Raw genomic sequence first — 56,184 nt, forward strand, 5'->3', positions numbered from 1 at the left:
TTCGGCTGATGGCCGTTCCCATGTTTGAAATGAACGACTTTGCATTATGTATTCCCGTTGATGCCGAAGGTGCTTTCTTTTTCTCTTTGTTTCCCCCGAGCTTCTTGTCTCTTTTCGGCTTCTTATCATGCTGTTCGACTTCTGACATTAGCTGTTCACCTACCACAATCATAATATTAATACGCCGGCTAATCTCTTGAACGTATTCGTTACTTTTTATTTCGACAATTGGAGGTGTTTTCCTTTGGGTTTTCGCAAAAAAATAATCCATTACTCCTAATTTTTTTGAAAATAAAAAGAATCCAAGGTCCATCCACGGACCCGGATTCTCATATGTGTAGTTATATAGAACTATATCTTTTTTACCCTTTGCGCTTTCGCATCATATCAAAGTTACGCACCGGCTGATCCACTTGCAAGCGAATAAGCTGTAAGGGATGCCGTGCCGCGTTCAGCTCATTTCCATCCTCATCCTGAATAGGGCCAACTACCTGCTTGAAGAAGGTACCTTCTGGGCCAAAAAACTCAATTTCGTCACCAGGCTTAAAATGGTTTCGCTGCTGTATTACAGCTGTACCTGAGTGCTTGTCATACGCCATAACCAATCCGGCAAAATCATAAGGCACGGCCTTCTCTTCCGGTTCATAGATATGGTCCTCATGATCCGGGGTATCATAGAAGAATCCGGTATTCAGCGGTCGATTGGCCGCTTTGTTGATTTCCTCGATCCATTCCGGCTTCAGCACGTAATGTTCAGGGTCTGCCATATAGGAATCAATCGCCTGTCTGTACACATTAACAACCGTAGCTACGTAATGAATGGATTTCATCCGGCCCTCAATCTTGAAGCTGTCAATGCCGACCTCAATCAGGTCCGGAATATGCTCCAGCATGCAAAGATCCTTCGACCCCATGGTAAATTGGTTGTCCTCCGGTTGAAACAACGGAATCTGTGTAACGCCCGGCTTGAATGGAGACGGCCTCGATGCCCGCTGTTCCATCATCTGCACCTCTTCGGATACCCAGTTGCCGTTATCTTCTCTTCCATCCTCAAACAAATCGTATTTCCAGCGGCAGGATTGGCAGCAGCCGCCCCGGTTGGAGTCACGATCCGTAAAATGATTTGACAACACACAGCGTCCGGAAAAGGAGGAACACATCGCACCATGAATAAAGGCTTCGATCTCAATATCAACATGCTCTTTAATCGTTGCAATTTCTTCTATGCTCGTCTCGCGGCCCAGCACAACCCTTGGTAATCCTTCATCCTTCCAGAACTTCACGGCCTGCCAATTAAGCGTAGACTGTTGTGTGCTCAGATGAACCTCAAGTTTGGGCGCGGCACGCTTGGCAACCTCAATGATGGCCGGATCTGCGGCTATAATCGCTGCGATGCCCGCTTCCTCCAAGCTGCGCAGATAGGATTCAATCCCCTCTACGTCCTCATTATGCGCGTAGATATTGGATGCCACGAATACTTTAGCACCGTATTTCTTGGCGAACTCCACGCCTTCCTTCATTTCCTCGAAGCTGAAATTGTCCGCGTTCGAACGAAGACCGTATTTCTGTCCTCCAATATAAACTGCATCGGCGCCGTAGTGCACCGCAAATTTCAACTTTTCCAAATTACCAGCCGGGGCGAGCAGTTCTGGCTTGTCCAGGCGATAGCGTTTGCCCTTGTATTTTGGCTGTGCCATTGCTTCCATGCTGTACACTCCTTAATAAACTTGTTCCTTATAGAAAAATCCAAACGATAACTCTCGCTCCGGATCCTGAATGGCACGAATTTCATCCATCCAATCCTCCTGAAATGCATAGGAAGAAGGGTCCGCAGTATATAAATCAATCGCCTTGCGGTAAATGCTTATCACAAGCTTATTATATTGGCGCGGCTTCAGCAGCGTCTCCACCTTAAAGCTGTCAAGACCGGCTGCCATCAACAGATGCAGATCCTCGAGGATACAAATATCCTCCGAACTCATAATATGAGTTCCGTTGACATCTTCGTAAATGGGATATTTCTCGTCTTGGCGCTCAGCCTCAATGAGAAACAGTCCCCGTTCCTTGTCCAGACTGCCTTCATTTACGGGTCTACCTTGCTGCGACATATAACTGTTCACCAGACGCCGCTTGGAATGGTAGATGTTGGTCATGCCATGGACCTGAACCTGTGCTTCCACTTGAAGCAGCGGCTTCATGTCCGTTACTTCATCCATATTTAATTCACGCGCAAGAATGACCCGGGATGCGCCTTTGCTCCCCCAGTAATTGGACGTTGAGTAGTTTGTGGCCGTCATTTCCGCATTCCAGTGCAGTTTAATCTGAGGAGCTAGCTCCTTCACCGCAGTAAGTACGGACGGATCGTTAAACTCCACCGCATCCACGCCGATTTCACCCAGTGCCTTGACATAAGCAGGAAGCTCAGGCAGCAAATCATTGGTCATCAGGTTATTTAAGCTTACATACACTTTACTTCCCCGTCCATGCGCATGCTGGACTACTTGACGAATGTCGTTCAAGGTCAGACTGCCGGGCAGACGCATGCCAAAACGATCTTCACCAACCAGCAAAGCATCCGCTCCCGCTTCCAGGTAAGCAGCAGCATCTTCCAAGGAACCAGCAGCCGCCAATAATTCAGGTTTGATACTCATGAAATATTTCCTCCCTATTCGGGGTTGTTCAAAAAGGATCCTGTCTATTGAATCCGGATCTTTTGATCAAGTCATATTATGGTTGTGCCATTTTCTTACTCTTCTCAATGTTTTTCAAATGCTCTTTATACGTTTTAGCAAACAAATGCTCTTGCGTACCGTCTTTCTTGGTTACGTAGAACAAATAGTCTGATTTCTCCGGATTCAGAGCGGCCTGAATGGACTCCAAACTCGGGCTCGAGATTGGACCGGGCGGCAGCCCCTTTTGTCGGTAGGTGTTATACGGGCTTTCAACCTCCAGATCAGCATAAAGCAACCGTTCCTTCGGTTTATCTAACAGGTATTGAACAGTCGCATCAATCTCAAGCCGCATATCTTCTTCCAGCCTGTTATAGATAACGCCGGCTACAAGAGCTCGCTCCTGTTCTGCAACCACTTCCCGCTCAACCAGTGAAGCAATGGTCATAAGCTCATGGAACGTCACGCCGCGTGCCTCCAGTTGGCTCTGCAAATCAGGAATTTCCGCAAGACGTTTCTCGGTTTCCTTGAGCATGGTCTCCACAATGCCTTTAGCTGTTAGATCCTTCTTCGGCACATCGTAGGTTGCAGGAAACAAATAGCCCTCCAGATGGTGCCTGAGATCCGTTCCTTCCGGGATCTCACCTACAATCGGTACGTCCCAACCGGTAGTCTGATCCACAGCATCCAGAAATTCCTTCTCATCGATTCCGCTCTCACGAGCGATGGTTTCTGCCATCTGGAGAATGGTGTAACCCTCAGGAATGGTGAACCGGACCATTTCCTCCGCCTTCACTTCACCGTTGCTCATCTTGGACAGCAGCTCCTTGAAGGGGGTTCCCGGTGTAGCCTCATATGTGCCGGCCATAAGCCGGCTGCCTTCGTTCGTAATCTTCAGATAACCTTTAAGTATAAGGGCGTTCTTGATCAGACCCTTGTCCTCAAGCAGATCGGCAATGGATGATGTGCTCATTCCGGACTCCACCGTGAATTCAACCGGTGTTTCAGAGGTTGTAACAGGCTGTAAACCGTTCCAAATGTAGAACAAGCCTCCGCCGGCAATAAGGATCAGAACCAATACCGCAATAGCCAGTTTCTTCAATCTACTCATCCCTTCACACCAAAAGGGGCGGACAAGCTCCGCCCCTTCCTGAACTTTCATTTGAAAACGTAAGCACGTGCCTCTTACGAGAACAATTAATCCTCGTCTCCCTCGGGAAACGTCAGCTCATCGTACAGCTCCGATACGTTCTCCCATTCCTCGTCATCATCGATGGTTGAGAGTTCCAATCCGCCATCCGCATCCTTTACGATACGAAGCACCTCGTACTCCTCATCCGTACGGTCCGGCTGAACCAGAATGGCATATCCTTGGCCATCCACTTCAAATTCGGCGGCAATATCATATACCTCGATATGGCCTTTGTCGTCCTCAAGCTCCACACTCTCACCGAATGCTTCCTTAAGTACTTGGGTCCATACGATATTTTCAACCGAAAAATCAGTCATCATTCGTCTCTCCCGTCCAGCTCATCCACGAGCGTATTGAAGGTTTCCTCAACAATGGCCCATTCTTCATCGTCTTCAATCATAAACAATTTCAGATCTTCTCCATCTTCCTCATAACGGAAGGCGTAGACCTCGTCTGTTTCTTCGTCTGCGGACTCTCTTGGTACAACCATCATATATTTAGCATCCGAGCCATCAACCTCGAATTTCATGATGACTTCGAATTCTTCCTCGTTGCCTTCATCATCAGGAATATAAATAATTTCCGGTTCTTCTTCCATACCAATATGCTCATTAGCCATTGTTATCACCCTCACCTTTACCTTTTAGAATCCAAGTAGTTTTGCAAAATCAAGCTTGCCGCCATCTTATCTACAACCTGTTTTCGCTTCTTACGGCTGACATCGGCTTCAAGCAATGTCCTTTCAGCGGATACTGTTGATAGCCGTTCATCCCAAAGGTGAACGGGCAAGGATAGGGACTCTCGCAATGTATTTGCGAATTCCATGCAGATTTCGCCCCGTGGACCAATCGTGCCATTCATATTTTTAGGCAAGCCGACTACAACCTCACCGACCTCGTTCTCTTTGACGAGTGTGGCAATCCTGACCAGCTCACCTTCATCACGGCGGCGTTCGATAACTTCAACCCCTTGGGCCGTCCATCCGAACACATCGCTTATGGCAACACCGATTCTGCGGTCCCCGTAATCTAATCCCATGATTTTCTTCATCCCTGTGTACTCCTAACGGTGACTGGCTAAATAGAACCGGACCAGTTCTTCAATCAATTCATCTCGCTCTTTCTTCCGGATCAAACTTCTGGCATTATTGTGCCGAGGTATATAAGCTGGATCCCCGGACAAAAGATACCCTACGATTTGGTTAATCGGATTGTACTCCTTCTCTACCAGCGAATCATATACCGAAAGTAGAATGTCCTGGGCGGAAGCCTCCTTCTCATCACCTTTTACATTGAACTTGACTGTCTTATCCATGGAGTCCATGTGTGACACACCTCGCTTCTTCAAAGAACATGATTTACCATGCTTCGTCGAATAAATATTTACCAGCTTGATCTAGTTATATCATAACATAACCCTAAGTCTCTACGGAAATCCAAAGCGAAATATTTAGGAAGTGTTCCAAAAAATTCAGGATTGTGTACAGCAAAAATATTGATTCCGGTTTGCTGTACACAATCTGGACAAGAAAGGTTATACGCCCTTGGCCACAAGTTCCTCTGCGTGCTGCAGCGCTTGGGCAAGCTTGGAAGCATCCTTGCCTCCGGCTTGCGCCATATCCGGACGGCCGCCACCACCACCGCCGCATACCGAAGCCACTTCCTTAACGAGCTTGCCTGCATGGTAGCCCTTTTTCACCAGATCCTGCGGAACAGCTACAACAAAATTCACCTTGTCATCTGCCTTGGAACCGAGTACCAGAATGGCATCCGGCAATTTGCCTTTCAATTCGTCGGCGATACCCCGAAGTCCGTCCATGCTGCCTGCCTGTACTTCCACAGCAAGCAGAGGCGTATTTCCAACCTGCTTCACTTTATCGGTCAATTGGCTGGCCTCAATGGCCCCCAGCTTGCCTTGCAGGGACTCGTTCTCGCGGGCAAGATCCTTCACTTGTTGATTCAGGCCCTCAATCCGCTTCGGCACATCCGTAAGATTGCTCTTCAGCAGGCCGGCGGCTTGTTTGAGCAGATCCAACTGTTCCTCCAGATGCTCGTAAGCATAGCGGCCCGTTACCGCCTCAATCCGGCGTACGCCCGATCCGATCCCGCTCTCGCCCAGCAGCTTAAAGATTCCGATCTGGGACGTATTCCCCACATGACATCCGCCGCACAGCTCGATGCTGTAATCGCCGACTTGAACCACTCGGACGATGTCGCCGTACTTCTCTCCGAACAAAGCCATGGCGCCCATTGCTTTCGCTTCGTCAATGCCCTTGCGTTCGATGACAACCGGGATGCTCTTCCATACCTGCTCATTAACCCGGCGCTCAATATCGCCAAGCTCCTCTTGCGTGATGCTGCCAAAATGGGAGAAGTCAAAACGCAGACGCTGCGGCTCAACCAGGGAACCTGCCTGGTTCACATGATCGCCCAACACTTCTTTTAACGCTTTGTGCAGAAGGTGAGTCGCCGTATGGTTCTTGACGATATCATTGCGCATGGAGGCATTCACCTGCGCTGTCACGGTATCGCCCACTTTAAGCTCGCCGAGTTCTACAGTTACAAAGTGTACATGCTGTCCATGAGGAGCCTTGAAGAGACCTTCGACTCGGGCACGGACAGATCCGCCCTCCAAAACACCCTGATCGCTCACCTGACCGCCGCTTTCGGCATAGAACGGCGTAGCATCCAGAATGACTTGACAGGTCTGGCCTTCGCTCACGCTGTCGGCAAAACTGTCATCGGACACGATGGCGAGTACTTTCGCCTCGCGAACGGTGTCATTATATCCAACAAATTCACTTTTAACCGTATAATCGGAAAGAACGCCACCTTGTATCTTCATGCTTTCCGTCTCATGACGGGCTGCACGCGCACGATCGCGCTGTTCCTTCATCGCGGCGTCAAAGCCTTCGCGGTCCACGGTCAAACCGTTCTCAGAAGCATAATCTTCCGTCAAATCAAACGGGAAGCCATAGGTATCATACAATTTGAATGCGTCGCTGCCGCTGATCACCGATTTTCCCTGCTTTTTGGCTTCAGCGCTGACCTCCGCCAAGATGCCGAGCCCATCCGAAAGCGTTTTGTGGAACTGTTCCTCTTCCGTCGCAACCACCTTCTCAATGAATGCGCGTTTCTCCACGACCTCCGGGTAGTACACTCCCATAATATCGCCCACGGTTTCAGTCAAGGTGTACATGAACGGTTTGTCCAGCCCCAGCACCTTGCCATAACGCACCGCACGACGGAGCAAACGGCGGATCACGTAACCGCGTCCTTCATTCGAAGGCAACACGCCATCACCTACGGCAAACACAACCGTGCGAATATGGTCGGCAATAACCTTCAGGGCCACATCATACTCAGGAGAATCATTATATTTCACGCCAGCCAGTTCCGCCGTTCTCTGAATAATAGGCTGGAACAAATCGGTGTCGAAGTTGGAGTCTACATTTTGCAGAATGGATGCAAAGCGCTCCAGACCGGCGCCCGTATCAATATTTTTGTTGGGAAGCGGCGTATAACTGCCGTCCTTGTTCAGGTTGAACTGGGTGAATACCAGGTTCCACACTTCAAGCCAGCGTTCATTCTCTCCGCCAGGAAACATCTCCGATTCCGGAGTGCCCTTGCCGTATTCTTCGCCACGGTCATAGAAAATTTCGGTACAAGGGCCGCAAGGACCTTCGCCAATCTCCCAAAAGTTATCCTGCAGCTTAATGATGCGGCTCTCCGGCAGACCTATTTTTTCATTCCACAATTTAAATGCTTCTTCGTCTTCGGGATAAACAGTGACAGAAAGCTTCTCGGGATCGAATCCGATCCACTTCTTGTCGGTCAAAAATTCCCAGGCCCACGTGATAACTTCTTCTTTAAAGTAGTCTCCGATGGAGAAGTTGCCCAGCATTTCAAAAAACGTATGGTGACGGCGCGTCTTGCCGACATTCTCAATATCGTTGGTACGAATACATTTTTGCGAGTTTGCAATTCTCGGATTCTCAGGCTTCACGCGCCCGTCAAAGTAAGGCTTGAGCGGAGCCATACCTGCATTAATCCAGAGCAGGGACGGGTCATTATGCGGTACAAGCGATGCACTCGGTTCAATATTGTGGCCTTTCTCAGCAAAAAACTCCAGCCATTTGGAACGGATTTCACTAGCTTTCATCTCTACACATCCTCCAGTCGTAATATAGGGATCGGATTGACTTGCATCCAAACACAAAAAACGCCCCTGAAATAATTCAGGGACGATGTTCTCGCGGTACCACCCTGGTTATCGCCCATTTCAGCTCCAGACTGTTCCCTGGAGAAGCACGTGACGATCGCCTTGTTGCAGCTTGATAACGGGGGCCAGCCGGTGAATTTGACTCACACTCAAAAATTAGCTGTTCAGCTTGGGACACTTCCAGGTTCTCGCAGCCAGACGGATGATTGCCCGTAAGGAACCTGTTCTCTGAGCAAGGTACTCTAAGCCTACTTGATTTTCTCATCGATTTGTACGGTTATGGATCTAACATTTCAAGTATATCTAGGGTGAATCTATCTGTCAATGCAGGAGCATGACAAGTCTGTATTGGAGCAATCAGCCTGATTTCCTTCTTACATAATAGGCAAAAAAATGCTGCAGCAGCACTTTGATGACAGCAAAAACGGGCACAGCCAAAATCAAGCCCACCGTTCCTGCCAACTGCCCCCCGACTAACAGGGCAAAAATGATCAACAGTGGATGCATATGCAGCTTTTTTCCCACCACTTGGGGTGAAATGACGTTGCTCTCCAGCGTCTGACAGATCATATTCACAACCACCACAAGCAGCACCATCTTCCATGAAATGGTGGATGCCATCACAAGCGCAGGAGCCGCGCCGAGAAAAGGGCCTAAATACGGAATGATGTTGAACACCGCCACGATGCTGGCCAGCAGCAGTGCGTAAGGCATGCCCACGATAATATACCCCACGTAAGCCAGAACGCCGATGATCAAGCACACCAGAAACTGCCCGCGGACATAATTCCCAAGCGCCGTGTCGATCTCCTTAAGCAGCATGACAATTGATTTGCGATGACTCCGGGGCAGATACGATACGGCGGTTCGCTGGAACACCTCAAAATCTTTTAATATGTAAAAGATCAGGAACGGAACAATCAATACATTAAACAGGATGTTGATGGTGTTGCCGATATTGTCCATAAAAGCCGTGATGCCGCCAGCGAGCCTCGATTCCATCTGAAAGAACCAGCTGTTCATCCCCGTGCGAACCCCAGGCGGCAGCAGCCTGCTATCCAGATTGGTCATGAGACTTTGAGCATTCATTGTTAATTCGGGCAGATGCTCATTAAGCTCTTCCAGCTGCCGAATCAGCATCGGAATCATATTAATCAGAATGACCGCGAGCGAGGTCAGAAAGACGGCATAAATGATCAGCACGGCCATGCTGCGGGGAACTTTGCGGTCGGAGAGCATGCATACAACCGGATTGAGCACATAAGATATGATCATGGCAACCAGAAATGGTGCCAGAACAGCCTTGAGAAATCGATAGACATCCAGAAACAGCGGACGCAGCAGCCAGACAAAGTAAAGAGAGATCAATCCAAGCATCAACCATACCAATAATCGAAACCACTTGCTCTCCGTCAGCTGTTCCACAGGGTACCCTCCTTTTTCGCAAGCTATCCTGTAGTATATGTACAAGCTTCCAGAAATAAACTAAGATTTCCAGCAGCGGACATGAAAAAAGACTCCTGCTATACAGCCGCATCGGCCTTTGGCAAGGAGTCGTTTATCTTGTAATATGTACGCGCACTTTAAGAGGACGCGTGTATTTGAGGGAAATCCGGCTGCATTTCATCGCCGAAGAACAGGTCATCCAGCGAGCTGAGCGTGCCGTCCTCTTCTACTTGGTATACTGACATTTTCTCTCCGTTGACTGTCAATTCGATAAAGCAACCCCAGCAATAAAACTGGTGGGAGCCAATCTTTCCGATATCTTTGGAACTACAGTTTGGACATTTCATCCTACCTCACCCTATCCGTTCACAGAATTAATGGCTTTTTCCAGACGCTGTTCGCTCATCGGGGGTACCATGACGGCACTCTCGCCGATAGCCATTTCCGCTGTGCAAGGCAGCCATTTGCGACCTTCGATCAAATCCGATACAAATCCATCAGATATTTCTAACCCTAGTATTGTATTGCCCTGTTCCTGCTCAAAATAAACATCCGATATACGTCCAAGCAGGATTCCATCCTCGGTCAAGACCTGCATCTCTTTCAGTTTGCGCTTGCCCAACAGGTACGTAAGCGGTATATCATTGGCGCCCAGCTTTCGGACAGCCTCCTGGTTGCGAATCATGACGGCATCTTCCCCATAGGCTACAATATCTTCCCATGAGACGCTTTTCACATGAGTGGAAAACAAAGCCTTGCCGTCCAGTTCCAATCCGGTGATCAACCAGTTCTCATCTAGTATAAAATCGTGGATTTTGCCGATTTCCTTACCGTTCTCCACGTCGAATACAGCCAGTCCAATCATTTCTTGAAGTTTCATAATACGGTGGGCACCTCCTCATCCTCCATGGGTTTAAAATCAACCGCCGGTCAAAACGACATCCGACTAACGGCCAATCTCAAAGGATGAAATGGACGAACGCATACCCCCTTTTCCTTAGAAGAAGAAATCCCTTAACATCTATTTACGTAACCGATTAAGGATGGTTCCAATTTTTTGGGCAGTGTACTCCATTTCTTGAGTAGTATTACCCAAACCGAAACTAAAACGAATCGCAGAGCGCAAAACAGGGTCAGAAAGTTTCATGGATTGGAGTACATGGGATACTTCCAGAGATCCCGACGTGCAGGCTGAGCCGCTTGCTGCCGCAATCCCTTCCATATCGAGGTTCATCAGCATAGACTCCGTGTTGGAACCAGAAAAGCTGATATTTAGGATGTGAGGTAGGTAATGATCCAGGTTTCCGTTGATCACAAAAGAATCCTCGCCAATCTCCTGACGAAGACCCTGAAGCAGGGTTGATCTCAGCCCGCTGTAATGCTGAATACGCTGCTCCATGTTTCTCACGGCCAATTCCACAGCCGCTGCAAAACCGGCTATTCCAGCCATATTCTCGGTTCCGGCACGACGTTTCTTCTCCTGCAGCCCTCCGAACAGGCGTGGGGTTACACTGATTCCTCTGCGGACAACCAAAGCCCCAACGCCCTGCGGTCCGTTGATTTTGTGAGCGGAGAAGCTCCACATATCCACCGGCAGGTCGCGGCATGAGATTGCCTCTGAGCCCAGAGCTTGCACAGCATCACTGTGGAACACAATTCCCCGGCTGCGGCATACCTCGCCGATCTCAGCAATCGGTTGAACAGTGCCTACTTCATTATTACCGTACATAATCGTCACAAGCACCGTGTTGTCCTTGATCGCGCCGACAATGTCCTCCACGGACACACGTCCTGTACTGTCTACAGGGACATAGGTCACCTCACAGCCCTGCCGTTCCAGCTCATGGCATGTATGAAGCACTGCATGGTGCTCGATCGCTGACGTAATGACGTGTTTGCCCTTCGTTCCGAGCGATTCCAGCATTCCCAAAATAGCCAGATTATCGCTTTCGGTTCCGCCTGCGGTAAACACCAGCTCGTCCGACTGGCATCCTAAAAGGGCCGCGATTTGATCACGCGCCCCGCTTATAATCTTCTTCGCTTCTCGTCCAAAGGCATGGACGCTTGAAGCGTTGCCGTATTGGCCTGTCATCACATTCATCATCCGCTGGGCAACTTCCGGGTGCACCGGAGTTGATGCGGCATGATCCAGATATATTGATTTCATAATAGGTCACCCTTAAATGTAGAACATATATCTGACAGGATCTACAAGACTAAAGTTCATTCTACAACAACCCTTTCAGATTCAAGATTTTAGTGTCTTCTATAATAGTACAATCTATAAAGACAAACAACAACCTACAAGCTTTTTGTGGTTGAGGTGTGGGTACTAATATTTATTGAAGTGCAATGAAAAAGGACTCCGCCGCTAAGAACTGGAGTCCTTTTTTTTCGATTTCTTTTTGATCAATTTGCCGAAACAATCTCGTCGATCTTAATCCAATGCCATTCTCCCTCAGGCATGGACAACTTGATTTCTCGACTAAACGTGTGGATCAGTACGACAATACCTGTTAACTTGGTGAATAATTGAATTTCCAGTTATTTGGAGTTATTCAAAGTCTAATCTAGTTATTCAGCGGATATAAGAGCTTATTTCTCTTCACCCTCTTTGATGAGTATAAGGAATATTTGGTAAAGTTTATGCAACTTATAGATAAGGAGGAATTACATTGAAGAAAAAGAAGTCAATTATCACTACCCTTGCCATGGTAATGTGTCTCTCGTTCCCAATAGCCACCTCCGCATCAACTACGTCGTGGAGGGATTGTCCCTAGTCACTGGATAGGACTTCCAAACACTCATTTGCAGTTTAAAAACATGTACGCTTCTAGCGGAAATGATTCAGATGCATCAACATGGAGTGTAAATATTTCTGTTAGTGGAACTACCAGTACTTACCGGTATACTTTTGGAGATAATAACACCGGTGATTTCATAAACCCTGGTCAAAGTGTAAACGCTTGGGTAGATTATAACTGGACGGGGACATCAAATACTTCAATCAGCAATCTAATGCTTGCTCATGGAAATGAGAATTGGACATTTCTAAATGGATGGACGGCCTCAGGCTTGTTTGCAATGGACGCACAAATCGGGAGCAAATCAAGTATGTATCTGGAAACTGGTAGCAGACTCTCAGCAGAAAAAAACAATGCTAACGATCTTCCAGATGCTGAATTATTGAACATTAAAGAAGAACGAAAACAATTAGATTTAGCGATTGAATCAGGACAAGCCAAACCGATCAATCCAAAAGTAACAGTAAACGATGAGTCAGGTAGAGAAATCTGGTCGGGTAAAGCTGATGAATGGAATAAAGTCCAAGATGAGGTATTTAAGCAAAATAAGTTAGGAATATATTCAACCAACTAAGATATCAACCTTCATGAACTCTTTTCCTCGGAAATCATACAATGATTTCCGAGGTGCTTTTTTATTTCATTCGTAAGGAGGGGTTAAATAAAATTGAGGAAAATCATCACATTCCTTGTTGTCGGAGTAGTAATGTTTTTTATTTTACTCGCTATTGATCATTCCTACGTATCCATGAACAAATATATTAATGAGCTGTCCCCTGCAGCAAATATGGAGCGTTTGAAAATTATTTTGCTCAGTCTTTGTCTAGGTATTGTTTTCGATTGGTCAAATGTCATTAAGCTTGTAAAAAAGAAAATAAGCATACACTATTCATTAATATTTCCTTTTCTAGTCTCATTATTTTTAGCAATGCTCCCCGCATTCTTTATAGATATTGAACCCTCATTTTTCACAAACATCTTTATGAAATTACACGTTAATATAATATTCGGAATACTGAGTGGTATAATACTTACTAGAATTTTCGTGAAAAATGAATCATAAAAAATAAAGACCCAACATTGGTATTATCCCCTCAAAGTAGACACTCGAAAAAAGCCTCATGTTATCATGAGAATCGAGCGAACTTGGAGGGGGTATTTTTATGGCTAAAAAGGGACAAGTTTTTCAATCGTATACGGAGGAGTTCAAATTAAGAGCAGTTCAATGCTACCTCGAGGGATCTATGAGCTATCAAGCTGTAGCAGACAAGCTGGGAATACGAAGTTGTACACAACTTAAAACGTGGGTGAGAAAATATCGAGATGGAGAGGTATTCGATACGCGTAAAGGCTCTGGTAGTCCCATGAAAGGACGCCCTCGCACGACGTTCTCAAGTATCGAAGAAGAACGAGATTATCTAAAAGCGCAGGTAGATTATTTAAAAAAGCGGTATCCCAATCTGTTAAAGGAGACAGCCTTAGTCGACAGCAAAACTATGAAATCATCGAAGAATTGAGGGACCAACACGGCGTTACAAGGTTGTTAGCTGTTGTGGGAGTGCCTAGAGCCAGTTACTACAAGTGGCGGTCAATGCGCCTTTATCGTAGTAGCCAAAAAGAAGGCCTGGATCAAGAGATCAAAGAACACATGATGGCTACTCACTTGGCTCATCCATATTTCGGTTATCCTCGAATGGTAACGGCTTTGTGGGAAGCTGGTTACCGTGTGAATCACAAAAAGGTATGGCGTTTGATGAAAGAGCTGTCGATTCAGTCTGTGATTCGAAAGAAACGAAAATTATCTAGTTATACACCATCCGTGGTGTACCCTAACCGACTCAAACGGCAATTTCATGCTACTGCCCCGGGACAAAAAATGGTGACGGATATTACCTATATCTCTGACGGAACACACTTTTATTATTTGTCCGTGATTCAAGATTTGTTTAATAATGAGATTGTAGCTTGGCAGATTTCTAGACGTAACGATTTGGAACTTGTACTCGATACCGTCGAGCAGTGGATAAGAAAAAAAGACGTCTCAGAAGCCGTGCTCCATTCGGATCAGGGCTTCCAATACACGTCTCAGGCGTACAACACACGGTTAGAAGAATTCAGCATTAAAGGCAGCCACTCTCGCAAAGCAACCTGCCTAGATAATGCATGCATCGAATCCTTTTTTTCGCATCTCAAAACAGAAAAGTTGTACCTCCTTCAGTGTAAATCAGAAGAAGAGTTACATCAAGCCGTTGAAGATTATATCTACTTTTACAACTACCAGCGTTTTCAGGCAAAACTTAAACAGCGCGCGCCGATTGAGTACCGACACGCGCTGGCTGCTTAGTCTTTTTCACCTGTCTACTTGACAGGGGTATGACCAACATAGGGTCTTTATTTTTTATGTGCTTATGTGGTATTCGATATCCTGCAATACAAAGGGCAGGACCTGAGGAAGATACCGCTACTCCTGCGTAAAGGGATTCTTAACACTTATCTATCTACATGTCACCCAAAATCGTCAGTTAAAAATTGCAGATGATTTTGAATGGGCCTTAAAAACTAAGTGTTGTGGGTAACTTGTGGGTAACGCTTTTCCTCAATAACTCTCAATCCCTTTGAATAGTCGGGATTTCAAATCCCTGTCAAATGTAAAACATGTAATTGTCTGCAGCAGACTGTTCATGATAGTTGATCAGGTAATCCAGAGTTGTGGAATCCAGAACTTCAGCAATGCTGTCGCGGATGCGCAGCCATAGATCCCGCTTCGCCGGATCGTCCTCTTCCGTAAAATCCACAGGGGATATCGGGCCTTCCAGCACGCGAATCACATCACCCGCCGTGATGGTAGCCGGGTCGCGAGAAAGGATATATCCTCCATACGCGCCGCGAATGCTTTTGACCAAACCCGCATTCCGAAGCGGTGCAATCAATTGCTCCAGGTAATGCTCGGAAAGCTGGTTCTTCTCGGCAATGCTCTTCAGTGAGGTTGGGCCTTCGCCAAACTTGGCAGCCAGCTCCATCATAATCGTTAATCCGTATCTTCCTTTAGTTGATATCTTCAAGGGGGTGACACCTCTTTCGGTAATTTGTATATTGTGTTCATCCTGTACATAAATTGTAGGTGGTTGGGTGAAGCGATCATACGGCTCGCACAGCGAAGGATACACCGAATTCTGTGTTTTTCTCCGTATTCCGATCATTACCCTCAGCTTATGGTAACATATCCTGAACCTCAATGGGTAATATTCCAGCTGGAAAACCAAAAAATGTTCACCCTGAGTGGACAAAATGAAGCGTGTGAACCTTGTTCCAATATGTTAAAATACGTCCATGGGCATAATTCAATATGAAAATGGTGATAACGATGGCAAATGAAAATCATAACACTCGTATCGTTGTCGGCATGTCAGGAGGAGTCGACTCCTCCGTAACAGCGCTCCTGCTCAAGCAGCAGGGCTATGAAGTGATCGGCATCTTTATGAAAAACTGGGATGACACCGATGAGCTTGGCTACTGCACAGCCGAAGCGGACGCTGAAGACGTGCGCCGCGTGTGCGAGCAGCTCGACATTCCCTACTATACCGTCAATTTCGAGAAGGAATACTTTGATAAAGTATTTTCCTATTTTCTTGATGAATATAAAGCCGGGAGAACACCGAACCCCGATGTCATGTGCAACCGTGAAATCAAATTCGGTGAATTTCTGAACAAGGCAATGGATCTGGGAGCCGATTATGTGGCCACCGGCCATTATGCCCGTGTCATCGAAGAAAACGGACAATACCGTTTGCTGCGCGGTGTCGACAGCAACAAGGATCAAACCTATTTTCTTAATGCACTGAGCCAGGAGCAGCTCTCCAGAGCGATGTTCCCCATCGGGCATCTGCCTAAGCCGGAAGTTCGCCGTCTCGCAGAGGAAGCAGGACTGTATACCGCCAAGAAAAAAGACAGCACCGGCGTCTGCTTCATCGGAGAACGGAATTTCAAAGAGTTTCTTGGACAATACCTCCCCGCTCAGTCCGGGGATATGGTCGACATTGTAACCGGCGAAGTGAAGGGCCGTCATGACGGTTTGATGTATTACACGCTGGGACAACGCCAGGGTCTGGGAATCGGCGGTTCCGGCAACGGAGAGCCGTGGTTTGTTGCCGATAAGGATTTGACTAACAATATTCTTTACGTAGTTCAAGGCGATCATCCGAGTTTGTATTCAACCGGACTCGCTGCCTCCGGAATCAACTGGATTGCAGGTCAAGACGCTATGCCCAAAGACGCCTACACCTGCACAGCCAAATTCCGTTACCGTCAGCCCGATCAGGAAGTAACCATAACCCCGCGCGAAGACGGAACCGTTCATGTTGCTTTTGCCAAGCCGCAAAAGGCAATCACGCCTGGACAAGCCGTCGTCTTCTATCAAGGGGATGAGTGCATCGGCGGTGGAACGATCGAAACGGCGGATAAAGTGCCTTATTGATCGGCTGGTTTAAACTTGAAGAGCACACACTTCACCCGGAAGGTTTCCGTTCCGAGAAGTGTGTGCTCTTATTTTATAGGAAGAAATATTATCGGAGAACCCATTCCACAACGGCTCCATGCTCCATGCTGGCCGCTACATCAATTAATCGCTGATTCGAGCTGCCTCTGAAAGGAAGGGAGACATCTCTCAGCTCCATTTGAAATTTGCCATCCACGATCACGTCGCACAGCAAAGCCAATTCACGCCGCTTCGGCTGCCTCATCAATGCTTCAAAGGTGAATCCCGTATAAGCCCATACATTTTTCCCGGGACACAGCTTCCTGAAGCTGTGCAGAACTGCACTGCATTCCTCCGGAGAGAAGAACGGATCCCCGCCACATAAGGTCAAGCCATCCAGCAATGGATTATCCAACACTTCTTGGAGTATTCTCATGGACATCGCTTCTGTAAACGGTTCCCCTGCTTCAAAATCCCAGGAAGCCGCATTAAAACATCCTTCGCAGGCATGACGGCACCCGCTGACAAAAAGAACGGCCCGAAGCCCGGCTCCTTCATTGATGCTCTCAGGCAAATATCCGCACACATTCACAGATGTTTCACCCGGTCCCTGACCTCAGCCTGCTTAGCGGAATTGAAGCGCTCGGTATAATTGCCGGTTAAATACCCCGTTACCCTGCGCAGCCGCTGGAAGTCCCCATCTGCTTCCGAAGCACCACACCCGGGACAAGCGCTCCCGATAATCCCCTCATAATTGCATGCGGGGCACCGATCGACAGGGTGATTAACAGAGAAATACCCGATATTCTGCTGCAAGGCAAACTGCACGACCTCCCGAAAAGCAGCCGTATTCTGTCTCGCATTCCCATCCAGCTCTACATACGAAATGGCTCCTGCATTACACAGCTCGTGAAAGGGTGCTTCCGAGCGGATTTTTCGATAGGCTGCCATCGGATGGTAAACCGGAATATGAAAGGAATTGGTGTAATACTCGCGATCGGTTACCCCCTTGATCACGCCGAAGGTATGGCGATCCAGCTTCGTGAATTTTCCGGATAACCCCTCTGCCGGTGTTGCAAACAAGGAGATGTTCAGATTGTATCTTTCACTGGCCTCATCGCAAAACTGCCGCATATGCCTTATGATCTCAAACCCCAGCCGGTGGCTGGTCTCATCCTCCCCGTGATGCTGTCCGGTTAACGCCTTCAGGCATTCAGCCAGCCCGATAAATCCAAGCGCAAGGGTGCCGTGTTTGATCAAATCCCGCACCTTGTCCTCCGGTGACAACACTTCGCCGCCTTCCCACACGCCTTCCCGCATCATAAAATCAGATGCTTTAGCCGGTTGATCCGCTTGCAGCTCATAACGATGAATCAGCCCCTCCACCGCAATGGCCATATAATGATCCAGCTGCTTGAAGAAGTGGGTCAGATCCGGTAAGTCCCGCTTCCCTTCGAGTATTCCATGCTCAATGCCAAGCCTGACCAGATTAATGGTGTTGAAGGACAAATTGCCTTTTCCACTCAGGCGATTTCGCCCAAAACGGTCTGCAATCGTCCTTGTTCGGCACCCCATGGTGGCAATGATTGTATCCGGATCGTCCGGGCTGTAGTAGGCAAGGTTAAACGATGCGTCCACATTGACAAAATTCGGGTACAGCCTGCGGCTGGAGCATTCTACAGCTTTCAGGAACAGGTCATAATTGGGATCTCCTTCCCTTTGATTGACCCCTTGCTTGCACTGAAATATATGCTGTGGAAAAATCGGCGTCTCTCCCCCGCCAAGTCCCCTCATCGTGGCGTCAAGCAGGGCATGGGACACCAGACGCCCTTCGGTGGACGTACACATGCCGTAGTTCAGCGAAGTGAAGGGAATCTGACCGCCTGCCCGGCTGCTCATCGTATTCAAATTATGGATCAAGGATTCCGCAGCCTGCTTCACTTCATTCACCGTCTCATTGTAGGCGTATCGGTAAGTTCGAGGGTATGTTTCCTTCAGCTGCTCATTGTCTATGTATAATTCAGTGTCCGGAAGAATACCTGCCGTCGATGTTCTCTGTGCTGCCTCCTCCAGATAGGCCACACCCTTGCGAAAATGCCGGCGAAAGGATTTACCGACATACGGTGCCAGATCCCAATCGATTTTACTGCCCGAAACACCGCCGAACTGACTGTTTTGCTGGGATTGAAAAATAATGGCTACCAGCGCCATTGCCGTCATAATACTCTGCGGCGGCCGGACGGATCCGTTTCCGGTATTAAAGCCCCGCTCCAAAAGACGATTGAATGGGATGAATATACAGTTCGTCGTTCCGAGCGCATACTGATCCAGATCATGCACATATACATAACCGTCCTTGACAGCTCTCATAAGCTCCGCCGGGAGAACGAAATGACTTGCCATCCACTTGGCATATTCGGAGCCAATACGGCTCATTTTTCCGCTGAAGGAATCCCCGTTCAGATTTGCATTCTCCCGCAGCAGATCGAGATTGGCTACCCCAATCACATCCCTGCTGATTTTGTACAGCTCCCCCCGGCGAACCCGCTCCAGGTCACGGATTTCCCTGTATTGCTGATAGGCCGCGGCTACCTCTGTATAACCGCTGCTCTGCAAATGTTCAACCACGATGTCCTGAATCTCCTCCACCGTCACCTGATCCATTCCCGCCGCTATATGGGCTGCCCGAACGCCAATCTCTAACGCAGCTTGCTCCCGGGAAGCACCCTCTACCGCTATAAATGCTTTATCCACCGCCTTCACAATCCGGCTCATCTCAAAATTCACCAGGCATCCGTCTCTCTTCATGACTTTCATGAATTTGGTCAACTCCTTATAGATAGATCAAGATCACTATCACACTATATATAGTTTCGTTAAACAAATTTACATCTATATATAGTTTGGCGCTGTGATATAGATCACGGTTCAGGAGAGAGTCATGCGGGGAAAATGACAAATGAGAAAGAAGACCGCCCAAATCCTGGGCAACCAGCTTGCCGAAGTAAATCCGGCGAACGAAAAAGATGCCACCTACGATTCATGAATCGCAAGCGGCATCTTCTGAATTTTCATTCCTTTCATTCCAGTAACCGATCAGCTTGCAGCTGGCGGCATTGGAGTTGGCGTCGGTTTGGCATAACCGGTGCTGTATTTCTCGTCGATGGCAGACCGGATATCCGTCAAACTCATGCCCTCGCTGCTCATTTTTGCAGATTCTACGGCGATGTCCAGGCACACTCCGCAGCGGGTACCATGATCATCCCATACCACGGTCCCATCCTCTTGAATCTCATCGATAAAACAGTTCAAGTTACTCTCATGACCGGCACTTTCCCCGCACCCGCAATAGCAAGGAATATATTTCAGCACATCACTCACTTGTGCAGACAGCGCATAAATCGTTTGAAGTTCGCTGGTCTGATTCTTCAAAAAATCAGGCAGCTCGTCAATGGAAGCCGTCGCCTCCTGAATATCCCCGTTCGTCAGCTGAGTCTGGTGCCCATGCTCATGCGCCGCTTCCGCAGCCTGCCCATTTGTGACCTGCTCCTGGACGCTTTTTCCCGAACAGCCGCTGAGCAATACACCAACAGACAGCAGCAGGATGACAAACCGTTGTTTCCCTGTTCTCATTACTCTTATCCTCCAATTAATTAGCGGTCGCAGGGCTGTTGCTCAGCCGTTCCGCTATTCTTCGCGTCGTAGTCTCTGATTGTGGGCGATCTTCGATTCGTTCCCCTGCTCGGTTGCCTGATAAAACACCCTGCGGGAGAGCTCCTTCGGTAAATAATCCTGCTTCACGTAATGGCCTGGATAATCATGCGGGTATTTGTAGCCGATATGTCCCAATTTCACGGCTCCCTGATAATGTGTATCACGCAGATGAAGCGGAACCTCTGCTGATTTCACCTCATCCATGGCCGACATGGCACGGGAGATGGCGGATACAACGCTGTCCGATTTCGGGCTCTCCACTGCAAACAGAATCGCCTGGGCGATATTCAGTTTCGCTTCCGGCCAACCGTTATTCCGGTACGCATCCAACGCACTTACCGCCTGCACCATCGCTTGCGGGTTGGCTAAGCCGATATCCTCACTGCTGGCGGCAATCAAACGCCGAATGAAAACCATCGGATCCATCCCGAGCTTTTCAACCGCGTACAAAAACCAGAACAGAGCCGCATCACTGGACCCCCGAATGCTCTTATGAAAGGCTGACAGCACATCATACTGTGTCGACTCATCGGCACGCACGATGGGCCTGCGAATCGATTCCTCCGCAACATCCAGCGTAATATGGATCGTACCGTTGGCATCCGGAGGCGTAGTCATGGCTGCCAGCTCCAGCGCATTCAGCGCGCGCCGGATATCGCCGTTCGCCATGGTTGCAATGTGATCCAGCGCTTCCTCTTCCGCTCTGAGATCCATAAATCCGAGGCCTTTGTCTTGATCTGCCAGAGCACGCTGCATTGCAATCATGGAATGCTCCTTGGTCAGCGGCTGAAGCTGGAATAAGGTCGATCGGCTCATCAAGGCCCCATTCACATAATGGAAGGGGTTCTCGGTCGTAGCACCGATAAATATAATCGTGCCGTTCTCAACGGCGGGCAGCAGCGCATCCTGCCTGGAACTGTTAAAGCGATGAACCTCATCCAGGAACAGTATCGTTTTGGTCCCATACAGACTGCGGTTGCTCTGAGCCTGCTCAATGACTTCCCTAACGTCCTTAACGGACGCCTCCACCGCATTAAGACGAACGAAATGTCCCTTGGTTTGCTGGGATATGATATGGGCGAGGGTTGTTTTGCCGCAACCCGGCGGGCCGTACAGCAATATGGAGGAAACCTGATCCGCCTCAATGGCTCTCCTAAGCAGCTTGCCCGGTCCGATAATATGTTCTTGTCCTATATATTCATCAAGAGACGAAGGGCGCATGCGATCGGCCAGCAGCCGGGAATCCCGGTCCCCTTCACGCCCGATACTGAATAAATCCATTGCTACACTTCCTTGTCTGATATCAATGCAATCCTAAGCCGGTTTCAATAAAATCCGTCACGCTCTATCATATCATATTCGATTTAACTGTGCCTGTGGAAGGCAATGACTTCATAATTTGTTGATCTGATAACACTGATGAATAACTGCTTGCTTTGACAAAAAGTCAAACTTTTATCTTTCTAAAGCGTTTAAGATTAAGCAACGTATGATTAGAATCAACCACGACCGGAGGATATGAAATGAACCGTAAACCTGTACGAAAGAAAATAACTCTGATCATCCTGCTGCTTGCCGCTTTCTCTATTCTCATCGTTTGGACTTTGATTCGATTTATCGATCAGTTGGGTTCCTCCTACCAAATGCTTGGATAAGCGCAGCAAAAAAGCCTCGTCGGGATGAGCACATGATGCATGCATGTATCACCCCAAAGAGGCTTTTTTTCTGTTAATTTCGATCACCTTAACATCCGTGATGTTACATCATTACTCCACAGGCCAACCATTGACAGTAATCTCCGACGTTTCCGTCATGACATAGGAAGGCAGCGGCTCTCCATGCAGCAGCCACAGCTCATGCAATGCCCGGGTGCAGCCCACATACATTAGCTTGGCATCCCAAGCTTTCTCCGCATAATGTGCCGCATCCGCATCCGCCACGACAACGGCATCAAACTCCAGCCCTTTGGACAAATACACAGGGAGAATGGAATAGCCGCCCTGATAGGTTCCTTTGTTGCCATCTATCAGGTTCAGGTCGGGCCAATCGGGACTTAATTGCTCATGTAAATCTTTCGCTTCCCGTAAGGTGCGGGTAAGTATCGCAACGGTCCGGTATTCTTTGGAGATGAGCGTATCCAATGCCCGTGCTAAGTCACCTGTTCTGGAGTCCTTGGAATCATATGGTATAAGACGGACGGCATCGCCGCTTCGGAATACGGGTACAGCCAGCAGGTCACTGCTGACCCCCTTCTCCAGAATGTCGTTAGCAAATTCAATAATCTCCATCGTGGAACGATAGCTGCGCGTCAGAGCAAAGTAAGCCGTCTCCTCTTCCTTGAAGAGGGAGCTCATCTCTTCCCAAGCATGAACGCCACGATACGCATGGATACCTTGCGATAAATCACCTAATATCGTGAAAGAATGTCCTCTCACGAACAGGTCCAGCACGGCTACCTGAAATGGAGAGAAATCCTGCGCTTCATCAATCACGATATGGTCAAACCGCTGATCCCCGGAAATATCATTCAGCAGGCAGTGGAAATACAGCAGTGCCGGGAGATCCTCTTCCCGGATCACGTTTTTCTTCAAATCTTTGCGCGTTGCAGCAAGCACGCCAGACGGGATAAGGGCCGACAGCTCTTCAAACCACGTACCGGCCGCTTTAGCCGCACCGAACAATTGTTTATATAATGAAACCGGCTCGAACTTCGGCCATCGATTGCCATAAGCCTTTTCGCGTTGAGCCGCCCTTTTCTTCCGTTCTTTCATCACGGCTGCCGAAGGGGACTTCTTCAGCTCCATTTCTACCCAGCGGTGTAATCTTGCCAGCAGCCGTTCCTTGCGCTTCGCTAACGGATAAGGCTTATATTCCTGGTAGAACCATTCAGCTATCGTCTCCTGTTTTAAAACGGCTCCATCCCATGGGGAGAAATCGTCAACAGGGAGCGCCTCGGTTTCTAACGATTCCACACAGCGTCGGATAAGCTCCATTAGCCTTAGTGAACCTTTGTAGCGGCCGCTGACATTGTCATCAATGTCCGGCGTTCCCTGCCCTGGTTCTGTCTCAAACCATTGATTCAGCGTCTGCGCATGATCTTCCGAGGAGAGCTGAATATCCAGTAACTCCGAAGCCCAGTCGCCGAATGTACGCTGCTGAATGTCGCCAACCCCAAGCTCAGGCAGCACATCGGATATGTAATCCAGGAACATCAGGTTCGGCGCAAAAATAATCATTTTCTCCGCAGTAACCTGCTCCTTGTACTGATAGAGCAAATAAGCCAATCGGTGCAGCGCTACCGTTGTCTTGCCGCTTCCCGCAACCCCTTGGATAATGAGGGCGGTGTTTTTCGCTGCCCGGATGATTTTGTCCTGCTCGGCCTGTATCGTAGATACGATATCCCGAAGCCGGTTGTCCTTGTTTTCCCCGAGACGGTAGACCAGGAACTCATCGGATACAGCGGGTCCGCCGCTATCCCGATTGTACGTGTCGGAGACCCGCTCCAGGATCTGCTTACGGATTACAACGTTGCGTTTCAGATACACAAGACCTTCGATGATTCCTTCGGGTGCTTCGAATGATGCTGGATCGGCACCGCCCGTAAACGAATAAAAAAGACTCGCGACAGGAGCGCGCCAGTCAATCACCATCGGATGATCCCCGGCATCTGCTTTATCGAAGCCTATCTTCCCAATGTAGAGCGGTTTCTTCGCTCCGTTTCCGTTTTCTTGAAAATCCAGCCTTCCGAAGTAAGGCTCCGGCAAACTTTTGGCGAGGGCTTGCCGTTTCTCTTCCCGTCCTGCTTCGAGCACCTGCTCCGTAAAATCATGACCCGTGTATACGGGAATGCCGCGCAAACGCTCAAGTTGACGGTCAATCTCGACAATAACCTCGTTTAGCCTTGACTCTTCTTCTTGATAGGCACTTTGAAAAGATTCTGACACTTTCAGTTACCTCCTAAGAAACATATTATTTTCGCATCGGAATTCTGGCTTTATAACTGACCGCGACACAAAAGGAGTTTCATTGTAGCACAACTTGCCTGGATATACTAGCACAGCTCTGCCGCATGAATTACGCAGTGCTTGTTCAGCTACATAAGCATTCCTTCAATCGCAGCAAAAGACGCAGCATCCCCTGTTCGGATACTGCGTCTTTATATATTTTTAAATTTTTGCGGCTGTTGCTAAAAGCCTCGTTTACAAGGATACGCCGCCTTTTTCGAGCAGCTCTTTCACGGTTACGCTAACCATGATCAGACCGGCTACAGGAGGAACAAACGCATTGCTTGCCGGTGGCTGCTTGGCCTTCCGAATCTCGGGTGCATTCTCGGGCACAATCTTCTCCGTAACGTCCTTACGGGGTTTCATGGGCTCCTCTAGAGAGAATACCACCTTGACCCCTTTTTTGATGCCGTCTTTACGCAGCTTCGTGCGCACGATTCGAGCAATCGGGTCCATGGAAGTTTTGGATATATCAGCTACCTGGAACTTCGTTGGGTCCATTTTGTTGGCTGCACCCATACTGGAGATGATCGGAATGCCGCGCCGCAGGCACTCCTTAATCAGATGCACTTTATAAATAATCGTGTCCGAAGCATCGATCACATAATCCAGCTCATACTTGAACAGCTCTTCATACGTCTCTTCGGTGTAGAACATGTTCAGCGCAATCGCTTCACACTCCGGATTGATCAGTTTAACCCGATCCACCATCAGATCGGCTTTCTTCTGACCCACCGTTGTGGTTAACGCATGGATCTGACGATTGATATTGGTGATGTCCACCACATCTTTATCGATCAGAATGATGCGGCCAACCCCGGTACGGGCAAGGGCTTCCACCGCGATGGAACCTACGCCGCCAATACCGAGCACAGCCACCGTACTGTTCTTCATCACTTCAAGGCCCTCAGGGCCGATGGCTAATTCCGTTCGGGAAAATTGATGCAGCATAATTCAAGCAACCTCCTTTATCGAGAACACCTGGCTTATTTCTCGTCGCCCGGCTTCTTGGCAAGTTTGATATGCAGCTGCTCCAGCTGTCCACCGTCCACTTGGGAAGGAGCATCCATCAACAGATCCGTTGCGCTGGCCGTTTTCGGGAATGCAATCGTTTCACGCAGGTTGGTGCGCCCTGCAAGGAGCATGACCAAACGGTCAAAACCGAAGGCGATTCCGCCATGCGGAGGCGTACCGTATTCAAACGCGTCCAGCAGGAAGCCGAACTTCTCATGAGCCTCTTCCGGCGACAGTCCGAGTGCGGCGAACATTTTTTCCTGAATCTCTCGCTGATAGATCCGCATAGAACCGCCACCGACTTCATACCCGTTCAACACGATATCATAGGCTTCCGCGCGTACGGCAAGCGGGTCCGTGTCCAGCAGCTCCAGATCTTCGTGTTTTGGACGGGTGAACGGATGATGCTCGGCTACATAACGCTTCGCGTCTTCGTCATAGCTGAGCAGCGGGAAGTCCAGCACCCAAGCAAATTTGTATTCGTTATCGTCAATCAAACCAAGCTGACGTCCGATTTTCAGACGGAGTGCACCGAGAACATCCGCAACCACTTTTTTGTTGTCAGCGGAGAACAGCAGCAAGTCACCATCTTCGGCTCCCGTACGTTCTCTTACGGCTTCAATCTCCTCTTCGCTGAAGAACTTCACGATAGGCCCTTTGAATTCGCCTTCCTTCACTTGAATCCATGCAAGACCCTTCGCTCCGTAACGGGCGGCATACGGTCCCAGATCGTCAATCTCTTTACGGGTCCAAGTACCGCAGCCCTTAGCGTTCAAACACTTCACTTCGCCGCCCTTTTCGATGACGGAAGAGAATACTTTTACACCGCTGCTTGCTACGATATCGTTCATTTCGATCAATTCCAGACCGAAGCGAAGATCCGGCTTATCCGAGCCGTATTTGCTCATGGCTTCAGCATGACTGATACGCTGGAACGGCGTTGCAAGCTCGACACCTACGGTTTCTTTGAACAGCTTCACCATCAGCTGCTCCATCATGGTCAGCAGATCATCACGTTCCAGGAAGGACGTCTCAATGTCGACCTGGGTGAACTCCGGCTGACGGTCAGCCCGCAAGTCTTCGTCACGGAAGCAGCGCGCAATTTGGTAATAGCGCTCAATTCCGCTCACCATGAGGAGCTGCTTGTAAATTTGCGGGGATTGCGGAAGCGCAAAGAATTCGCCTGAATGTACGCGGCTTGGCACAAGATAGTCACGTGCGCCTTCCGGCGTGCTCTTTGTCAGAATAGGTGTTTCCACATCCACGAAGCCTTCCCCGTCAAGGAAGTCACGGAAAATTTTTGACGCTTTCGAGCGCAGCATCAGCGTTTTCTGCATCTCCGGACGACGCAGGTCCAGATAACGGTATTTCAGGCGAAGCTGCTCATCTACCTCCACACCGTCCTCGATAAAGAACGGAGGTGTTTTTGCTGCGTTCAGCACTTCGATGTTAGTCACTTGAACTTCAATCTCGCCTGTTGGCAGATTCGGGTTGAACGTTTCAGGATCACGCTTTACGACTTTACCGGATACAGCCAGTACAAACTCGCTGCGAACTTTGTCGGCAACTGCCAAAGCTTCGCCTGAGAAATCCGGATTGAATACAATCTGCATAATGCCGCTGCGATCACGAAGATCGATGAACAGCACTCCACCCAAGTCACGGCGGGTTTGTACCCAGCCGTTCAGTGTTACATTTTCTCCAATGTGCGCGGTTGTCAGGTGACCGCATTGATGCGTCCTTTTCATCGGTTATCATTCCCCTTTAGTATAATTAAGTCGCTAAATCACGACGATTAAACGAACTCTTGAACCAGACTATCCAATTTCACGATGCGCTGCTCGCCGGTTTCCATCGACTTCAGAGCGATTTCTCCGCGCGCCAGTTCATCATCGCCCAAAATAGCAGCATACCTGGCTTGCAGACGGTCAGCGGATTTCATCTGGGCTTTCATTTTGCGGCCGAGATAATCCCGCTCCGCAGATACGCCCTTGCTGCGCAGCTCGTAGATCAATTTTGCCACTTCCCGCTCAGCCGCTTCGCCCAGTGCCACCAGGTAGACATCCAGCGGCTTCGCAGCCGACAGGTTGACGCCTTGATGCTCCAGGATCAATAGAATCCGCTCAAGACCAATCCCGAACCCGATACCCGGCTGATCCGGTCCACCGATCTGATCGACCAGTCCATTAAACCGTCCGCCTCCGCCTACCGTGTCAATTGCGCCGATCCCCTGTGCTTTGAATTCAAATGCGGTGTGCGTATAATAGTCCAATCCCCGAACGAGTCTTGGATTGATCTCATACTCAATGCCCATGGCATCCAGATATCCTTTTACTTTCTCGAAGTGTGTGCTGCAATCCTCATCAAGGCTATCCAGGATCGAAGGAGCATCATCGAACTTCCCTTGATCCTTCTTGCAATCCAGCACACGCAGCGGATTGCGCTCCATTCGAGATTGGCAGTCCGAGCACAGGCTGTCTTTCATCGGCTCCAGGAAGGCCAGAAGTGTGTTTCGGTAAGCCGCCCGAACCTCTGGCGTACCTACAGAGTTAATCTCCGCTTTAACTCCGTTAAGCCCAAGCTCCTTGTAGAAGCTGTATCCGAGTGCAATAACTTCGGCGTCAATGGCCGGTTCCGCAGTCCCGAACACCTCTACCCCGAACTGATGAAATTGACGGTACCTGCCAGCCTGCGGCCGCTCATAACGAAACATCGGCCCGATGTAGTACAATTTGGATACGTCAGGTTCGCCGTACAGCTTGTTTTGCACATAAGCCCGAACGACGCCAGCTGTTCCCTCAGGACGCAGAGTCATGCTGCGATCGCCTTTATCCTTGAATGTGTACATTTCCTTCTCCACGATATCGGTGGTTTCACCTACCCCGCGTTTGAACAGTTCGGTCTGCTCAAACATCGGCGTGCGAATTTCATGGTAATTGTATCTCCGGCACAGATCCCGTGCCTTCTCCTCGATAAACTGCCATTTCTCGACGGCTCCAGGAAGTATGTCCTGCGTGCCAGTCGGCTTTTCAAATTTCTCGTTTGCCATCTTCATCCCTCCACGTCCTTTGACATCTTCACGACTGAACATGTCCATGCCTTGATCTGTGTTATAAAACCAAAAAAATCTCCCGCCCCGCTGTCCTAAGACAACAGGGACGAGAGATGTTCATGACGATATCACCCGTGGTACCACCCACATTCCGGATATGACACGCATTAGGGCGTGTTCAAGCATCCGCTTCATCCGTTTAACGCCCGGCCGCGCAGTTCGGCTACTGTCTATCCCACCGGTTACCCGGTGCTTGCTTCGCCGTCTGTTCTCGGGGAGGTCATTCGTCCACTCATCAAGCGAATCCTTACAGCCAGGGGATTCTTCTCTGGTCTTGTGGGGATGGAGTACTTGTTCCCGTCATGAAATCCGTTATTCATAAAATATAGTATACCCAAAACATTATATTTTTAGATTCTAATGAACCGCCGCACTAAAGTCAAGAAACTTTGTAGAATTTACCCGAAAAAAGAAAAAAACCTACAAACCACTGTTGTAGGTCCAAAACATATATTATATAAAAAAGGGGGTCATGCTGTTATTATAAACAGCGAATATTAAAGGAACATTGAACAAACATTACAGTTATATTACAAGCGAGAAAGCGCTTTTATTGAAACGGCTTCAAAGGGGCTGCTCCAATGACGGAACAGCCCCTTTACGTTAATGGGATATGCCTTCTTCGCTTGCTGCAATCATTATCATCCAATAGGACTGCAATGCCAGGCTATCCTTTATTATTTAGTCAAAACGCTCCACGTAAGCGTTATTTGCCCGCAGATCATGCACAATCTGATCGTAATCCTCGTCCCTTACTTTAACGGACAATACGTATCTCAGATCATCATAGTCGCGGTCCGTCACATCCGCCTCGCGCCAGCCGTCTCCGTTCATATCATCGCTGTCAGGCCGATCCTCTGCCCGGTCGCGGCTTGCTTCCCGCGAGCCCACAATGACGCCTGGAGCGCCTACTACTCCGCCGGGTGCACCCATCGTCGTGGCACCCGCAGTTGCTCCGCCTGTGCCTGAATTACCCCAAGGCACGAGCGGGACAAGAATATTCCCTCCCCCTCGAACCGAATCCTGCAGCTGTCCTACCTCAAGCTGCTCGGTGCCGTAGGTCAACAGTGTCGTCCTTGCGCCCTCGGCGTCGTCTTCCGTTCTGAAATAGGCTTGAATTTGTCTAGACATGTCCATTCCTCCTTTTTATCAACCAACTTGTTTGAAAGAGCGGTATAACATAGACAACCCATACAGCTATTTTTCCGTTACAGTGCCTTTAGCAGCTCACGCACGAAGGCTGGCTCGTCTTTCGGCGTTCGGGAAGTAATGAAGTTTCGATCTACGACCACTTCTTCATCCTTAAAGGTTGCGCCAGCGTTCACCATATCGTCCTGAAGCGGAGGATAGGAAGTGATGGTGCGTCCCTTCAGCAGATCGGCACTTGCGAGAATTTGCGGCCCATGGCATATCGAAGCAATCGGTTTGCCTGACTTGTCCGCTGATGTGACGAACTGCAATATATGGGAATCCAGACGTAAATTTTCCGGAGAAGATCCACCTGGAATAACCACCGCATCATAATCGTTTATATTGACGTCGGCAATGGCCTTATCCGTTGTATAGGAGGCCTTGCCCTGTTTGCCCTTTACCTCTTGTCCTTGTTTCAATCCAATGATATCTGCTTGATGTCCCGCTTCCTTCACGGCATCATAAGGAGTCTTCATCTCGGAATCTTCGAATTGGTCAGCTAGTAGAAATGCAATTTTACTCATCTGGCATATCTCCCTTCATGATTGTCCTCGATTTGTTATTACCCTGTAATGTCTTTTTTATAACAGTGGAATTATTGAAGCGGGTAAGGGGGTGCCTTTTTAGAAGGGAACAGAAAAAGCCCGAGTTTATCTCACCCAGGCTCTGCTTATCAATGCAATATCATCCTTATTCACTGCGGCTATATTCTAGGATCTCGGCAGCTGTTTCCGAATATTTCCCTTAATGTTTCTTTCCTGTGCCGGTTCCTCTGAAACAGCAACCATGCGTTCCATGCTGGCTGCTTCCCTTATGTCTCCTGAACCGACCAACACAGGCAAACTGCTCCATATCGAGAATTTGGGGGATTGACGCATAGGCAGCATGACTCCTTTTCCAAAGAGAATAATGGACCTGCGATTACTCACACAGGATGCCCCATCTCTCTGATATCATGCATTTGCATATGCGATTCTAGATTTATGACTTGCTGTCGATAATCAGCGTGACGGGTCCCCAATTGGTCAGCGACACATCCATCATCGCTCCGAACACCCCTGTCTCAACCTGCAATCCCTTCGCCGAGAGCTCACGATTAAAGAACTCGTACAAGGCATTGGCTTCATCCGGCTTTGCCGCAGCCATAAAGTTTGGTCGTTTTCCCTTCCGGGTATCGCCATATAGAGTGAATTGGGAGACAGAGAGAATGGCTCCGCCAACGTCCTGAACACTGAAATTCATCTTTCCGTCCTCATCCTCAAAAATCCGCAGCCCTGCCACCTTGTCGGCAAGATATTTGGCATCCTTCTCTTCATCGCCGTGGGTCACACCCACAAGCACCATCAAGCCGGCTCCAATCTTGCCAACAACTTCATTGTCGACCGTCACTTGTGCATGCTTGCATCGTTGAATAACAACTTTCATATCGGAATATCTCCTTATCTCCATATAATAAAACGGCCTGTCTCCCGCAGGATAACAGACCGCATTCATATAATAATCCGTGCTGTCATGAGGCCCGGGCCCCCTTAACAGAACGACCATGCCAACATTCCAATCACTGCATGATTCGATGAACGGTATATACATCCTTTACCCGCTTGATCCGTTCCACAACGGATTGGAGGTGATCCGTATTGCGTATTAAAATCGTCATGTGGATCATCGCCATCTTATTCTTGTCGGATCGACCGGTTACGGCAGATATATTCGTCTTGCTCTCTGACACGGCCTGGAGGACCTCGTTCAGCAATCCGTTACGATCGTGACCGGTCACTTCGATATCGACGCTGTAATTAGCCTCAATGGTCGATTCCCATTCAACCTCAATCACACGTGCGGCATCTTCGCCTTCATCCGTAGTTGGCAGGTTCGGACAGTCCGATCGGTGAACCGATACCCCGCGTCCCCGGGTAACATAACCGACAATGTCGTCTCCCGGGACAGGATTACAGCATCTCGCAAATCGCACAAGCAGGTTGTCTATGCCCCTCACCCGTACCCCGTTGGTCGGACGGCTGCGTTTCTCTGCCGGCTTGATCTCCTTCATCTCAGAAGTCAATTCAAGCTGATTCGCTTCCTCCTGCTCCTTGCGGAGCTTCTCGGTCACTTTGGTGCATATCTGCGCGGCGGTGATACCCCCAAAGCCAACGGCCGACAACATATCCTCGATATCATTAAAAGCAAACTTCTTGGCCGCTTCCATTAATTTATCATCGGTCATCCATTCGGATACCTCAAGACCCAGACGCTTGATCTCGCGCTCCAGCATCTCGCGTCCCTTCTCCACGTTCTCTTCCCGCTTCTCTTTCTTAAACCACTGCTTGATTTTGCTGCGGGCGTGAGAGGATTGGGCAATCTTCAACCAGTCTTGACTCGGGCCGTACGAATGCTTCGAGGTCAAAATCTCCACGATATCGCCGGTCTTAAGCTGATAGTCCAGCGGAACGATCCTTCCGTTAACCTTGGCACCGATGGTGCGGTTTCCTACTTCCGTATGAATCCGGTAGGCAAAATCAAGCGGTACGGAGCCTGAAGGCAGCTCGATGACCTCGCCTTTCGGTGTAAATACAAAAACCAAATCAGAGAAAAAGTCCATTTTCAAAGATTCTACAAACTCTGAGGCATCCTTCGTTTCATGCTGCAGCTCCAATATTTCACGGAAGAACGTCATCTTGTTGTCGAAGCTGCCTCCGTTGCCTCCTGAGCCTTCCTTGTAGGCCCAGTGTGCCGCGATACCGAACTCTGCCGTACGATGCATCTCCCAGGTGCGGATTTGAACCTCTGTCGGCTCCCCGTTCGGTCCAACCACGGTCGTGTGGAGGGATTGATACATATTTGTTTTTGGCATGGCGATATAATCTTTGAAGCGGCCAGGCATCGGCTTCCAGAGGGTGTGAATGATGCCGAGCGTAGCATAACAATCCTTGATGTTGTCCACAATAATGCGGATTGCAAGGAGATCGTAGATTTCGTTGAATTGCTTGTTCTTTACGGTCATTTTCTTAAACACGCTGTAGATATGCTTGGGTCTGCCGGACAGGTCGGCTTGAATGCCCATTTCATCCAGCTTCTCCCGGATACAGACAATGACGTTGTCGATGTACTGCTCCCGTTCAGCCCGCTTCTTGTGCATTAAATTCGCAATGCGGTAATACTGCTGCGGATTCAAGTAACGAAGCGCGATGTCCTCCATTTCCCACTTGATCGCGGAAATACCGAGACGATGGGCAATCGGGCAGAAGATCTCTAGTGTTTCATAGGAAATGCGACGCTGGCTTTCCTCGGACTGGTACTTAAGAGTGCGCATATTATGAAGACGGTCCGCCAGCTTAATCACGATCACCCGGATATCCCGTGCCATCGCGATAAACATTTTACGATAATTTTCGTTTTGCTGCTCTTCCTTGGACCGGAATTGGATACGTTCTAATTTAGTCAACCCATCCACCAGCATTGCACACGTATCCCCGAAGCGCTCGCGAATCTGCTCAAGTGATACAGTTGTATCCTCAACGACATCATGAAGCAGTGCAGCAATAATAGACAACGTGTCCACCTGCATGTTCACCACGATGTCTGCAACCGCAAGCGGATGAAGAATATAAGGTTCTCCCGATTTCCGCACTTGTCCGTGGTGGGCTTGCTCCGCAAATACATACGCTTCCTCAATGCGGAGAAGATCGGGTTCTTTTATATAGGCGCTGGCCTTTTCGAGTAATCGCTCTATGCCCATTTTGGAGTCCTTCTCTTCCCTTTCTATATAAAATGGAACCCGCCCTTGTCAAAACGTGCAGGTTCCCTCGTGATTGTTTTCCTATCATTATGACGCTTGTGGCGTTATACGTCAACACATGCAGCATCCTGACACTTATAGTATGCCCGTTTCCGGCGCGGAGACATCAAAACTTGACATGAATTGGATATTTTGACGAACTGTAAAAATTATTGTTGAAAAAACGAACGATTGTATTTAATCTATTAAAGATCGTACGCGAACGGTCCTATATTTAAAGTCCTATAGAGGAGTGAAATGGTTTGCAACGTGAAATTCAAGTAGATGAGAAACTTCCGTTTGGTCCAGGCTTCCTTCTGAGTCTGCAGCATTTGTTTGCCATGTTCGGAAGCACGGTGCTTGTACCGAACATATTCGGCGTGGACCCCGGCATGATCCTGCTGATGAACGGTATTGGTACACTGCTCTACATTTTCTTATGTAAAGGAAAAATCCCGGCCTACCTCGGCTCCAGCTTTGCGTTTATCTCGCCGGTTCTGATCGTACTGGCCGGTGACCCGGAAGCCAACTATGGCAAAGCATTGGGAGCCTTCATCGTCACGGGGATCATCTTCTGTCTTGTGGCTCTCATCGTTAAATATGCAGGAACCAAATGGATCGACTTCGTATTTCCGCCTGCGGTTATGGGTGCCATTATCGCGATGATCGGACTTGAGCTTGTTCCTGTTGCTGCTGGCATGGCCGGCTTTTTGCCGGAAGAGGGACAGGGCATTGATCCTAAAATCATTACCATCTCGCTCGTTACGCTCGGCGTCACGGTATTCGGTTCCATCCTGTTCCGCGGCTTCTCCAAAATCATTCACATCCTGATCGGAATCGTAGTCGGGTATGCACTCTCCTTCGTTCTTGGAGTGGTAGACACAGAGAAAATTGCGAATGCAACCTTCTTGTCAGCACCGCAGCTGACCACACCGGTGTTCGATAACGGAGCGATCTGGACCATCATTCCGGTTGCGATCGTTGTTATCGTTGAGCATATTGGCCACTTGCTCGTAACCAGCAATATTGTGGGCAAAGACCTCTCTAAAGATCCCGGCCTTCATCGTTCACTGCTTGGCAACGGTATATCCACTATCCTGTCCGGGTTTGTAGGCTCAACACCGAATACCACCTACGGTGAAAATATTGGTGTCATGGCGCTTACAAAGGTATACTCAATATTCGTGATTGCCGGAGCAGCCGTTATTGCGATCATACTCTCCTTCTCCGGAACGTTCTCTGCCGTTGTAGCGAACATTCCTACACCCGTAATGGGCGGCGTATCCCTGTTGCTGTTCGGAGTTATTGCAGCTTCCGGTCTTCGAATCTTCGTTGAGCAAAAGGTCGATTTCTCCAAAGCAAGCAACATGATTCTGGCTACACTGGTGTTGGTAACGGGAATTAGCGGCGTAACTTTGAAGATCAATACCGTCGAGCTGAAGGGTATGGCCCTGGCTACCATCGTGGGTGTCATTATGGCTCTGCTCTTTAAAGTATTCGAAATTACCGGTCTCTCCAATGAAAAAAATGATGGACCGATCGTGGAGAAAACACCAGATTGATTTCATCATAACTGGATCTCAAATCAAAAAACGCCCTGAGCTTATAGCTCAGGGCGTTAATATTTCCCGGGAAAATCAGGAAGATCTTTGTCGTTTACTCGTATTTCATGAGTGTAAATACATCGATTCCATCCAGCTTCGAACGGCCATTCAAATCGGCAAGTTCGATCATGAAGGCAGCTCCAACCACATTGCCGCCCAATTGACGGATGAGGTTAATTGAAGTTGCAATGGTCCCGCCAGTTGCAAGTAGATCATCCGCAATCAGAACATTTTGCCCCTTCTCGATGGCATCGGTATGCATCGCCAAGCGATCTTTTCCATACTCGAGGTCATATCCCACTTCAATCGTTTCGTATGGAAGCTTTCCGCTTTTGCGAATGGGAGCGAATCCGACTCCAAGGGCATACGCCAGCGGTGCACCCACGACAAATCCGCGAGCTTCGGGACCAGCTATCACATCGATCTTAAGATCGGACACCATGACCTTCAATTCTTCGATGGATTTGCGATATGCCTCACCGTTCTTCAGCAGTGTGGTAATATCTTTGAAGCTGATCCCCGCCTGCGGAAAATCGGGAATGACACGAATATAATCTTTAAAATCCAAAATAATCTCCTCCTGTATGGTTGCGGCTAAGATACACCTTTTGTGCGGGACATCATCCACTGGGTTAATTGTTCGGTACCGGCATGAAGCAGATGCTGCTCCATATCCGCCAAATCGCTTAATTCCCTGAAGTGACGGGAAGCATCCAGCGGTTTTTTCTCCGGCTTCGGTATAAAAGTAATTTGTCCCTCGACACGCTGAATGAACGCCAATTCTTCAAACACGTCCAGCACTTTGACTAACATGCGTGGAGACAAGGAAGCCTGCTGCTGCAGACGCGCAACAACCTCGTTCTCCGGCAGGGGTCTGGACGTCATTCCAGCGAGTGAAACGTACAGCTTTTTAAACTGTTCCCGGTCCGGAATTAGCAATCGTTCACGCTGACTCCGGGTCGGATGTAACATGAATATATTGGGAACGGAATGGAAGGCTGACATGAACCCATCCAGCTGTTCAGCCGTCTCCGGTACGTCCAGTACGAACAAAACGGAAATGTCTTCTTGATTGTGGTTCTCAGCAATTTCATTATCCGGCAAGACGCCAGCATTCCTATCATATACCCAAAGGCACATATCATACAATTGGGTTTTTATTTCCGGGTGTGAATCTTTTGCATATACCACTGCCGAACGGGCAGCCGGACAACGGAGATGCGGTTCCAGATCCGCTCTCCACCTCTGAATTTCTTTCAAAGGCTCTTGGATTCCCCGATAATCAAATACCTGCTGATAGGAGGCGCGAATGTCCTGAATCATCAGCTGCACCTTGCGGCTGCCGTTCCATTCATTCACGGAGAGCTCTCCCAACACGTCCACGATAGTGCCTACGGGCAAAATATCGGCAAGATGCCCCCATCCAAATGAGATGGCATCCATCACTTCCCGCTTCTGCTGGATACGAAGCTTCAGGTGTTTTCCTTCCTTGCCGATTTTCCGAACATCCTTAATGACAACATCACGAAAGACAATCTTGGGTACAGCATTCGCCATCCCAAATGGTCCTAACTGTTCGATTTGCTCCAAAACAGGCACAGATATCTCCGACATGCTGGCTTCGAGGTCTGCATCACATACGGCAATGAGATGCTCTGCATCAAGTGCTTCTTCTGCATATACATGAAGTCCCCGTTCAAACTCCTCCAAGCGGTCCCGCTGGAGGCTCATGCCGGCAGCAGAATGATGACCGCCAAAATGGTCCATCACGTCCCGACAGGAGTGTAAAGCCGCATAGATATCGAATCCTGGAATCGAACGGGCAGAGCCTTTGCAATTCCCCGTATCGGGGTCAATCCCGAGTATGACAACAGGTCTGTAAAATCGCTCCAATATTTTGGAAGCCACAATTCCAACAACACCAACATTCCAGCCTTCACCGGCCAGCACGATGACGGGAGGAATCTCCCGCCCTCCCCAGCGGGTCTGCACCATTCCAAGGGCTTCCTCAACAATGGTCTCAACCACTTGCTGCCGTTCCTTGTTCAGTCCATCCAGCTCCCAGGCTAAACGCTCCGCTTCTTCCCTGTGCTCTGTTGTAAGGAGCGTAACCGCACGACCTGCATGATCGAGGCGGCCGCTGGCATTAATTCGTGGTGCCATAGAAAAAGCCACGTTTACTGCGGTTACCTGCTCCACGTGAACCCCCGATACCTCGAGCAAACATCGAATGCCTTCATAACGAGTGTTCCGCATCGATTCAATTCCGTGCTTCACCAGCACCCGATTCTCTCCAGTGAGCGGCATCAAATCAGCTATCGTCCCGATGGAAACGATCTGGAGCCATTCCTCAGGCGGCTCCCCCACAAGAGCCTGAGCCAGCTTGTACGCCACGCCTACGCCCGCCAAACCCTTAAAAGGATAAGGACATGTGGGAAGCTTCGGGTTGATCAGTGCATAAGCCTCAGGCAGCGTCTCAGGCGGCTCATGATGGTCTGTGACAATCACGTCGATGCCCAAGCTGTTCGCGTACGCAATTTGCTCGACTGCACTAATTCCCGTATCTACGGTAATCACCAAACTGACCCCTTGTTGATGGGCCCAATCCAGTGCATGATTATGTAAACCATAACCTTCATTGGAACGATGAGGTATATAAATATCATAGGATGCGCCCAAATGACGCATCAGATGAATCATCAACGATGTGCTGGATACTCCATCTGCATCGTAATCGCCATAGATCAGAATATGCTCACGATCCTCCAGCGCTTTGCGTATTCGCGGTACTGCCTCTTGCATTCCCTGCATGAGATAAGGATCATGCGTCAGCTCAAAGGTACCATGTAGAAATCTGTGTCCATCCTCGGCCGATTGTATCCCCCGCGAAGCCATAAGTGAAGCCACAATGGGCGATAACGACAGGTCCTGAGCCAGCCTATCGGTGATTGATGACTCTGCCGGGTGTATTCGCCATTCGTATTTGGAATACAGCACAGGGACTCACCTTCCTTTTCCTGCCTTTTTCCTGCTGTCTTAGCCTGTAACTCATCCGTTACTGCGTCAGTGTCGGCATATCATTGTCCATCAAGTCATAATTCGATTTATACGGATAACCCGGTTCATAGGGAACTACGGCAACCTTGGCATCCGTAACCTGAATGAAGCGATGGGTTAAAAGCTTTCGGATCCGCTCGGCAATTTCCTGTGCCTCCAATACGGAAGTACGCGGATTCACGGTGATTTTCACCTCGATGTTCACATGGCGAAACTGTCCGTATTCCTGAACTTTCAGTTCCGTGACCGTTATGACACCGTGCACACGCTGAATCGTATCCATAAACTCCGCTTCATGCTCATGTCGCTTCTCTTCTAAAAGCGTTCCATAAACGGAATGAACGATCAGTATATACCCTTTTCTCACTACGAGACAAGACACAATAAGAGCTGCAATCGAGTCCATGTATACCAGCGGAGCCCATTCGAAATAAAAGCCTCCCATGGAAAGAGACACCCCGACCAAGACCGTAAGAGAAGAATATAGTGCGAATCGGTGGTCAGCGGACAGCATCGCGTGCCTTGGATCATTGTTTCTTTTGATCTGCCGGTATTGGTACTGAAATACGGCTTCATTTACTGCCAGTGAGACAAGGACTGCGATTATTGCGCCTTTGGTTGGCGGCTGGAGGTTGCCTGATGCCATGTGCTGAATGGCTGAAATAGCAATTTGGATGCCGCCCATAATAAACAATACGGCAAACAAGATCGAAATTACTGGCTCCGCCGTTTCAGGTGCATCCCGTTTGCTCCGAATGGAACTCTTATAGCCAAAGATTCCTGTGCTTGGCATCCGGTTCACCAATAAAGTTACTGCGTTCGCCGCAGAGTGCATAGCATCTCCGATTAGAGCCTTGCTGCCGGATAAATAACCGACAATGCCTTTGCACAATGCCAATGCAAAATCAGTTACAATGCCTGTCCAGACGACAGTTTCCGTATGATTCAATCGTTCATTGTTCACTTGAGGCCCCCCTCAATCGTGTCCAGTCAATCCTGCACATGATCATGCTGTTAACTTTAGAAAGCCGCGTCGCCTACGACGCGGCTTTCACTTGTATAGGATCTCTGCTGTCTAGATTGCAACGCCATCAGCCCATTGGATTAAATTTCAATTTTATCTTTGTTTGGTTTAGGTGCATTCGGTTTATTGCTGACATTACGTTTTTTAAGCACAAGCCACAACGGACTCGCAATAAAGATCGAAGAATACGCACCGAAAGCCAAACCGATACAAATCGCCAGCGAGAACATCTGAATCGACTCACCGCCAAGCAAGAGCATGAAGAACGCAGCGATGAATACGGACAAAGCCGTATAAATCGAACGACCGAGCGTCTGGTGCAAACTTTTGTTTACGAGATCATTTAGATCCGATGATCTTTTAATCTTGGCAAACCTTAAGTTTTCCCGTATCCGGTCAAAGATAACAATCGTATCGTTAATCGAATAACCGATGATTGTCAGAACGGCAATGATGAACGTTAAATCCACTTCCAACCCGAGAATCGAGAAAATACTGATAACCACAAATGCATCATGCAGGAGCGCTACAATCGCTGCAATCGCAAACCGCCATTCAAAGCGAATGCTGACATAGATGATAATCCCGATACATGAGAGAAGTACGGCATATATTGCGTTCCGTCCAAGCTCCTTGGCCATCTCGGGGTCAACCGTATTGATCTCGAATGTTGCCGTGTCATCCAGCTTCTCGATGCCGGATCTCAGCTTCAAATCCTGATCCTCGGTGAGTACCTGGCTGAACCGGATGTTCACACGATCATTACCCGGCGTAACACTTGCATCTTCACCGATCCCTGCTTCTGCTAGCACGGATTCAATCTGCTCCGTTGTCAACGGTTTGGAGAGTGAGATATCCACGTTGGAGCCTGATTGGAAGTCAACCCCGTAGTTAAGCCCTCGAGTCAGGAGAAATACCAACCCCAGAATCGTAATAGCTATGGATAGTATATAGAAAAATCTGCTTTTGCTTACGAAATCGTATTTCTTAAAGCTCACGAATGTCACGCTCCTTTACGCCATAATGGCTCGGTTTGCGGGCCCAACCAATATTCACAAGCAGATTGAGCAAGAAACGGGAGAAATAAACGTTCGTGGCAATACTTACGATAATCTCCAAGATCAATACGAGCGCAAAACCTTTAACCGCACCGGTACCAAACCCGAACATCACAGCGGCAACAAGAATCGTTGTCAAGTTAGAGTCCATAATTGCCCGCAGGGACGACTTACCGCCCGATTTCACTGCGGATGGCACACTCTTACCTGTCTTGATCTCTTCCCGAATACGTTCATAGGTAATGATGTTGGCATCAACGGCCATACCAATACCAAGTATGAATGCCGCGATACCTGGAAGCGTCAAGGTAAAGTCAGCCCATACGAAAATAAGAATCAGCAGCCATGTATGCAAAATGAGTGCAAAACTTGCAAGCAAACCTGGTACACGATATCTAATGATCATGAATAACAGAATCGCAGCAGACGCTATAAGACCTGCTTGCAGCGTTTTAGTAAGAGACTGCATACCGAGTGTTGCCCCTACGCTCTGGGAGTATTTCTCTACCAGTTTCAGTGGCAAAGCACCGAGATTAATCGTATCCCGGATCTGTTTTGCTTCATCTAGGGAGTAATTCCCTGTAATTTGCGCAGTGCCGTCTGTCAATACAGCTCGTACCGTCGGAGCCGACAGAAGTTGGTCATCCATGAAGATAGCGAGCTCTTGACCAAGAAGACGTTCTGTAATTTCAGCGAACTTCCCTTTGTCCTTCACTTTAATATCTATCATAGGCTGATTAAGCGTGTCATAGGCAACCGATGCGCCATTCTCGACAAAATCGTCGCCGCGGAGCTCTATTTTACAAAACTCCTCGCCTTCTTTACAGCCGTCATTGCTTCGGAATGTGAGGTTTGCAGGTTCTTTCATTGTTTTTCGAACTTCGGCCTCATCCGTTACGCCCGCCACTTTCAGGCGAATCCGGTTTGTCCCTTCCGGCGTAACCTCCGGCTCTGACGTTCCCATCGCATCAGCGCGCTTTTGCAAGCTCTTCGCTGTTTCCTGCAGTGCTTCTTTTGTGACTTGCTGACCTTCCATTAATGGCTCGGCTTCATAAAGGATTTCAAATCCACCCTTTAGATCCAAACCAAGACGGACCTCTTTCAACAAGCCTGGAGTTGTAACGGCCATTAAAATAGTGATCACGAGCACGGTTCCAACGAAACTGATAATTCTCTTCATGCCGTCCCTTGTTCCCCCTTTTTACTCAATATTCCTATTATAGCGATGTCATAAAACCCAGTCAATTTATCAAAATTTGTCGGGCTTATGGATGAACCCTTATTCCGCAAGGCAAAAGGGACCTCTCCGATTAATCGAAAGAAGATCCCTTATATGCTGATATTGTCATATAGTTCATTAATGCTGTTGCCTTCAAGGACAGAATGTCGTTGACCAGTTTGTGGAGGGATGGGACGCCTTCCTTCTCATACTTGCTGCTGACACAGTTCCAAATATCATCGCTGGTCACATATTCGTACCCGATCAGATGCATTTCTTCAACTTTGCTCAAGCATACCATCTCAATGGTGCTCATCAATTCTTCCTCGCTCATTTGCTCGAGTTCCATGCATATGGCCTCCTCACTGACTCCCTGTTGTCCCTAAAATACATTCGACATCCTACTTTGCTTTCCTTCTATTCCTACCATGTCCTGAAAAAAAAGTAAAGTCATCAGATGGGACAGGTAGGGCATATCCATAAGAATAGCCATGTTGTGTCATCGTATTCAGTCTTAACCAGGGAGTGGGATGGACAGTGAACAAGCAATCATTTATTAAAGGAACGCTGATCTTACTTGCAGCCGGCATATTAAACCGCCTACTCGGGTTTATTCCCCGTATCGCCCTCCCCCGGATCATTGGACCCGAGGGTGTCGGCATTTACCAGTTGGGGTATCCCTTCTTTATCGTGCTCGTAACTATCATTACGGGCGGAATTCCGCTGGCCATTGCCAAAATGGTTGCTGAAGCCGAAGGAGCCGGGAAGCAGGATGCCTCCAAGCAGATTCTTCATGTAAGCCTTATGCTGACCCTGATAGCAGGTACCCTCTTTACAGGACTCAGTCTGCTGCTTGCTCCTTGGGTAACCGGTGTTCTTTTGCCGGACGAGCGTGTATATCAAACCTTCATCAGCATGACACCCATGCTGATCATCATTGCCGTTTCGTCCGTGTATCGAGGATACTTCCAAGGAAAACAAAACATGATTCCCTCCGCAAGCTCCTCTGTGATCGAGACGATTGTCCGAATTATTTGCATGCTGTGGTTTGCCCATCTGTTGATGCCCAAAGGTATCGCATACGGCGCGGCAGGAGCCATGCTCGGCACAGCTGTCGGAGAGCTGATCGGGATGATTGCACTGCTGCTGCAATATTCTGGTGAGGGACGCAGAACCAACAAACTGATGCCGAGATCACCACAAGAGGCAATCACGGCACCGATTGTGAAGGAAACGCCCCCCACCAATAAAGGCATCCTGAAACGTTTATTCGGTATCGCTTTACCCGTCACCGGCGGTAAAATGGTTGGCTCCTTCTCTTACTTGCTGGAGACCATTCTGACGAATCGCAGTCTGGCCATGGCAGGTATTGCGACATCCGTAGCTACCGCCCAGTATGGAGCTCTCCAGGGCATGATTATCCCGCTTCTGCTATTGCCCGGTGCCCTGACCGTCTCTCTCGCCATTTCCCTTGTTCCTTCACTCTCAGAAGCAGCCGCGCGTAATGATCGGGCTACCATACACAAACGGATGAACCAATCCCTTCGGCTTGCCCTTGTCTCAGGCGCTCCCTTTGCTATCCTCATGTTTGTTTTGGCCGAGCCGCTATGTCTGCTGTTATACGACAATAGCGAGATTAGCGATATGCTCAAAATCATGGCGCCCTTCGCTTTGTTTTTGTACGTGCAGTCCCCCCTGCAAGCTGCACTGCAGGCACTCGACCGACCAGGTCGTGCTCTATTGAATACTCTGGTCGGAGCTATCATCAAAATGAGCCTCATCGTTTATTTGGCATCCAATCCGGCCTTCGGCATCAAGGGTGCCGTGATCGCCATCATCGTAAACAGCATCGCTGTCACTTTGCTGCATGGATTTAGCCTGTCGAGACTGATCGGCTTTCGGTTCCGCCTGCTTGATTATGTGAAAATCGGAGCCGTTATGATCATTATGGGCGCCTGTGTTCTGTATGGCTATAAACATCTTCCGTTTGCATCCTTACCGTGGCTGCAATTCCTGGCCTCTGCGACGGTTGGAGTCATGGTCTATTTGATCGTGATTTTTATGACCAGGCTGGTCACTCCTCGTGACCTGGAGCGTGTTCCCGTCGTTGGTTCCTGGTTCAGCCGATTGAGCCGCCGTTAATCCCGATTCTTGCGGTCAATGTAAATACGTCCTTTATGGTCAATCGAGCACAAAAATATATCTTTAAAATCTTTGGCACCATGATTTTGAATCTCGTTTTTAAGCCAGAATCGTGTTTTTTCAATTAATTCCAGATTTTCGTCCTGTACCTTTCCATCCAGTATAAGCGGAATGGGAAGCCCTTCGTACGTAATTTTGTGGTATGGAATATCGACGACGGTTGGATCTACTTCCTTGGATGTGGATTTGGATGAAGAAGAACCGGAAGAATTTGCGGAACTCGGGGTCTCTGATGAACTTGAAGAGTGGCTGCTGCTGTTGGAGCTATTCGAACTGCTGTCAGCATCCTTTGGAATGACGGTGAGCTGGCCGGAAGTTTCGAGAATCGCAAACTCCACATCCGCCAGGCTGTCGATGTCTTTGCCTCTTAGCTGCTGCATCAAATCATCCAGATTATAGCGCAATTTTGTCATCTCTTTGCGGTGCAGCTTGCCACGGGACACCAATACGCTTGGCCTTCCGTCTGCAAACAGGCGTATCTTTCGATTCTTCAAGCCAATGTAAGCAAGCCCTACCTGAATGCCCACCAGAACGGCGATAGGAGCAAGCCCTTCCCAAATCGGTTTATTGACATCTTCCAGTACAAAAACGGCAATTTCAGCGATCATGATGGATATGACCAAATCGAAGATGGACAGCTTTCCGATTTCCCTTTTGCCCATGATTCGCATGGTGACAAAAATGACCACATACATCAGAATGGTCCGCAGAATCAGAATAGTCATATGAGACATAAACAATCCCTCCCTAGCTTGTCGAACATTCTCATGTACAGCTATTCTGGCCTGCTGCACCTCTTCCCATTCGATTACAATTGCTTAATTAATGGTAATCATGCAAAACCGGTTGCAAAATGTTCAGTTTGTACTATATGTACAGGCTTGGCCATACAATGTTTAATAATCAAGATTAGTTAAGGGGGACGATTCATGGAACCAATCCGGCGAGTATTTACCTTTAGGATCTCCAATCCGATTCTTTCAGGTCTTTTGTATTCTTTTTTCTGGATGTTTCTGGGTGCACTGGCTTTATCACTGCTGCTATGGAGCAGCGGGCTGGCTGAAGACGACTTATCCTTTTATACGTTTCTCGTACATGCTATCGCAGCGTTTATCGGTGGATGTGTAAGCGGGAAGCGAGCAGGAAACAAAGGCTGGTATTACGGCTGCCTCACAGGGCTGTTATACGGCGTTACACTGCTCGTCATTGGCTTTCTTGCCCTGGATAGCTCCTTGTCTCTTGGAGACTTGACACTGATTGCCATGGTTTTTGCTGCTGGCGCAATCGGGGGAATGTTCGGGGTCAATTTGAAGAAATAACACACTTCCTAAATCTTCCATGAACAGTCCATTGCTACACTTTTACTCACAAAAAAAACAAAGGCCGATTCCATCAGGAACCGGCCTTTGTTATGGCTGTCATATCTTCACGATTACATCCCGTATGTAGGTGAGACGTGATTATGCATCCGTGCTTACACTGTGGCTGATCGAGTTGCGGTCGAACGTCAACTTCGTTACATCGTTCACTTTCAAGACCACAATATCGTCGGTAATCTCCACGATCGTGCCGTGAAGTCCTCCAATTGTTACCACTTTGTCGCCTTTGGACAAGGCGCTAAGCATTGCGTTTCTAGTCTTCTGTTTCTTCTGCTGTGGACGAATAAGCAGGAAATAGAAGATAACAAACATCAATACGAATGGCAAGATCAGACCTAATATGCCGCCACTGCCGCCATTCGCCGCTGCTGCTAAATCAAAAGTTTCTATCATATCTTTCCCCCCTTTCATAAAACTTATCATGATGGCCATGATTTTAATTTAAAACCCTTTTTTATTATCATGTAGGCCGTACTTATCAAAAAACTCATCGCGGAAATCAAGCAGACGGTCTTCCATAATACTCTGGCGTACGCCCCGCATCAAATTGAGCAGGAAATGCAGATTATGATACGTCGTCAATCTCATTCCGAACGTTTCATCGCTCTTGATCAGATGACGCAAATAAGCACGCGAGTAGTTACGGCAAGTGTAGCAGTCGCATTCCGGATCCAGCGGTCCGTAATCCCTGGCATATTGAGCATTTCGAACGACAAGACGGCCTTGACTTGTCATCGTTGTCCCGTTGCGGGCAATCCGAGTCGGAAGCACGCAATCGAACATATCCACACCACGAATCGAGCCCTCAATCAACGCATCGGGTGATCCGACTCCCATCAAATAGCGAGGCTTATTGTTCGGCAGCAGGGGTACCGTGTGATCCAGCACTTCATACATCAGCTGCTTCGATTCTCCCACACTAAGTCCACCAATAGCATAACCCGGGAAATCCATGGAAGTCAAATCCCGGGCGCTCTGGCGGCGCAGATCCTCATGCATGCCTCCCTGGACGATCGCGAACAGGGCTTGATCTTCCGGTCTGGCATGACTCTTAAGGCAGCGTTCAGCCCAGCGGGAAGTACGCTCAGTGGATTGTTTCACATATTCGTACTCCGCAGGATAAGGCGGGCATTCATCAAAGGCCATCATAATATCAGATCCCAGCGCGTTCTGAATCTCCATGGCAACCTCGGGAGAGATGAACAATTTATCTCCGTTCAGATGGGAACGGAAATGTACGCCTTCCTCCGTTATTTTCCTCATTTCTGCCAAGCTGAATACCTGAAAGCCGCCGCTGTCGGTCAAGATCGGCCGATCCCAGTTCATGAATTTGTGCAGTCCGCCTGCTTCCTTGACGATGTCATGCCCGGGACGAAGAAAGAGATGATAGGTATTACTCAAAATAATGTGAGCATCCATGGCTTTGAGTTCTTCCGGGCTCATGGTTTTTACGGTTGCCAATGTTCCGACCGGCATAAAAGTCGGTGTATCGATCACACCGTGAGGAGTGTGCACCCTGCCAAGCCTAGCGCCTGATTGTTTGCACGTTTTAATATGTTCATACGTAACAGCTGCTGCCATTGTGATTACCAACCTCCGAAGTTAATAGATAAACATAGCGTCGCCAAAGCTGAAGAAGCGGTACTTGTCTTCAACTGCTTCCTTGTACGCTTTCATAATGTGTTCACGTCCAGCCAGCGCACTGACCAGCATAACCAGCGTGGATTTGGGAAGATGGAAATTCGTGATCAGTGCATCCACGACCGTAAACGAATACCCGGGATAGATAAAAATACTTGTCCAGCCGCTGCTCTCCCGGAGAGGCTCGCCGTTCATCTGTGAGCCTACCGTTTCCAGCGTTCGGCATGAGGTCGTTCCAACAGCTATGACCCGGCCGCCGCGCCGCTTCGTTTCATTAAGCAGATCTGCCGTCTCCTGAGAGAGAGAATAATACTCTTCATGCATGACATGATCCTCGACCACATCCACGGACATCGGACGGAATGTTCCCAGTCCCACATGCAGGGTGATGAAGGCGATGTCCACCCCCTTGGCACGGATCTGTTCCAGGAGTGCCTCTGTGAAGTGAAGGCCTGCTGTCGGTGCAGCTGCGGATCCTTCGTGCTTCGCGTATACGGTCTGATAACGATCCCGGTCATCCAGCTTCTCTTTAATATAAGGCGGGAGCGGCATTTGACCCAGCTCATCCAGAATCTCCTGAAAAATCCCTTTATAAGAGAAGGAAAGGGTGCGAGCACCCATCTCTCCTTCCTCCTCAATGACCGCTTTTAATTTGCCATCACCAAAGGAAATCACATTTCCCTTTTTCAACTTCTTGCCGGGTTTCACCAGTGCTTCCCATCGGTCTTGCCCCATACTCTTCAGCAGAAGGACCTCTGCCTTGGCACCGGTATCTTCCTTTTCGCCGAACAATCGTGCAGGAATCACCTTCGTATCATTTAATACAAGCGTGTCTCCCGCATTCAGGCTGTCTATAATATCTGCGAACGTTTGATGACTGATTTGCCCGCTCTCTTTGTTAAGGGTGAGAAGTCTTGACGAACTTCGATCAAGCAGCGGTGTCTGCGCAATCAATTGTTCGGGTAATTCAAAATCATACAAATCTACATTCATGTCGGTCAGTCCTTCGTAATAATCGTGTTGCGGTAATAGTGTTGGAGTATCTGCTTATAATCATACCCTTCATCGGCCATTCCTTTGGCACCCCACTGCGACATGCCGAGTCCATGACCGAAGCCTTTGCCGGTAAATTTGAAGCCGGAAGAGTTCTCGATTACACGTGCTTTCCCTGTTCCATTCATCACAACGGTCCCGGAGCCTCTAACATTTCCGTTTCCGCTTCCAGAGATGACCGATACCGTTTGACCGCTTGAAACCGTTGATACCGCACCATTCGCGCTCAATACAGTATAACTTCCGGTTGATTCAATATCAAACAGTGTGCTTGGCAGACCGTTGAAAGCAGAGCGGAACATATCCGGATATTTGACGTCCAGCACTTGTCCATTAGCTTTAACCGTAAGGGCACGCCCGGATGGGCCTCGCTCCGTTACATCCAATGAAGAAATAGAGGCAGGCAGGCTGTTAGTTGTTTTTCCTTTTAGAGAGGCCAGCAATTCGTCTGAAGTATAAGGACCGCGAACCCAATCATAACTGTTGGACTCCGCCACCTTTTCAAGAATAACGGCAGTGTCTCCCGGATTCATCTTGCCCACAGGCTCAACGTTCGATTGGATTAACGGCAATTGCCGCACATTCGTATCCTTGGAAGTGACGGTCATGTACAGAAGCCCTGCCGAGGTTTTATTGCCGGTTTCTTTTGCATTGTCCTCACGGACATAACCGGTAACCCCGCTCGGAAGGAGCACATGATACCATGACTTGAGCGCAGCTTGGGACGAAGAATCCCCTGGGCTTTCCACTGCTGTAAACAGATCGTTCCGGTTTCCCCATACCTCAGTGGAGTCCGCCGTCATCCCCCCGCTGTTGGAGGAAAATACGGTTTCCACGAGCTTGCCGTCCTTCAAAACAACTTCGCCTTCAGTGGCATCTACAGCCTGAATAATGCTGGCATACTCATAGGCTGTTCCATAATAGGCTTGGCTTAATGTTGTATCCACCACATGTGCTACTTCAAACTTGCTGCCTTGGAATAGAGCATAACTGCGCGCTGCAACGGCTTGAGCTTTCAGAGCCTCTGCTCCCCAGGAAGACGGCACTTCGGCGCCGACAACGGAATACAGGTACTGCTGGAACGGCAATTCATTCACAAGATAGAGTTGGCCGTTCTTTTGCCCGATCTCAAATGTCCCTCGATAAGAACGATCCGTGCGCTCTTTCACATTTGTTGCAGCCCCTGTCTTCCCTTCCAGGCGCAGTGTGGACTGAGCGCCCGCCAACATGTAATGCTGTGTTTCTTGAGGGGTTGCCAGGTTCAGGCTGACATCGCGTCTCAGAATCAGTCCTGAAGTATTAGCATCCTGTTCGACAAGTGCAGCAGAAACTTTTCCCGCTTCCTGTTTGATTGCTGCCAAATCCGATGTGTTCGCGGCTTCCCCTACCCATACCTCATAAGTAGAAGCTCCTCCCGCCGGCACCAGCACGTTGAATGCATCAATGCCTGCATCCGCAAACGATTTACGAACCGTCTCCGCCTGGGCTTCTGAGCCATACGATCCAGCCGACAGATGCAATCCGCCTTTGACGGAAGGGGTCTGTCCGTTCAGATGAGCAGCCGCAGTCTTTGCTGTTCTCGCTGCTGCTTCAATAGCTGATTTCTCGGTTCCATACATACCGGCATACAGTTTATATACCTTGCCATCAATAAACAGCATCGGTTTGTCGCTCGTGCCCTGCAGCTTCTTCGCTGCTTCTGAAGCTGTTTTCCAATCCGTTGTCTCAAGCACCTTGACGCGGTATGTATCCACACTCATCCGAACCTGCTGATTGGCAGGAATATTTACGAGTGTTTCCAGAGTGCCAGCAGCAAGCAGTGAAGCCGTTAAAGCTTCCATGGATTGCAGAGTAACTGCATTCGTTGTTGACTTATACTGACTTCCCAGATCCAAAAACATCGCGACTCGTATCGTATCCAATGAAGGAGCAGCCGCATGCACGGCTGGTGCGCTCCATACACTTCCTGCAATTGTCAGTGCCAAGAATCCTTTTGCGGACCAGCGGAATAATGATTTCGTCCAGTTCCTATCCATTTGCGTCTTTCCTCCTGTAGCTTTTAGGATGTAGTATGAATTTCATGACTCTATAAACTAACGGCGGTCCTCCGGAAAAGGAATGCCTAAATGTTGATATGCTGTGGGAGTAACGACCCTGCCCCGCGGTGTCCGCTGCAAAAAGCCAATCTGCAAGAGATACGGTTCATACACATCTTCAATCGTTTGACTCTCTTCTCCGATCGTTGCCGCAATCGTATCCAGACCCACTGGCCCGCCTCGGAAACTTCGAATCATAGCATTAAGCATTTTATGATCGATAAAATCCAAACCCATCGGGTCAATCTGGAGCATCTTCAACGCCTCTTGAGCAATGGCTGGCGTTATCATCCCATCGCCGCGAACCTGGGCGTAATCACGTACTCGCTTCAAGAGCCGGTTAGCGATACGAGGTGTCCCCCTCGATCTCAGGGCAATCTCGTCAGCGGCATCACCTAGTATCTCAATCCCCAAGAGATCCGCATTGCGTGACACGATGTAACTTAGCTCGTCCACCGTATAGAATTCCAACCGGCTAACCACTCCAAAACGGTCCCTAAGCGGCGCAGAGAGCAGCCCAGCCCTGGTTGTGGCGCCTATTAACGTGAACGGCGGCAGATCCAGACGCACAGAGCGTGCGCTTGGCCCTTTGCCAATCATTATATCCAGCGCAAAATCCTCCATGGCCGGATACATCACTTCCTCTACCGTCCGGTGCAGGCGATGGATCTCATCAATAAACAAGACATCCCCTTCCTGCAGATTGGTAAGAAGTGCAGCCAAATCTCCCGGTCGTTCGATTGCCGGACCGGACGTCGTCCGTAGATTAACACCAAGCTCATTGGCAATAATATTAGCCAGGGTCGTTTTGCCAAGCCCCGGTGGGCCGTACAATAACACGTGATCAAGCGCTTCGTTGCGCATTTTTGCAGCTTCGATATATACCTTGAGATTTTCCTTAACCTGATTCTGTCCTATATATTCAGCCAAATAACGCGGACGCAAACTAAGCTCGACAGCCTGTTCGTCCATCATCAGATTGGCGGAAATAATTCGATCGTCCATCTACAAAACTCCTTTCCTGCAGCGATTTCTCTATCTAACCAGCAAATAGCTGCTGCAGCGCCCGTTTCATCAGCACATCGACGGATTCACCGCTGGCCCCAGAATCCTTAATCTTGAGCCAGACCTTGTCCAGTTCACTATCCGTGTAACCCAAAGCCTTCAATCCCTCGCGAGCCTCTGACCATGCCGAACCATCATTCTCCGCTTCCGGTTCCTGTATTGCAAAAAGTCCTGTCATCATCGTCGCATTGCCGAATCCTTCGAGTTTATCCTTAAGATCCAGAATCATGCGCTGCGCTGTTTTCTTACCGATTCCTGGCAGTTTGACGAGAAAGGATACGTTCTCCTGATAGATCGCTGAAACAACATGGTCCGGAGACCCCCCACCCAAAATGCCAAGGGCCACGCGCGGTCCGATCCCCGAAACCTCAATGAGTTTACGGAATAATTTTTGCTCCTCCCTTGACGGGAAGCCAAACAATAGGATCGCATCATCACGCACATGATGGTGTGTATACACCGTCACTGTCCCTTCGGTTTTCGCAAAAGCATACGGATTCGGGCAGAACACGCGGTATCCGACTCCCTGAACATCCAGTACAATATATTCACTTTCTAAGTGGACAACCTGTCCCCGTAAAAAATCGATCATTTTCGCAATACCTCATTTAACTTGGAATTAAGTGTATATGAATGCGCATGACAAATCGCTACCGCCAATGCATCTGCCACATCGTCAGGTTTAGGGATGCTCTGCAGCTTCAGGAACATCCTGACCATCTCCTGAACTTGTTTCTTCTCTGCCTTGCCATAACCGACGATCGCCTGCTTCACCTGCATCGGTGTATACTCTGCAATCGGAAGTCCCCGCTGGATGGCAGCAAGAATGAGAACACCTCTGGCTTGGGATACCGACATGGCCGTCGTTACATTGCGGTTAAAGAACAATTTCTCAAATGCCACAGCCTCAGGCTCGTATTTATCAATAAGCTGCTGCATGCCTTCATATACATGAAGCAGCCTCTCCTCATCCGGTGTATGGGCTTCCGTCTGGATGCAGCCATACTGCACCGGAGTCACCTTGCTCCCAACCTTATCTACAAACCCGAAACCCACAATCGCAATCCCCGGGTCGATCCCTAAAATACGCAAAACCAATCTCTCCTCTGATGAAGCGAACATATGTATCGTTCTCTCATTATAACAAAAGATCGACTTCAGTTGAGGAAAAACTTTAAACCTTTGATTAGCCGTAATATAACTTTCATATTTGCTCTCTCCGGCTGTCCCGGAAACGCAAAAAACTGCCCGAATGATTCGGGCAGTTTTTTATCTTAATTCGGCAAATACAAAAACAGAAACTACTTAAGGGCTTGGCTTCATGACATTCTCGGCCATATCCCGAGCGTAGTCGCTAAAGGTTGACAGTACACTGTTATACTCTTCAATGTCCTGAATACGAATACCGTCTTCTAATTGCTTAATGACATCCTTAGGCAAAGAAGACTCCATCGAACCGACATCAAGCTGAAAAAAGGTTCGCATGACCTTCTCCTCTTCCGGCGGACCATCAAACAGCGTTAAATTGCCTTTGGAATCGACGCTAATATATGCTTGTCTCTTACAAGCTGGCGAAAGATCTGAAATGGTTTGCTCCAGCCAGACTTCGCCTTTATCATCCAACCGTCCCTGCCATAAAGGATTTTTATTCATCAATTCATAAATACCGTCTGGCGTGAGCCGTCCCAAATCTTGTTCTTCGGTGCCACACACATACGTTATGCGAACGTGAACATGTTTCTTACCCTTTGACGTATTCAACTTCTGCATGAATTCCCTTTGATCCTCTATGCGCTCTTCCTGCTTGTCGTCTTCAATCTTCAGGTAGTGCATCGTTTCCACAGCCAGTGGTGTTTCATCTGATGTAGCCGTGAGCAGCTTCTTCATCTGATCTTTTATATTCTGGCCGGACCATATCACGACACCTGCGATCAGAACGATCGCACAAGACCAAATGGCGCGTCTCCAGCGTCTCCAGCGTTTTCTGAACAGTTTCTTGAAAAAATGAAAAACACTCAAGGTAATCCCCTTCTATTCAATGTTTTTCATATTGTGACCGGGACACTGCCAAATTATTCAGCAAAGCATTTATAATTAGAATTATTTTCTACCTGCAACAAAGAAAGACTGCTTTCAGATGATCTGAAAGCAGTCTTTCTATTTGAATCGGGATGACACGATTTGAACATGCGACCCCCTGGTCCCAAACCAGGTGCTCTACCAAGCTGAGCTACATCCCGTTAATAAATGCCGGTGAAGGGACTCGAACCCCCACGGTTTCCCTCACGATTTTGAGTCGCGCGCGTCTGCCAATTCCGCCACACCGGCATAATGAAATTTTGTATGAATCAAATATTTTAATATTTTTTTTAAGAAAAATGGCACGCCCTGAGAGATTCGAACTCCCGACCTTTTGATTCGTAGTCAAACGCTCTATCCAGCTGAGCTAAGGGCGCATAATGGAGCGGACGACGGGAATCGAACCCGCGACCCTCGCCTTGGCAAGGCGATGCTCTACCGCTGAGCCACGTCCGCAATGTAATATGTATTCCATCCTGTACTCACATTGGTAAAAATGGTGAGCCATGAAGGACTCGAACCTTCGACACCCTGATTAAAAGTCAGGTGCTCTACCAACTGAGCTAATGGCTCTTATTACTAAGAGTAAAGAATGGCGGAACTGACGGGATACTCTCTCTTCGTTCGAGACTGCGAAGTCTATGCTAACGAAGATGATGCTTCGACGAACCCAAGTATATGAGTTCTCATCCCTGAAGCTTGTAAGAATGGCGGAACTGACGGGATTCGAACCCGCGATCTCCTGCGTGACAGGCAGGCATGTTAGGCCTCTACACCACAGTTCCATGAGGCTTAATCACTTATTCTAGTGATTAAATTGGTTGCGGGGGCAGGATTTGAACCTACGACCTTCGGGTTATGAGCCCGACGAGCTACCGAACTGCTCCACCCCGCGTCATTAAAAGGTGTATATATGGTGGAGGCTGAGGGGTTCGAACCCCCGACCCTCTGCTTGTAAGGCAGATGCTCTCCCAGCTGAGCTAAGCCTCCAACTGTATTTCATAATGATAGGATTCTCATCCCCAGAAGCAATATAGATAATGGTGACCCGTAGGGGATTCGAACCCCTGTTACCTCCGTGAAAGGGAGGTGTCTTAACCCCTTGACCAACGGGCCATATATGAAGTCCTTGCTGGCGGAGAGAGAGGGATTCGAACCCTCGAGACGCTTTTGGCGCCTACACGATTTCCAATCGTGCTCCTTCGACCAACTCGGACACCTCTCCGTATGGCTCCCCGAACAGGACTCGAACCTGTGACAACTCGATTAACAGTCGAGTGCTCTACCAACTGAGCTATCAGGGAATATGTATTCGCTTGGCGACGTCCTACTCTCCCGGGACCCTGCGGTCCAAGTACCATCGGCGCTGGAAGGCTTAACGGTCGTGTTCGGTATGGGTACGCGTGGAACCCTTCCGCTATCGCCACCAAACGTATATTCAGGATCCGGCATCGCCAAATGCCGTGATCGTCCTCCTTGCAAGTATAACTTGTACACTTCCAATTCAGTTTTGATCACCTGAAAACTAGATACGAAACGAAATTTGCGTGTATTAGATATCCGTAGCATTACCCGATGTGGTATCGGGGTCCCCGAAAAGTATTCGGCATCAGCTTCAACGCTTAGCTTCACTTTTTGGGGTGTTTTTGGATAAGCCCTCGACCGATTAGTATTGGTCAGCTCCATGCATTGCTGCACTTCCACCTCCAACCTATCTACCTCGTCGTCTTCAAGGGGTCTTACTAGTTGGGAAATCTCATCTTGAGGGGGGCTTCACGCTTAGATGCTTTCAGCGCTTATCCCTTCCGTACGTAGCTACCCAGCCATGCTCCTGGCGGAACAACTGGTGCACCAGCGGTACGTCCATCCCGGTCCTCTCGTACTAAGGACAGCTCCTCTCAAATTTCCTACGCCCACGACAGATAGGGACCGAACTGTCTCACGACGTTCTGAACCCAGCTCGCGTACCGCTTTAATGGGCGAACAGCCCAACCCTTGGGACCTACTTCAGCCCCAGGATGCGATGAGCCGACATCGAGGTGCCAAACCTCCCCGTCGATGTGGACTCTTGGGGGAGATAAGCCTGTTATCCCCAGGGTAGCTTTTATCCGTTGAGCGATGGCCCTTCCATGCGGTACCACCGGATCACTAAGCCCGACTTTCGTCCCTGCTCGACTTGTAGGTCTCGCAGTCAAGCTCCCTTATGCCTTTGCACTCTTCGAATGATTTCCAACCATTCTGAGGGAACCTTGGGGCGCCTCCGTTACTCTTTAGGAGGCGACCGCCCCAGTCAAACTGCCCGCCTGACACTGTCCTCGCACCGGATCACGGTACCAAGTTAGAACCTAGATACGATCAGGGTGGTATCCCAACGTCGCCTCCACACAAGCTGGCGCTCATGCTTCAAAGGCTCCCACCTATCCTGTACAGATCGTACCCAAATCCAATATCAAGCTGCAGTAAAGCTCCATGGGGTCTTTCCGTCTTGTCGCGGGTAACCTGCATCTTCACAGGTATTAAAATTTCACCGGATCTCTCGTTGAGACAGCGCCCAAGTCGTTACGCCATTCGTGCGGGTCAGAATTTACCTGACAAGGAATTTCGCTACCTTAGGACCGTTATAGTTACGGCCGCCGTTTACTGGGGCTTCGGTTCACAGCTTCGGATTGCTCCTAACCGCTCCCCTTAACCTTCCAGCACCGGGCAGGCGTCAGCCCGTATACTTCGCCTTACGGCTTCGCACAGACCTGTGTTTTTGCTAAACAGTCGCTTGGGCCTTTTCACTGCGGCCCCCTCGGGCTATTCACCCTACCGAGGCACCCCTTCTCCCGAAGTTACGGGGTCATTTTGCCGAGTTCCTTAACGAGAGTTCTTCCGCGCGCCTTAGAATTCTCTTCTCGCCTACCTGTGTCGGTTTGCGGTACGGGCACCTTCACCTGACTAGAGGCTTTTCTTGGCAGTGTGAGATCATGACCTTCGCTACTGTAATTTTCACTCCCCATCACAGCCCAGCCTTATCGATGTGCGGATTTGCCTACACATCAGCCTCACTGCTTGGACGGACATCCATCAGTCCGCGTCACTACCCTCC

General features: G+C 48.9%; 49 protein-coding genes, 11 tRNA genes, 2 rRNA genes and 1 pseudogene (2 of these 63 cut by a window edge). 8 read left to right on the plus strand and 55 right to left on the minus strand.

The features are described 5' to 3' along the window. From B9D94_RS21410 to B9D94_RS21470, 13 genes are all read right to left on the minus strand, one after another. Positions 1–148, minus strand: the start of a protein-coding gene (locus tag B9D94_RS21410; protein WP_040680437.1) for a methyl-accepting chemotaxis protein. Its footprint begins 2,027 nt before the window's first position; the window shows 148 of its 2,175 coding nt (coding positions 1–148); its start codon is at positions 146–148; its stop codon lies beyond the left edge, outside the window. Positions 149–362: 214 nt separating this feature from the next. Next, positions 363–1,706, minus strand: coding sequence for a peptidase U32 family protein (locus B9D94_RS21415; RefSeq protein WP_063478884.1), 1,344 nt, complete (start codon positions 1,704–1,706; stop codon positions 363–365). 12 nt (positions 1,707–1,718) lie between these two features. Continuing rightward, positions 1,719–2,651: a peptidase U32 family protein gene (locus tag B9D94_RS21420; RefSeq protein ID WP_036642983.1), complete on the minus strand. Its 933-nt coding sequence runs from the start codon at positions 2,649–2,651 to the stop codon at positions 1,719–1,721. Between the two features lie 76 nt (positions 2,652–2,727). Continuing rightward, the gene (mltG, locus tag B9D94_RS21425) at positions 2,728–3,780 is read right to left on the minus strand and encodes an endolytic transglycosylase MltG (protein WP_228030098.1); all 1,053 of its coding nucleotides are present in this window, start codon (positions 3,778–3,780) and stop codon (positions 2,728–2,730) included. Between the two features lie 86 nt (positions 3,781–3,866). Beyond that, positions 3,867–4,181, minus strand: a complete 315-nt coding sequence (locus B9D94_RS21430; protein ID WP_036642981.1) for a DUF1292 domain-containing protein — start codon at positions 4,179–4,181, stop codon at positions 3,867–3,869. Then, the gene (locus tag B9D94_RS21435; protein WP_006208871.1) at positions 4,178–4,480 is read right to left on the minus strand and encodes a DUF1292 domain-containing protein; all 303 of its coding nucleotides are present in this window, start codon (positions 4,478–4,480) and stop codon (positions 4,178–4,180) included. Before B9D94_RS21435 ends, B9D94_RS21430 begins: the two co-directional genes overlap by 4 nt. A 17-nt stretch (positions 4,481–4,497) precedes the next feature. Beyond that, positions 4,498–4,911: a Holliday junction resolvase RuvX gene (gene ruvX, locus B9D94_RS21440; RefSeq protein WP_006208870.1), complete on the minus strand. Its 414-nt coding sequence runs from the start codon at positions 4,909–4,911 to the stop codon at positions 4,498–4,500. A 12-nt stretch (positions 4,912–4,923) separates the two neighbouring features. Beyond that, on the minus strand, positions 4,924–5,184 hold the full coding sequence (locus B9D94_RS21445) for an IreB family regulatory phosphoprotein (protein WP_006208869.1): 261 nt from the start codon (positions 5,182–5,184) through the stop codon (positions 4,924–4,926). 210 nt (positions 5,185–5,394) lie between these two features. Further along, positions 5,395–8,022, minus strand: a complete 2,628-nt coding sequence (alaS, locus tag B9D94_RS21450) for an alanine--tRNA ligase (RefSeq protein WP_036642980.1) — start codon at positions 8,020–8,022, stop codon at positions 5,395–5,397. A gap of 417 nt (positions 8,023–8,439) precedes the next feature. Then, positions 8,440–9,507, minus strand: a complete 1,068-nt coding sequence (locus tag B9D94_RS21455) for an AI-2E family transporter (RefSeq protein ID WP_006208866.1) — start codon at positions 9,505–9,507, stop codon at positions 8,440–8,442. A 158-nt stretch (positions 9,508–9,665) separates the two neighbouring features. Further along, complete coding sequence (locus tag B9D94_RS21460; RefSeq protein ID WP_006208865.1) at positions 9,666–9,875, minus strand: hypothetical protein; 210 nt, start codon at positions 9,873–9,875, stop codon at positions 9,666–9,668. 11 nt (positions 9,876–9,886) lie between these two features. Beyond that, the gene (locus B9D94_RS21465; protein ID WP_006208864.1) at positions 9,887–10,408 is read right to left on the minus strand and encodes a PRC-barrel domain-containing protein; all 522 of its coding nucleotides are present in this window, start codon (positions 10,406–10,408) and stop codon (positions 9,887–9,889) included. 141 nt (positions 10,409–10,549) lie between these two features. Continuing rightward, complete coding sequence (locus B9D94_RS21470) at positions 10,550–11,695, minus strand: cysteine desulfurase family protein (protein WP_006208863.1); 1,146 nt, start codon at positions 11,693–11,695, stop codon at positions 10,550–10,552. Positions 11,696–12,351: 656 nt separating this feature from the next. Here B9D94_RS21470 and B9D94_RS21480 point away from each other — a divergent pair. The 3 genes and pseudogenes from B9D94_RS21480 to B9D94_RS21485 form a co-directional block, all read left to right on the plus strand. Further along, entirely contained in the window at positions 12,352–12,906 is a 555-nt protein-coding gene (locus tag B9D94_RS21480; RefSeq protein WP_172963980.1) for a hypothetical protein, read from the plus strand. A 589-nt stretch (positions 12,907–13,495) separates the two neighbouring features. After that, positions 13,496–13,849: a transposase gene (locus B9D94_RS31965; RefSeq protein WP_367613778.1), complete on the plus strand. Its 354-nt coding sequence runs from the start codon at positions 13,496–13,498 to the stop codon at positions 13,847–13,849. Beyond that, positions 13,789–14,676: pseudogene (locus tag B9D94_RS21485) on the plus strand (IS3 family transposase); the annotation flags it as partial. The gene B9D94_RS31965 and the pseudogene B9D94_RS21485, both read left to right, overlap by 61 nt. Before the next feature lie 298 nt (positions 14,677–14,974). On the opposite strand, the gene B9D94_RS21490 reads toward B9D94_RS21485, so the two are convergent. After that, complete coding sequence (locus B9D94_RS21490) at positions 14,975–15,394, minus strand: cysteine metabolism transcriptional regulator CymR (protein ID WP_006208860.1); 420 nt, start codon at positions 15,392–15,394, stop codon at positions 14,975–14,977. A 302-nt stretch (positions 15,395–15,696) separates the two neighbouring features. On the opposite strand from B9D94_RS21490, the gene mnmA reads away from it, so the two are divergent. Further along, the gene (gene mnmA, locus B9D94_RS21495) at positions 15,697–16,806 is read left to right on the plus strand and encodes a tRNA 2-thiouridine(34) synthase MnmA (protein ID WP_172963981.1); all 1,110 of its coding nucleotides are present in this window, start codon (positions 15,697–15,699) and stop codon (positions 16,804–16,806) included. 88 nt (positions 16,807–16,894) lie between these two features. On the opposite strand, the gene nrdG is transcribed toward mnmA, so the two are convergent. The 4 genes from nrdG to B9D94_RS21515 all read right to left on the minus strand — a co-directional run bounded on the left by nrdG (position 16,895) and on the right by B9D94_RS21515 (position 21,801). Then, positions 16,895–17,398 carry an anaerobic ribonucleoside-triphosphate reductase activating protein gene (gene nrdG, locus B9D94_RS21500; RefSeq protein WP_148247951.1) on the minus strand — a complete coding sequence of 168 codons (504 nt, stop codon included), beginning with the start codon at positions 17,396–17,398 and terminating at the stop codon, positions 16,895–16,897. Then, positions 17,395–19,623, minus strand: coding sequence for an anaerobic ribonucleoside triphosphate reductase (locus tag B9D94_RS21505; RefSeq protein WP_148247952.1), 2,229 nt, complete (start codon positions 19,621–19,623; stop codon positions 17,395–17,397). The genes nrdG and B9D94_RS21505 overlap by 4 nt, the downstream gene beginning before the upstream one ends. A gap of 279 nt (positions 19,624–19,902) precedes the next feature. Next, positions 19,903–20,439, minus strand: coding sequence for a PCYCGC motif-containing (lipo)protein (locus tag B9D94_RS21510; RefSeq protein WP_063478882.1), 537 nt, complete (start codon positions 20,437–20,439; stop codon positions 19,903–19,905). A gap of 54 nt (positions 20,440–20,493) precedes the next feature. Further along, positions 20,494–21,801: a replication-associated recombination protein A gene (locus tag B9D94_RS21515; RefSeq protein ID WP_148247953.1), complete on the minus strand. Its 1,308-nt coding sequence runs from the start codon at positions 21,799–21,801 to the stop codon at positions 20,494–20,496. Positions 21,802–22,043: 242 nt separating this feature from the next. Between B9D94_RS21515 and B9D94_RS31800 the strand changes: the two genes are divergently transcribed. Next, entirely contained in the window at positions 22,044–22,175 is a 132-nt protein-coding gene (locus B9D94_RS31800) for a hypothetical protein (protein ID WP_255308661.1), read from the plus strand. Between the two features lie 111 nt (positions 22,176–22,286). Here the strand turns inward: B9D94_RS31800 and B9D94_RS21520 are convergent, their stop codons facing one another. The 9 genes from B9D94_RS21520 to B9D94_RS21565 form a co-directional block, all read right to left on the minus strand. Beyond that, on the minus strand, positions 22,287–24,464 hold the full coding sequence (locus B9D94_RS21520) for a HelD family protein (RefSeq protein WP_148247954.1): 2,178 nt from the start codon (positions 24,462–24,464) through the stop codon (positions 22,287–22,289). Between the two features lie 255 nt (positions 24,465–24,719). Further along, positions 24,720–25,475 carry a tRNA threonylcarbamoyladenosine dehydratase gene (locus B9D94_RS21525; RefSeq protein WP_006208854.1) on the minus strand — a complete coding sequence of 252 codons (756 nt, stop codon included), beginning with the start codon at positions 25,473–25,475 and terminating at the stop codon, positions 24,720–24,722. Between the two features lie 35 nt (positions 25,476–25,510). Next, positions 25,511–27,286 (minus strand): aspartate--tRNA ligase, encoded by a 1,776-nt coding sequence (aspS, locus tag B9D94_RS21530; protein ID WP_063478879.1) that lies wholly within the window; start codon positions 27,284–27,286, stop codon positions 25,511–25,513. Between the two features lie 47 nt (positions 27,287–27,333). After that, a complete protein-coding gene (gene hisS / locus B9D94_RS21535; protein ID WP_148247955.1) occupies positions 27,334–28,587 on the minus strand; it encodes a histidine--tRNA ligase in 1,254 nt (417 codons plus the stop codon). 744 nt (positions 28,588–29,331) lie between these two features. Further along, on the minus strand, positions 29,332–29,781 hold the full coding sequence (locus B9D94_RS21545) for a hypothetical protein (RefSeq protein ID WP_006208852.1): 450 nt from the start codon (positions 29,779–29,781) through the stop codon (positions 29,332–29,334). Between the two features lie 77 nt (positions 29,782–29,858). Further along, positions 29,859–30,365, minus strand: coding sequence for a type 1 glutamine amidotransferase domain-containing protein (locus tag B9D94_RS21550; RefSeq protein WP_006208851.1), 507 nt, complete (start codon positions 30,363–30,365; stop codon positions 29,859–29,861). Positions 30,366–30,551: 186 nt separating this feature from the next. Further along, entirely contained in the window at positions 30,552–30,770 is a 219-nt protein-coding gene (locus B9D94_RS21555; RefSeq protein WP_127502952.1) for a hypothetical protein, read from the minus strand. 52 nt (positions 30,771–30,822) lie between these two features. Continuing rightward, complete coding sequence (gene dtd, locus B9D94_RS21560; RefSeq protein WP_006208849.1) at positions 30,823–31,266, minus strand: D-aminoacyl-tRNA deacylase; 444 nt, start codon at positions 31,264–31,266, stop codon at positions 30,823–30,825. Positions 31,267–31,399: 133 nt separating this feature from the next. After that, a complete protein-coding gene (locus tag B9D94_RS21565; protein ID WP_006208848.1) occupies positions 31,400–33,577 on the minus strand; it encodes a RelA/SpoT family protein in 2,178 nt (725 codons plus the stop codon). A gap of 302 nt (positions 33,578–33,879) precedes the next feature. Here B9D94_RS21565 and uraA point away from each other — a divergent pair, with 302 nt between their 5' ends. Next, a complete protein-coding gene (uraA, locus tag B9D94_RS21570; protein WP_148247957.1) occupies positions 33,880–35,178 on the plus strand; it encodes a uracil permease in 1,299 nt (432 codons plus the stop codon). A 94-nt stretch (positions 35,179–35,272) separates the two neighbouring features. On the opposite strand, the gene B9D94_RS21575 is transcribed toward uraA, so the two are convergent. The 6 genes from B9D94_RS21575 to B9D94_RS21600 form a co-directional block, all read right to left on the minus strand. Beyond that, positions 35,273–35,788 carry an adenine phosphoribosyltransferase gene (locus tag B9D94_RS21575; RefSeq protein ID WP_006208846.1) on the minus strand — a complete coding sequence of 172 codons (516 nt, stop codon included), beginning with the start codon at positions 35,786–35,788 and terminating at the stop codon, positions 35,273–35,275. A gap of 26 nt (positions 35,789–35,814) precedes the next feature. Then, positions 35,815–38,217 carry a single-stranded-DNA-specific exonuclease RecJ gene (recJ, locus tag B9D94_RS21580; RefSeq protein WP_148247958.1) on the minus strand — a complete coding sequence of 801 codons (2,403 nt, stop codon included), beginning with the start codon at positions 38,215–38,217 and terminating at the stop codon, positions 35,815–35,817. A gap of 58 nt (positions 38,218–38,275) precedes the next feature. Continuing rightward, positions 38,276–39,241 (minus strand): cation diffusion facilitator family transporter, encoded by a 966-nt coding sequence (locus B9D94_RS21585; protein ID WP_063478875.1) that lies wholly within the window; start codon positions 39,239–39,241, stop codon positions 38,276–38,278. A 140-nt stretch (positions 39,242–39,381) separates the two neighbouring features. Next, positions 39,382–40,299 carry a protein translocase subunit SecF gene (gene secF, locus B9D94_RS21590; protein ID WP_076153243.1) on the minus strand — a complete coding sequence of 306 codons (918 nt, stop codon included), beginning with the start codon at positions 40,297–40,299 and terminating at the stop codon, positions 39,382–39,384. After that, the gene (secD, locus tag B9D94_RS21595; RefSeq protein ID WP_006208842.1) at positions 40,289–41,539 is read right to left on the minus strand and encodes a protein translocase subunit SecD; all 1,251 of its coding nucleotides are present in this window, start codon (positions 41,537–41,539) and stop codon (positions 40,289–40,291) included. Before secD ends, secF begins: the two co-directional genes overlap by 11 nt. Before the next feature lie 130 nt (positions 41,540–41,669). Further along, the gene (locus B9D94_RS21600) at positions 41,670–41,927 is read right to left on the minus strand and encodes a post-transcriptional regulator (protein ID WP_006208841.1); all 258 of its coding nucleotides are present in this window, start codon (positions 41,925–41,927) and stop codon (positions 41,670–41,672) included. Between the two features lie 188 nt (positions 41,928–42,115). Here B9D94_RS21600 and spoVB point away from each other — a divergent pair, with 188 nt between their 5' ends. After that, positions 42,116–43,720: a stage V sporulation protein B gene (spoVB, locus tag B9D94_RS21605; protein ID WP_063478874.1), complete on the plus strand. Its 1,605-nt coding sequence runs from the start codon at positions 42,116–42,118 to the stop codon at positions 43,718–43,720. On the opposite strand, the gene B9D94_RS21610 is transcribed toward spoVB, so the two are convergent. Further along, positions 43,717–44,514 carry a DUF421 domain-containing protein gene (locus B9D94_RS21610; protein ID WP_006208839.1) on the minus strand — a complete coding sequence of 266 codons (798 nt, stop codon included), beginning with the start codon at positions 44,512–44,514 and terminating at the stop codon, positions 43,717–43,719. The two genes, spoVB and B9D94_RS21610, sit on opposite strands and share 4 nt — an antisense overlap. A 195-nt stretch (positions 44,515–44,709) precedes the next feature. Between B9D94_RS21610 and B9D94_RS21615 the strand changes: the two genes are divergently transcribed. Next, positions 44,710–45,099, plus strand: a complete 390-nt coding sequence (locus B9D94_RS21615) for a TIGR04086 family membrane protein (RefSeq protein WP_006208838.1) — start codon at positions 44,710–44,712, stop codon at positions 45,097–45,099. A gap of 141 nt (positions 45,100–45,240) precedes the next feature. Here B9D94_RS21615 and yajC read toward each other — a convergent pair whose 3' ends face one another. The 21 genes from yajC to B9D94_RS21720 all read right to left on the minus strand — a co-directional run. Then, the gene (gene yajC, locus B9D94_RS21620; protein ID WP_040680433.1) at positions 45,241–45,552 is read right to left on the minus strand and encodes a preprotein translocase subunit YajC; all 312 of its coding nucleotides are present in this window, start codon (positions 45,550–45,552) and stop codon (positions 45,241–45,243) included. 48 nt (positions 45,553–45,600) lie between these two features. Next, complete coding sequence (gene tgt, locus B9D94_RS21625) at positions 45,601–46,740, minus strand: tRNA guanosine(34) transglycosylase Tgt (protein WP_006208836.1); 1,140 nt, start codon at positions 46,738–46,740, stop codon at positions 45,601–45,603. A gap of 21 nt (positions 46,741–46,761) precedes the next feature. Further along, entirely contained in the window at positions 46,762–47,793 is a 1,032-nt protein-coding gene (gene queA / locus B9D94_RS21630) for a tRNA preQ1(34) S-adenosylmethionine ribosyltransferase-isomerase QueA (protein ID WP_148247959.1), read from the minus strand. 5 nt (positions 47,794–47,798) lie between these two features. Then, entirely contained in the window at positions 47,799–49,889 is a 2,091-nt protein-coding gene (locus tag B9D94_RS21635; RefSeq protein ID WP_148247960.1) for a SpoIID/LytB domain-containing protein, read from the minus strand. Positions 49,890–49,946: 57 nt separating this feature from the next. Next, positions 49,947–50,954: a Holliday junction branch migration DNA helicase RuvB gene (gene ruvB, locus B9D94_RS21640; protein ID WP_006208833.1), complete on the minus strand. Its 1,008-nt coding sequence runs from the start codon at positions 50,952–50,954 to the stop codon at positions 49,947–49,949. A gap of 34 nt (positions 50,955–50,988) precedes the next feature. Beyond that, complete coding sequence (gene ruvA / locus B9D94_RS21645) at positions 50,989–51,606, minus strand: Holliday junction branch migration protein RuvA (protein WP_036644842.1); 618 nt, start codon at positions 51,604–51,606, stop codon at positions 50,989–50,991. Further along, a complete protein-coding gene (gene ruvC, locus B9D94_RS21650) occupies positions 51,603–52,106 on the minus strand; it encodes a crossover junction endodeoxyribonuclease RuvC (protein ID WP_006208831.1) in 504 nt (167 codons plus the stop codon). The genes ruvA and ruvC overlap by 4 nt, the downstream gene beginning before the upstream one ends. Positions 52,107–52,319: 213 nt before the next feature. Beyond that, positions 52,320–53,033, minus strand: coding sequence for a BofC C-terminal domain-containing protein (locus tag B9D94_RS21655; protein WP_006208830.1), 714 nt, complete (start codon positions 53,031–53,033; stop codon positions 52,320–52,322). Between the two features lie 147 nt (positions 53,034–53,180). Then, positions 53,181–53,254, minus strand: a tRNA-Pro gene (locus B9D94_RS21660). Between the two features lie 8 nt (positions 53,255–53,262). Beyond that, a tRNA-Leu gene (locus B9D94_RS21665) sits at positions 53,263–53,342 on the minus strand. Between the two features lie 51 nt (positions 53,343–53,393). Continuing rightward, positions 53,394–53,470 (minus strand) — tRNA-Arg (locus tag B9D94_RS21670). A gap of 4 nt (positions 53,471–53,474) precedes the next feature. Next, positions 53,475–53,549, minus strand: a tRNA-Gly gene (locus tag B9D94_RS21675). Positions 53,550–53,590: 41 nt separating this feature from the next. Then, positions 53,591–53,666, minus strand: a tRNA-Lys gene (locus B9D94_RS21680). A gap of 135 nt (positions 53,667–53,801) precedes the next feature. Next, positions 53,802–53,878, minus strand: a tRNA-Asp gene (locus tag B9D94_RS21685). Between the two features lie 33 nt (positions 53,879–53,911). Next, positions 53,912–53,988 (minus strand) — tRNA-Met (locus tag B9D94_RS21690). 19 nt (positions 53,989–54,007) lie between these two features. Beyond that, positions 54,008–54,083 (minus strand) — tRNA-Val (locus B9D94_RS21695). A 51-nt stretch (positions 54,084–54,134) separates the two neighbouring features. After that, positions 54,135–54,209: transfer RNA gene (locus tag B9D94_RS21700), tRNA-Glu, on the minus strand. A 17-nt stretch (positions 54,210–54,226) separates the two neighbouring features. After that, positions 54,227–54,318, minus strand: a tRNA-Ser gene (locus B9D94_RS21705). A gap of 3 nt (positions 54,319–54,321) precedes the next feature. Beyond that, positions 54,322–54,397, minus strand: a tRNA-Asn gene (locus tag B9D94_RS21710). Between the two features lie 10 nt (positions 54,398–54,407). Next, positions 54,408–54,524: ribosomal RNA gene (gene rrf / locus B9D94_RS21715) — 5S ribosomal RNA — on the minus strand. Between the two features lie 215 nt (positions 54,525–54,739). Further along, positions 54,740–56,184, minus strand: a 23S ribosomal RNA gene (locus B9D94_RS21720); it runs 1,601 nt beyond the window's last position.

This window comes from Paenibacillus sp. Cedars, from assembly GCF_003184205.1.
Classification (GTDB): domain Bacteria; phylum Bacillota; class Bacilli; order Paenibacillales; family Paenibacillaceae; genus Paenibacillus_AQ; species Paenibacillus_AQ glucanolyticus.

Coding starts and splice junctions, on each gene's coding strand:
- B9D94_RS21565 (WP_006208848.1), bottom strand. CDS start 33,577: ATGGGCATAGAGCGATTACTCGAAAAGGCCAGCGCCTATATAAAAGAA.
- B9D94_RS21525 (WP_006208854.1), bottom strand. CDS start 25,475: ATGCTGCATCAATTTTCCCGAACGGAATTAGCCATCGGCCCTGAGGGC.
- ruvX (WP_006208870.1), bottom strand. CDS start 4,911: ATGAAGAAAATCATGGGATTAGATTACGGGGACCGCAGAATCGGTGTT.
- B9D94_RS21505 (WP_148247952.1), bottom strand. CDS start 19,623: ATGAAAGTCATGAAGAGAGACGGATGCCTGGTGAATTTTGAGATGAGC.
- B9D94_RS21435 (WP_006208871.1), bottom strand. CDS start 4,480: ATGGCTAATGAGCATATTGGTATGGAAGAAGAACCGGAAATTATTTAT.
- mnmA (WP_172963981.1), top strand. CDS start 15,697: ATGGCAAATGAAAATCATAACACTCGTATCGTTGTCGGCATGTCAGGA.
- dtd (WP_006208849.1), bottom strand. CDS start 31,266: ATGAAAGTTGTTATTCAACGATGCAAGCATGCACAAGTGACGGTCGAC.
- tgt (WP_006208836.1), bottom strand. CDS start 46,740: ATGGCAGCAGCTGTTACGTATGAACATATTAAAACGTGCAAACAATCA.
- B9D94_RS21445 (WP_006208869.1), bottom strand. CDS start 5,184: ATGGACTCCATGGATAAGACAGTCAAGTTCAATGTAAAAGGTGATGAG.
- B9D94_RS21510 (WP_063478882.1), bottom strand. CDS start 20,439: ATGAGAACAGGGAAACAACGGTTTGTCATCCTGCTGCTGTCTGTTGGT.
- alaS (WP_036642980.1), bottom strand. CDS start 8,022: ATGAAAGCTAGTGAAATCCGTTCCAAATGGCTGGAGTTTTTTGCTGAG.
- B9D94_RS21480 (WP_172963980.1), top strand. CDS start 12,352: ATGTACGCTTCTAGCGGAAATGATTCAGATGCATCAACATGGAGTGTA.
- mltG (WP_228030098.1), bottom strand. CDS start 3,780: ATGAGTAGATTGAAGAAACTGGCTATTGCGGTATTGGTTCTGATCCTT.
- B9D94_RS21635 (WP_148247960.1), bottom strand. CDS start 49,889: ATGGATAGGAACTGGACGAAATCATTATTCCGCTGGTCCGCAAAAGGA.
- B9D94_RS21515 (WP_148247953.1), bottom strand. CDS start 21,801: ATGGATTTATTCAGTATCGGGCGTGAAGGGGACCGGGATTCCCGGCTG.
- B9D94_RS21430 (WP_036642981.1), bottom strand. CDS start 4,181: ATGATGACTGATTTTTCGGTTGAAAATATCGTATGGACCCAAGTACTT.
- B9D94_RS21465 (WP_006208864.1), bottom strand. CDS start 10,408: ATGAAACTTCAAGAAATGATTGGACTGGCTGTATTCGACGTGGAGAAC.
- queA (WP_148247959.1), bottom strand. CDS start 47,793: ATGAATGTAGATTTGTATGATTTTGAATTACCCGAACAATTGATTGCG.
- yajC (WP_040680433.1), bottom strand. CDS start 45,552: ATGATAGAAACTTTTGATTTAGCAGCAGCGGCGAATGGCGGCAGTGGC.
- ruvB (WP_006208833.1), bottom strand. CDS start 50,954: ATGGACGATCGAATTATTTCCGCCAATCTGATGATGGACGAACAGGCT.
- B9D94_RS21545 (WP_006208852.1), bottom strand. CDS start 29,781: ATGTCTAGACAAATTCAAGCCTATTTCAGAACGGAAGACGACGCCGAG.
- B9D94_RS21610 (WP_006208839.1), bottom strand. CDS start 44,514: ATGTCTCATATGACTATTCTGATTCTGCGGACCATTCTGATGTATGTG.
- B9D94_RS21460 (WP_006208865.1), bottom strand. CDS start 9,875: ATGAAATGTCCAAACTGTAGTTCCAAAGATATCGGAAAGATTGGCTCC.
- B9D94_RS21615 (WP_006208838.1), top strand. CDS start 44,710: ATGGAACCAATCCGGCGAGTATTTACCTTTAGGATCTCCAATCCGATT.
- B9D94_RS21470 (WP_006208863.1), bottom strand. CDS start 11,695: ATGAAATCAATATATCTGGATCATGCCGCATCAACTCCGGTGCACCCG.
- B9D94_RS21420 (WP_036642983.1), bottom strand. CDS start 2,651: ATGAGTATCAAACCTGAATTATTGGCGGCTGCTGGTTCCTTGGAAGAT.
- secD (WP_006208842.1), bottom strand. CDS start 41,539: ATGAAGAGAATTATCAGTTTCGTTGGAACCGTGCTCGTGATCACTATT.
- B9D94_RS21415 (WP_063478884.1), bottom strand. CDS start 1,706: ATGGAAGCAATGGCACAGCCAAAATACAAGGGCAAACGCTATCGCCTG.
- aspS (WP_063478879.1), bottom strand. CDS start 27,286: ATGAAAAGGACGCATCAATGCGGTCACCTGACAACCGCGCACATTGGA.
- B9D94_RS31965 (WP_367613778.1), top strand. CDS start 13,496: ATGGCTAAAAAGGGACAAGTTTTTCAATCGTATACGGAGGAGTTCAAA.
- B9D94_RS21600 (WP_006208841.1), bottom strand. CDS start 41,927: ATGGAACTCGAGCAAATGAGCGAGGAAGAATTGATGAGCACCATTGAG.
- ruvA (WP_036644842.1), bottom strand. CDS start 51,606: ATGATCGATTTTTTACGGGGACAGGTTGTCCACTTAGAAAGTGAATAT.
- hisS (WP_148247955.1), bottom strand. CDS start 28,587: ATGGCAAACGAGAAATTTGAAAAGCCGACTGGCACGCAGGACATACTT.
- B9D94_RS31800 (WP_255308661.1), top strand. CDS start 22,044: ATGAACCGTAAACCTGTACGAAAGAAAATAACTCTGATCATCCTGCTG.
- B9D94_RS21550 (WP_006208851.1), bottom strand. CDS start 30,365: ATGAGTAAAATTGCATTTCTACTAGCTGACCAATTCGAAGATTCCGAG.